We start from the raw sequence: 54,700 nt of genomic DNA on the forward strand, positions 1-54,700 counted from the left end.
GCGGGGGGGGGGGAGGAGGTTCCCCGATTGTCCTCTTACATCAACCACTAAGATAGCCGATGCAATATTCTTGCTATGGAATAAAATTTTTTAAACAACAAGAAATTCTTATCATCTTCTACGCAAAAAAACATAAAAGAATTATAAATTATTTAAAAATGTTTAAATTTAGGCAAAAAAAGTTCAAAATGACCCAATTTGAAGCAATTTTATTTCTAGAAGCACCAATTAGAATCTACGATCATTATAACTTTTAAATAGTTTCTTTCATAACTCTGATGATCATAATTTAAAAAAAACAGTAATTTCTACGTATCCACCCTATAAAAATCAAACTACGTAAAAGTAGAATCATTTTTCCAACAGCAATCACCACAAAAAGAAAAACGTAGATTTTTAAAATCTTACACAAATAACCGTAAAAAATGAAAAACATCTTCTTGCAAGAAATCTATGAATTATTCATATAAAACAATAAATTAGAGAAATAAAATCTTATCTATTTTTATAAAAAATTGCTGTAAATGATCATTAAAATATTGTTACATCCCTCATGTAAAAATCAATGAAGAATTTAAACTGCTTAATCTTATGAAAAAATGAGAACTCTGAAGGTATTTGTTTCGAATCACGCCCCATCGTCATTCCAAATAACGATAAATCATTTTACAATAACCAACAGTCTCTAACGCATTTTAACATAACAAACCGAAATCAATGCAGACATTTTCTCTTAATCTCTATCATTTAAATGATCCCGTAAAATAATACACACAGTAGTTTCTGTGATAAAAAATTGTATAGTCTGTTCTTCTAACGTAAACAATTCATTGATTTACAATCATAACTCATCATTTACAATTTACATGAGAGATCTCAAGAACGTAAGGTTCCCTTATTTTCAATCTTCGTCTATTGAGTCAATGAATAGCCATACTATCGCACATCACAAACAAGAAGAAGCGTATGAATAAAAAACATAAAACGATAATGCCGGCTTACAACTTTCACTTAAACTAAAGACGATGGTGCCCTATCAATTTTACGCTATACCCACGGACTGCGTCATAAGATGAGCGGCAAACATAAAAAGAAAGAAAATACGTTTGGCAAGAACAATGGACTTATTTAATAACCTTCATAACTTCTCATGATAAAGAGATACGAAACTTTAGTGTAATATCACGCTTTTCTTTCCTACTTTCAGCCACGGACTATCCATAGATCATCGCCGATCTTATTTTTATGAATATAATGCAAAACACATAGATGAACACCATATATGAATGCTTATAGGAAGAAATAAACGTAAAGCCAGATGCGTTATTATAACCGTTGTTGTACAAAATGTTTTTAAAATTCAGAATATCACTCCAATCCATTACCAATTTATGAGTAATTTTATGGCGTCATCTACCAAGCTTTTACTTTTTCTATTACTTGTAAATCAACACCTGCTCTAAACATAACAATATGTTTGAAATAAAGATTAGAGAAAATGAGAGCCATGTGAAAAATCCTAGCTTTTATATGCCCAATTAGAGTAAAAATATTTACGTCTGTTTGAGAAATCTTAAAAAGCCATCATTCATTTTGGAAGAAACATAAAATCCCAAAGATAAAACTATTGCTATCTTTACCATCCCCTTCATTTGCCTTTACGACTTTCAAACACGCTCATAACGCTGTATTTTAAATAATGAAAATCATGCATTGTCTCACCTTTTTACTTTTTCGTCTTTTTAGAGCATCTTTTTGCACTCCTCACTAAAAGTTCCAAGGCATTTCTTATCTAAGAACCTGTTTTAAAGAAATATTTTAAGATCTATTAGGCACACCACCTTTGACATTTATGAAGGTATGAGCCTTCACTATATTATATTGTGCGGCATTATATCATATTGCAGCCGCAAAGATGTATTTTCTTTTACAAACGGTATCATTAAGATAAATACCTTCTTTTGTAACAGACAAACAGACTCTTTTAGATTCTGAAACAGGAAATTTGAAATGAAAAAATATTCCTGTATTCAAACCTCTCATTGAGTCTAAAAAAATCAATGATCTTTTAAAATCAATATATTGGCTAATAACATAAATATGATATCAAGACACCTTAAATAATGTCCTCATAGGCTTAACTCTATAAAAAGTGCTTTCATTATACAGCCTACACGCCGCTATAAAACACCAATACTCCCATATAAAAACATAATACAAATGTAAAAAACAATAGCTTATCAATGATTGAATAAAGTTTTATCTCTACGCTATTCCTTGAGAAAAATCAGAGAATAAAGCACGTTAACAAACGCGATTTATGCAAAATCTACTTGTTTATCTTTGATATCGTCAACCAATAAACGCGGATCACGAGCAAGCCAAAGCGTAACCATACCCTCCTCACTGTTTTCATTTTGTATAGGAGTAAGACAAACCGTTTGTTCTAGAACAAGTCCCGCATTTTTAAGCCATTGTTCTATTTGTAAAGCCGAAAATCCAAGACGCATATGCGCTTGATCGGAATATGAAGGCTCAATTTCATGATAACCAAAATCCACAATCAATAAACGGCCATGAGGACGCAAAACTCTTGATATTTCATGAAGGAATATTTCAGGATTTTCAAGAAAATGTAAAACCCAATGAAGAATAACTAAATCAAAAGTTGTATCTCCAACAGACAAGTGCAAAACATTGCTATCAAGCACGACTTCAACCGCATGCGTATAAAGATTAGAAAACAATTTTAAGATAGAGCCTCCACCTCTTCCAATATTCAGCATCGTCTGAAATGGTTTATCGCCAATGATTTCAAGTAAAGCGTTTTCTACACCCTGATCTGCCATATAGGATGACCGTAATACATCCCATTGCAACGTATTTTGTAAGAAATGCTTCTTCCTCGTTTTTTGACGCTGCTTTTTGACATCCTTCAAACGTTCTAAATCATGCGCTAACAACACATCATGCTTTGGCAAAGCCGAAAGAACACCCATCACAATGTCTTTACCCCAAAAATCATGACAAAGCTTAAAATAAAGGCTATCTCCCTTCTGATAACGCTCAATCAATCGAGCTTCGTACAAGAAACGTAAATATCGTGATATACACGCTTGCGACTGATCAAGAATAAAAATAAAATCAGGAATTGTTAAATCTTCATGACGCAAGAGCGTAAGAACACGTAAATGGCTTACTTCTGCGACCGCTTTCAGCAGCACAATCATTGCATCTAAACTTGCACTTTTTTGCATAATTATCCCCTAAACATTCCTATAAACATTTGTTTATAGGAAAAAAAGTCAAGCATACAACGCATATTCTCATCTATTTTGTTCTCTCTATTTTATCATACTATGAAAAAAATAGGCTAATGTAAAAAACGAACAGATCTTATCTCCCTGCAGCTCGTTATAATGAGAATGCATTGATTTATAATAATAATTCATTCATTGTTAACTTGAATAAAAAACCGGAATACCGTAAATTTTTCTCATTTCAAATCTATTCATGATAAATCAATCCAAATCATTCTCTTACAGCTCATAAACGGAGGGGACATATGGATAAAAATATCTTTTATACCCACCTCAAAACAAGAACTGCATACCATTGAGAAAAAATAAATAACATGATAGTGCCAGCTTGCATTTTTATTAAGTAAAGATAATAATGCTCAATGACCAGAGCATTCGTAGAAATAGTACTATACTCTTCATCCCCTCCTTTTCATTGCAATTTTACAAGCAATAACCGGTTATATATCATGAGTAGAATAACCCTATTTAGGTCATAATTTCATAAAGTGTCTCTTACTCTTTGTTTAATGAATAAAAACTCACACAGAGTACACACACTTTATTTATGAAATAACAAACGCAATAAAGTACACTATTATTCCAACAAAGTTGAGATAAGAAAAAAATTTCTAGCGTGTAAGAGGTTTATAATTTGCATGCTTAGGATTAAGAGATTCCGCCCCAAGACGACGAACTTTATCAGCCTCATATTCAGCAAAATTACCTTCAAACCATTCTACATGACCATCACCTTCAAAGGCTAAAATATGTGTTGCCAATCGATCAAGAAACATACGATCATGCGATATGATAACTGCACAACCAGCAAAATTTTCCAATGCATCTTCCAATGCACCTAATGTTTCAGTATCAAGATCATTTGTCGGTTCATCAAGAAGAAGCACATTCCCCCCCTCTTTTAGAAGTTTCGCCAAATGTACGCGATTGCGCTGCCCTCCTGATAAATTTGCCACCTTCTGCTGCTGATCTGCCCCCTTGAAATTAAAAGCCCCGCAATAAGCGCGGCTATTCATCTCATATTTACCTAATTTAATAATGTCATTTCCACCAGAAATTTCCTCCCAAACAGTTTTATCTCCCACCAAAGAATCGCGACTCTGATCCACATAACTCATGTGAACTGTTTCACCGATACGTATTTGACCTGAATCGGGCTGTTCCTGTCCCGTCAACATTTTAAACAAGGTCGACTTTCCCATACCATTGGCCCCAATAACGCCGACAATGCCACCAGCAGGAAGTTTAAAAGAAAGAGAATCAATCAATACACGTTCACCATAAGCTTTAGAGAGATTATCAACCTCAATAACAACCTGTCCTAATCTTTCTCCAATAGGAATAATAATTTGTGCCTCTCCAGGACGGCGCTCACGTGCTGCTTGAACCAACTCATCATAAGCCTTAATCCGAGCTTTTGACTTTGCTTGTCGCCCCTTTGGACTAGAAGCGATCCATTCTTGCTCACGTGATAAAGCACGTTGACGCGCTGCCTCTTCACGGCCTTCTTGAGCCAAACGCTTGGCTTTAGCCCCCAAATAAGCAGAATAGTTCCCCTCATAAGGAATACCTCTACCGCGATCTAACTCTAAAATCCAACCCGTTACATTGTCGAGAAAATAACGATCATGGGTTATCAAAAGCACAGCCCCTGGATATTCACGTAGATGCCTCTCAAGCCAAGCCGTCGTTTCAGCATCTAAATGGTTTGTCGGTTCATCCAAAAGTAATAAATCAGGTTTTGACAAAAGCAATTTACAAAGTGCAACACGCCGCTTCTCACCACCCGAAAGTTTTGTTACATCCCCATCGGCTGGCGGACAACCAAGAGCAGCCATAGCCATTTCCACTTGACTTTCTAAATCCCAAAGATTCTGACTGTCAATAATGTCCTGAAGCTGTGCACTTTCATCAGCCGTTTCCTCGCTATAATTCATCATCAATTCGTTATAACGCTCAAGAATTTCCTGTTTATCTGCAACACCTTCCATTACATTGCCACGCACATCTTTGCTCGCATCAAGCAAAGGTTCTTGTGGTAGATAACCACAGCGTGCTCCTTCAGAAATCCATGCTTCTCCCGTATATTCCTTATCTAGCCCAGCCATAATACGTAAAATAGTTGACTTCCCCGCACCATTTGGCCCTAAAATACCGATCTTTGCATCTGGATAAAAAGACAAATGAATATTTTCTAGAACTTTTTTATTGCCGTAAGACTTGTTAAGCCCAGCCATATGATAGATAAATTGACGTGCCATAAATTTCTCTTTATATTGTGCGATATTAAAGATTAGGATTTTGAAAAAACTGCTTTTGCTTTTTGAAACTGTACAGTAAATAGCACTTACATCGTATCAAAAGCTTTTCGCTTTATATTGGTACATTTTTTCTAATCTCACAAGCCCCAGTATGGTCCTGAATGCAAAAAAACATCTCCCTAAAAAGCAAAAAGCAAATCTTTTTAGCTGTACCTGAAACCTGTTATCAAACATTACCTCTCTTTTCCATACCAGATATAACATTGTATTTTTATCGTATTAAACCAACTTATCAATGTAATATGGTACCACAAAGAAAAGCAATTCTCTATGCGCCTTCTTTTCTCGCTTTATGGGCTTTATATTACGCAGTAAAAAATCCTTCTCTTTTTTCATCGATTTTTTGCTACGGAAAGCAATGGACTTCACCCCTTGCCTTGATATGGCTTAAATTACGTTTACAAAACGACCGCCGCCTTATGGGATCTGACGTCCCAAGCCCAATGATCATGAAAGCTTTGCATCAACACGTAGCAACAAATGAATACAGTGCACTTCCCATTGGTACGTGGTTACAATTCGTAAAAAATTATAAAACCAATTGTAAAAACTTATCCATCCCCCTCTTTTGGCTTGATAATTATAAAAATAATATCAATATCCAGCACATCATTTCAAAACTTCAAGACGACATATAGCTTTTTAAAAATACGATAAAAGCTCATCTCGTATAGGAATATATTTATGGAAAAAAAAGCCTTAATCGTCATTGATGTTCAAAATGACTTCTTACTAGGTGGAGCACTTGCCGTACCACAAGGTGATGCTATTTTACCCGCCGTCAATAATCTCATAAATCATTTTGACCACGTTATCTTAACCCAAGACTGGCATCCCAAAAACCATTGCAGCTTTGCTTCCTGCTATCCTGAAAAAAAGCCCTATGATACAGTCATTCTTGACTATGGTCCTCAAATACTTTGGCCTGATCATTGCATACGAGGAACACAAGGAGCAGAATTCCATCCATCTCTTAGAGTAGAAAAGGCACAACTTATCCTTAGAAAAGGCTATAATCAAAAAATGGATAGCTATTCTGCTTTTCTTGAAAATGATCAAAAAACACCAACAGGTTTACAAGTTTATCTCAAAGAACATGGTTTTACTAAGCTCATTATGTGTGGCTTAGCAACTGATTTTTGTGTCGGATTTTCTGCTCTTCACGCTATGCAATGCGGTTTTAAAGTCAGTGTTTCATTAAATGCCTGTGCTGGTATTGATGTAAACGGATCACTAAACACTATGCTTAAAACGATGAACGAAGCTGGTATAGAACTTTTAATGGTCTCTTAAAATATCCTTCTCTAATCTACCATTATAATACACTGATTTATAAAGGATAAATTATTTTACACATATTTAAGTAAGAGTCCAGAATATCGTAAATTCTCTCATTTCAAACCTGTTTCAAAAACATTCTCTTACACGTTACAAAGAGAATCAATGTATGAATAAATCATTCAAAAAAACAGTAAGAATGCTTCTTATGCCCCATTAAATGCAAGAGCTTGTCATAATATTGAAAGCTGATAAAAAGTATAACATCAACTTTCTGTCTTATATTTAGGTCAAAAAGTATCCTAGAGATTGTACATTATTCCCTTCATGGGTAGTATCATGCAATGAACTCAACTTTAAAAAAACGCAAATAAGCAATAAAATAGTATTTTATTTTGCATGAAAGACCTCTTTTTACTCAAAGATATGCGATCAACAAAAGCGTGAAAATCTCCATTACTTAGACACAACATGTTTATACAATTGACGATTCTTAAAACGAATCGAAGAATATAATGCCATTCCAATAATACAGATTCCCACAAGTCCTGTTAAAACTTCAGGAACCGATATAATCGTTTGCAGATACATAATCACTGCAAGAACTAGAATTGCATAAAAAGCACCATGCTCTAAATAACGATAATGCAATAATGTTCCCGATTCAACCAACATAATTGTCATAGAACGAACGTAAAATGCACCGATACCAAGACCTATCGCAATAATAAAAAGGTTATGTGAAAAGGCAAAAGCACCAACCACGCCATCGAAAGAAAAACTAGCATCAAGAACTTCTAAATAAAGAAACGACCCTACTCCCCCGTGAGCTACTGTTGTTAAAGTCTTTTGAGGAGTGTCCAAGAGATGACCAACAACTTCAACACCGATAAAGGTCAAAAGTCCATAAAGGGCTGCCAATAAAAAAGTTATTTTATTTTCTGCGTCAATCTGACCTGAAACAAATAAGATCAAAATCAAAACAATTGCAATATCAATTCCAACAAGCGCCCCAAACTTTTGAGCAGGTCTCTCTATAACATTAAGCCAATGCACCTCTTTTTCAGAATCAAAAAAATATTTTAAGCCAACCATCATAAGGAAAGTTCCTCCAAAAGCAGCAATCCCCATATGCGCATCGGTTAAAACTTCAGCATATCGATGTGGTTCCCATATCGCTAATTTGACTGCCGCAATTGGATTAATCCCAACAGCAACGACAACCACCAATAATGGAAAAACAATTCGCATCCCAAATACAGCTATCAAAATGCCCCATATAAGAAAACGACGACGCCACAATGGACTCATTCTACTAAGAACACGCGCATTGATAATAGAATTATCAAAAGATAAAGAAATTTCCAAAATTCCCAAAACAACGCAAATAAAAAAATATTTAAGAAAACCAGTAATACTTTCCGTTTCAAACCAACCAATAACCCCTCCTAAAAAGACACCAATAATCGTGAAAAAAAAAGCAAACCCAAAATAGCGTAATAGGGCCATGATCATTCCTCAAAGTTTATTTTCTACTTCATCTAAAGCACACCCAGTACAAATCCAAAGTTTGCATCTCTTTAAAGTTGCATCTATTAATGCAGAGGTGTATAGAATATATATGGTAAAGTTACATGAAAATTCTCTCAAAAAAAGCAAGAGACAAATGTAGCAAACAAGGAATTTTGTTTTGAAGTGAATATCAATTGTCAATACAATAAGTGAAAGATTGCTTTCTATCCACGAAAATAAAAAAATAAAAAGAAATTAAAGCTATAATATTGACATTATATCATAGAATATTAATACATAGTGTGCTTTTATTATTTAATGATTTATACCATGATGATTTACCGAGGGAGATAATTCGTGGCACGTCCTGAAACTGAATCAAAAACCATATTTGGAAAACGTTTACGTTATGTACGTCTTGCTTTAGGCGATCCATCACGTGAAACCTTAGCTAAAAGTTTTAGCATGACAAAAAATTCCATTGCTTTTTATGAGCGTGGAGAGAGAGAACCCAATCTTAGTGTCTTACAAACATACCGCACGTTATACGGTGTCAATATTAATTGGCTTTTAACTGGACAAGGAAAAATGTTTGACACCGAATATACAAAAGGTGATTTTGATTGGAATTATTTTATTAAAAAAATCGAGGGACTGGAAGAAACACTTGCCGATAGTGATCGTAACGAAAAACTAAATCAAGAAAAAATCGACAGTTCTTATGAAAAATTGCAGCAATATTTGTCAAGACAAGGTTTATCAAATAGTTTTAACCCTAAAACTACAACCTCTCTTATCGATATGAAAGCTAAAATGGCCAATTCTTACACCCTTAGCTTATTCATTGATTTACTCATTCGAAGCGTATCCCAAAAAGAGGTTATAGCTAATCAATAAACGTCTATTTCAAAAGAAAAAACAAGAAATGATTAAACTCTACCAGTATGGAGAAAAGTGTTTTTACTTTATCCGTGCTGGTGAAATTTTGTATAATTTATAAATTTTGTTTCTGTAACGACAATAAAAATATTTGCGTTGTAAGTGAAAGTATAGTGTCTTTAACTTAAAAAAATAATTTTATAGTATAAAATTCTCATTCATATCTTATTGACAAGAAATTTTTTCTTGTTAAAAGAATAATAGCTCTCATAGAAATTATTTTTTTAAGTCAGAAAATTTAAGGGGAATATATTGACGACTTCCTATAGAGACATACATTAATGTTTACAAACGGATTAGTTAAATATTTATCCTGAAAATTATCAGCTATTTTATGAGGTGAGAAACATGTATTTTGAGGTGTTTCAAGGAGTTCACAATCAATGGTACTGGCGTTTAATCTCAAGAGATGCACAAAAAATTGCTTTTTCTAGTAAAGGCTATCCAACAAAACAAGATATCCTAATCAATATTGAGCAAATAAAAGAAGTTACACATAAGGCTCTTATTAGAGAACTACAATCCTAACGTTCTTTACCATTAAAACAAGCGTTTATTTTGTATAATGGTATGTTGAGTTATTTTTGTGACAAATGAACAGTGATTGTTTTTCCCTCAATGGGAGGGTGTTTTTTGTATTATTTCTGACGCTTACAAATAACAGTCATATTCTTACAGATTATGTGTTTATTTTCAATCACACACAAATCTCTATAGCCTTTATCAAAAAGAAAATCTCTTAAGTCTTGTATTTTTCATAAAAAATAAACGCACATGAAGAGAAGATAAACATCAATGAGAGATATAATTACTCTACAAGATATTAATATCTTTTACGTTCATATTCCTCTTCTGTATCTGATAATCATAACTGACTTACCCATTTCATCTTCATAAAAAGCAAATATCTCTTTCTTCCTATTATCATGCAATTTTTTATACCTATTAGCTGAAACTATCGTAGCATTTATACCTTACATCTAAAAGGAACGTGCAAAATTGTTTCCAGCAATAATATAAAATTTCTGGATTGTATAGACGCGCTTTTTAATAACCAGCCTACCTATAAACTGGTTTATCATCATAAACTCTTATTTTATGACCAACGACGCTCTGTCTTATAAACTTAAATGTTTTCATAAAATCAGAGTAAACTTGAATATTCTCTTCTAATACAATATCTCCATCAGCACCATAATTGGCTTCATTAAAGTTTATCTCTCTCGTCATTCCAATCTTCCTAACACATTTTCAAACCCTTTAATGCAAAATATGAATACAATCACTCTTTATCATCTTCAGATTTAAGCATTTTTTTATATTTCTTTTCATTTTTTTCATATTGCTTAATTTGTTTTTTCAGTTTTTCAATTGCTTGGTCACGTCTTTTAATCACCATACTTTGCTCTCTAATAGCTCTATCTCGTTCTTCAGTCATCTTCATAGAATCTCTTAAAAACTCATGCTTTATTCTTCTAGATTCCTCTTTTAAAATTTTCACTTGACTGCGATAATATAAAGAAAACCGAAATATAACCCCGCTGCACAACAAAACAACAACCATTGCTCCCAATAAAATTTCGTTTACACTCATTTGGATCTCCCTTAATTGTCGCTCAAGTGATCATCTTGACCAATTTATTTCATCCTCAATCAAAAAAAGAATGCAATAAATTGCATGTTCCAAGTGTGAACAATCACTCTCGGCATTCTTATTTTCTCCATTAAAGCATTGATCAATGGCGCAAACAAATCTCTGAAAGCGGCTAAATCTACACTCACACCAATTATTTGCGACACATTTATTGACACAAAATACAAAAAATAAGGAACGTCAAATAAAACTAACGACGCAATGCAATCATAAAAGCCTTGCCCAAATCGTTCCTATCTTCCTTTTTACGCCATGTGGAATGCGGCTATATGAAAGTTTTTCATTATTACAAAAATCTTCACTGTCACAAAGCACAGCATTTCTGTAAAATTTTGCCTTCCCACAAATTTTTACATCACCATAAACTAAAGCATCATTATAAACTCGAGCCTTTCTACAATCACGAGTATCACCATAAAATTCAATACATTGAACATTCAAAACTTGATCAAAAAAGACCGCATTAGCGTAAACATATGCATCTCCACTCATATTCAAATAACGATAAAGTTCTTATTTTTCATAAACATGCAAACTCTTACGAACAACTACACAACCATATGTTAATGCATTGTTATAAATAACAATATCATTGTAAACACAGACTTCATTATAAACCGCAGCATCATAAAAACACACTCATCCCCATAAGGGCATTGATCGAATGTATAATTCTACCAAACAACCACCTTTGTGGATCAGATTACCTTCCTGTTTAATAAAATATCCAAGATCACTTTTTTGATATTTCCCAATTTTTTAATGCATATATACGATATACCATCTGATAGTGATCTAATTTATTACAATAAAGGAGAAATCAATATTCTTTGCCTATGAATTTACATTTTTTCTACAGCCATTATCCTATCTCTTAAGGCTCTAAAGCTTCGTTATATTCACATACTACCTCAACGCAGAATTTTTTTTACAAATTCTGATGTTGGGGTATATCTTGATTTATAATGCTGCTACGTATACTATCACAGTGAAATCTCATAAACATACGAGTGTGTATCGCCCTTTCTGGTATACACATTTACTTTTTCACAACCGTGGAACTAAGCAACCATTTTTATTGATTCGAATCTGAAAGTGTATGGGGACATTTTGTTATTAGTTAAAAACAACTCTATATGCTTCCTTAGCGAAGAGCTACACATGGATATTTTCACGCTCCTTGTATCATATATTCTGGATTCGCAACGCAATATTAACGCTATAGCGTAAATATGTAAAGGTCTAAAAATGACAAAGACTGAAAAAGATTGGTTCCAACGCTTAGTTGAATTGATAAAAAGTGACGGACGAACAATGATTGAAATAAGCAGAGCTGCAGGCTGTGGACAAAATTACGTCCAACAAATGATAAATGGGGGAAAGAGGCCTTCTGTAGATAAACTCATGGCTATTTTGAACACACTGGGAAATGCTAGTGCCATATATGTAATAACTGGTTTCAACATCTCCGATGAAGATTTAAAACTCATAACTTTGATTTCGTCTGGAGATAAAAAGAAGATTGAAGCCTTAAATGTTCTGTTGAATGAGCAGAATCTGTAGAATTTTCTACTTTATCCAATATCGCTTGCTTTTGAGACGTCGATAAAGACTCCCATTTCACAATAATATCAGATAAAGTTGTTTCAAATTTTTTATCATTCTTCATAGTCATACTCCATGTAGTCAAACTATATAACGCTAAAGCGTTCAAATATATCTCATACCTTAGAAAAAAATATTTGCAATAGGCAGTATGGAAGCAATTGTGTACAAACTTATTTTACAAAATCAGATGAAGTTCTATTAGTCATGTACCATGGTGAAACAAAAGGCATCACACGATCCAGACCTTACTTATGAAAATTGGTATAATCTATCAAAAACGCGAATAATGTTACGCAGATCTTGCGATTCGGACCAATGAAAACTAATGTGAAAATATCCCTGAAGACACTCCTGAACTCTATATAAGAGAACACGAAAAAGCTTTTTGAAAAAATACATCACAATTTTATGCTACATAGCACTATCTATGTTTTTTAAACAATATTGCAAAGCAAGAATATAACAATGTTATAGGAATAAATTCTTATAAACAGAGCCACACTACCTAAAACTCTGTAACACGTTTACAGGTAACCTCCCCTCTAAACACACCTTGTAAATACTAATATAAGTCTCTATCATGAGCAAAAATGATATTCTTAAAAAATAAAACGAATCACCACGCACAATCTTTGTACGTAAATTGTATACAGATTTACAACAAGAGAGAAATTCCCTTATGCAAATGAAGAATTATATTTTCAAAGTATGATTTTGAAGAAGAAGTGTACTTTTACAAAAAAATCCCCCTCTCTGCCAATACTTTTTCATAAGAGAGAAAACTCATAACAAAGATAAAACTCTCTACACGATCAATACGAGAAAAAGGTTAGCAATACAAAAAAGTGGTAGGTTTACCGCAATATTGCCAATCCCTTATGAGAGTAAAATTAAAAAAGACATCTGCTCTTCAATAATAATTCGGATCACATGAAAACTCTATAATTTGAACATTAAGAAAAAAATACACAAAGACAGAAAATGGCATTTTAACGATTTTTTTAATATCATAGAAAACATTTCTTACAGAATAATAAAATGCTTATTACAATAAAATCTGGATGATGCAAAGCGATAGAAACAATCACTCAATTGATTTTTCAAAGAACAATTGATGAAATTCTTTTCAAAGAACACGCCTCCGTCACTATGAACAATATTTCTCAAAAATCAAATAGAACTCCTTTCTTGGGAAAAAGAAAATATCAACAAATGTTATCATCGTTGACCCCATGATACATATGAACGCCTATAGATCACATTCTCTTATATACAACCTTTCATCACGATGATGCTATTCGAACGTCTAAAAGACATTAACATCACTTAGAAAAAAGCAAATTTACACTAAATGTTTTTTGAGCCATTTGTTCTGAACAGGTCCAATCTTTAAAATTTGTTTTATTGAGATCTGTTTATTTGCAGAACAAGTATAAATAAATTTATCTAATGAAGCTTTTAGTCTTCTATTTTATGAAGCACATCACACAGGAAAAGTACAAAACAGTATATGAATTAAGCAAGTAAATAGCGACACATATCAGTTAATCAAAATGCTACAATGTTGCAAATGAGAGAACTTCTTTGATGAGACTAAAAAAATGAAACAAACAACGACTAAAGGATTTTAGAACAAACAGGAAAATAAATAAAAAAAACGAAAAAGGTAGAATCTCAAAACTTTTATATAAGCGATCCATTTTTCTATTGGATATTTCCCTATTGGTGGGCCCGGAGGGACTCGAACCCCCAACCAAGCGGTTATGAGCCGCTGGCTCTAACCAATTGAGCTACAGGCCCCACATAGGTTGTTTCTCTCTAAACTAAAATGCCCTATGATACAAGAGCTGACAAAGATTATAACCCATCTTTTTCTCTTTTCTATTGGTTTTTTTTTCAGTGCTCTAATTTCTTTACAAAAACTCTTAAAAATGAGAGAATAATTAACTGACAAATATAAAGGTATAGATATGATAGAAAAGAAAATTCAACCACTGAAGGGTTCTCTGGTTAAAACAGTTATATTAGCATTTACACTCTTAACCACATCGTTGACTGTACGTGCTTATGCTGAAGAAAATAAAATGAAAAATGCAACAATTACAGTGACAGCAATCGGAGAAAGTCAAGCCGCACCGGATATGGCAATTATTAATCTAGCCGTTGTTACCTATGATAAAACTGCCCAAAAGGCATTAGCTTCCAATAATCAATCCATCAATGATATTATAAAAGCTTTTAAAAACAATGGTATCCAAGCAAATGATTTGCAAACATCAGGCTTATCCATTTATCAGTCAACCTCTGATAAACAGCACGAAAAAAAGAATAATGAAAAACTCTATCATGTTTCAAATTCTTTAACCGTACGCATTCGTGATCTTACCAATGCTGGTAAAATCTTTGATCAAGCGATGTCACTAGGTGTTAATTCAGTTAACGGCATTACTTTTACCAACGCAGATACAAAGCCATTTTATCAAGAAGCACGTAAAAAAGCCATTACTGAAGCCATTGAAAAAGCGCAAACGATAGCGCAAGCGGCCGATTTAAAATTAGGAAAAATTATTGAAATCAATGAAAAGGATGATTACTATCACCCAACACCACGTCTCATGAGTAGAGCAGCAGATGTAAGCTACGCAAATACAAATTTTGCAGGTGGTGAGTTAAATTATAACGTGAGCGTCACTGTAGTCTTTGCGATCGATTAAGTCACAAACAGTTGTATAAAAATTACATTACTGGCCTTCACGTAGAAGACCAGTAATGTGATAAAGATATTCTTCCTCAGATAATAATTCGTCTTCGTAAACCTCTATTTGTCCGCGTGCAGAAATACGCGCTGTATGTACCGTCTGACAATCTCCTGATACTAATGGATGCCACCAATGAAGATCTTTTCCCTCATAAATTAATCTATAAGCACAACTTTCTGGAAGCCAGCGCGCTGTTTTAACTGTCGTAATGTCTAGCGACATACAATCTGATACAATTGATTTACGATGAGCATAATCTCGACACCTGCAAGTTTCCCCATCTAAAAGACGACAAGCAATACTGGTTGCATAAAGGTCACCCGTATCGTCGTCCTCAACTTTATGGAGACAACAACGGCCACAGCCATCACAAAGGCTCTCCCACTCAGAAATGGAAATCTCTTCTAATTTTTTTACTTTCCAAAAGGGGAGTTCTCCACTCATAAACTCAGACACACCTTTTTTAATTAAGACGATCTATAAAAATAAAACGTTTAATTTCTATAATTTCATCTATTTCTGTCTCTTAAAAAGATTCAACTCAATGTATACTTTAAACCATGTTCTTAAAATCTATCTAAATAAAAAGAGAATATTCAAAAATAGCGCATATAAATGAACATAACCTATTGAAACATCCCTTTATAAACTGACAAAGAATAAAATGAGTCACCTAAAATGATAGAAAAATCCCGCAAAAGAATACACATTTTTCATCAAAAAGTTCGTATGTTGCAATATAAGTTTATTCCTAATAGATCCCATTTCTTAAAAAACGAGCTGGGCTATATGCAAGGTAATGTTTTTATCGTTCATTTCTTGAAAGCCCCCCTACTCTCTACTCCATAAACACCCTTTGCCCTATATCTATTCTTTTGAGACAGAGAAGTATAAAGCCCCAAAGCTAAGAAAAACATTAAACATCGCAAACTTTCTAGATTATTCAAATTCTTCCCATGTTTTTCTCAAGAAAGTATCCAAGTACAACATGACGCACCTCCCCCCCTTCATTAAGAAGAAAGAGGAAGTTATTAAAATGCACAAGAATTCCTTTATTTAAGAATCGAGAAAACTGCGCAATTTTCGTGAACGGCTAGGATGTTTCAATTTACGAAGTGCCTTTGCTTCAATCTGACGAATACGCTCTCTTGTAACTGAAAATTGTTGTCCTACTTCTTCCAACGTGTGATCTGTATTCATCCCTATTCCAAAACGCATCCGCAAAACACGTTCTTCCCGCGGTGTTAATGAAGCAAGAACGCGTGTTGTCGTATCTCGCAGATTAGCTTGGATAGCTGCATCAATTGGTAATAACGCATTCCTATCCTCAATAAAATCACCCAAATGGGAATCATCTTCATCACCAACAGGCGTTTCGAGAGAAATAGGTTCTTTTGCAATTTTAAGAACTTTTCGTACTTTTTCTAACGGCATAGAAAGCTTGCTAGATAATTCTTCTGGTGTTGGTTCTCGTCCAATTTCATGGAGAATCTGACGCGAGGTACGAACGATTTTATTAATTGTTTCAATCATATGAACAGGGATACGAATTGTACGTGCCTGATCAGCAATTGAACGTGTAATAGCCTGACGAATCCACCATGTTGCATAAGTTGAAAACTTGTAGCCGCGCCGATATTCAAACTTATCCACAGCCTTCATCAAACCGATATTGCCTTCTTGAATAAGATCAAGAAACTGCAAACCACGATTAGTGTATTTTTTTGCAATTGAAATAACAAGACGCAAATTAGATTCTACCATCTCTTTTTTCGCAATAGTTGATTCGCGTTCACCTTTCTGCACCTGCATAACAATCCGACGAAATTCACCAATCGAAATAGCCGTTTCTTGCGCAAGATTTTGTATCTCACTTCGCAGTTTTTGGATTTCTTTTGCTTCACGCACCGAAAACTCTTTCCAACCAGGTGTAGGCAAAGCAGCAATATAATTCATCCAATCTGCGTCCAATTCACGCCCTTGGTATTCTTTTAAAAAGTCCTCATGGCCAATGCCATAGCTATTGGCAATCCGTTTCAGCTTACCTTCATTATGAATCAATCTCTTATTGATGTCATAAAGCTGTTCAACCAAAGCTTCAATACGATTTTGGTTTAAAGAAAGAGATTTTACTGCTTGAATCAACTCACCCTTTAATTGAATATATTTCTTCTTCTGAGAAGAAGTAAGGGCCCCCTCTTTACGCTCTGCCAAACTGCTTTCAACATGCTGATCTTGTAATTTTCGTAATTTCACATAGGTTTGAGCAATAAAATCCAATGTTTCCATAACTTGAGGACAAAGCTCATTTTCCATTGCAGCAAGCGATAAGTTAACATCGTCATCGTCTTCTTCATCATCGTCTTCAATATTTCTCTCTCCTGCGCTCTCCCCCATATTACGTATACCAGAAGACATTTTTTCTTCTACCGTCTTATCAACTTCACTTCGCTCAATAATAGGAGCCTGCTTTGCTTCTGGACCAGCATAAGTCGTTTCAAGATCAATAATTTCACGAAGAAGAATACGCTGCTCTTTTAACTCGTCACGCCAGATAATAAGAGCCTGAAAAGTCAAAGGACTCTCACAAAGTCCCGCAATCATTGTCTCACGCCCTGCTTCAATACGCTTAGCAATGGCAATTTCGCCTTCCCGCGAAAGAAGCTCAACAGCTCCCATCTCACGCAAATACATACGCACCGGATCATCCGTACGATCTGTTACTTCGCGTTTATTCGTTGTCGTTGCAATTGCGTGGCTAGAGGCTTCTACTAAATCACCACCCTCTACCGTAACTTCTTCTTCATAATTTTCAGACTCAACTTCATCCTCATCATCCACAACATTAACCCCCATCTCAGAGAACATCGCCAAGATATCTTCAATTTGTTCGGATGTAACCTCGTCAGAAGGAAGAACTGCATTGAGTTCATCCATTGTTACGTAACCATTTTTTTTGGCAAGCTTAATCATTTTCTTGATGGCATCATCAGAAAAATCAAGAAGAGGACTATCCAAACTCGCTTGGCTTGTTACTTCTGCATTATCTTTCTGTTTAACCTTTGTTGCCATACCATAACTCCACTCGATCACTTCACAGTTTCCATGTAACCATAGTTTCCATGTGACCAGTTTGTTTGTTCTCACTAAAATCTACCAATAGTTACTCATATATACTTCCTTTTAAGAGATTACTATTGGAAAGAATACATTTTGTATATGCCCTGACATCCAGACAAACTCGACATCCAGACAAAAACGCGGGAAAACTCCAGAAGTTTCCCCGACACCTCTCAGCCCTTCTGAGATAATCTCTGTACCCTATCGTAAGAACCAATTTCCCGCTTTTCCTAAAATTTACCCGCTTTTTTTAAAATTTAATTGTCATCTTTATAAAAATGTCACTCCACATAAAGTTCCTCATCTAAAATTTAAGTGACTGATTCGCATTAAAAAAGCGAATCATTTTATCGTATCTTGTGTATTCCCGTCTATTTTTTCATCCAACCAACTTCCAAACCCTTCAATTAACGCTTCTGTTGCCTGCATCTGCTCCAGCTCATTTTTTACCTCACGAAGCAGATCAAAAACCTCACTCTTAGGATTTTCTACAAGTTGCTCTTCAATATCCTGTAATCTCTTATGTAGGTGGTGTTCTTGAAGATGCAAGTAGACAGCTTGTTTTAATATAGCACGTGCATCTTCTATAGGGGCTCCACCAAGGATAATACGCATACCAATATTTTGCACAAGATGTTTCATACGCTCTAACAGAGCTTTTTGTTCTCTTTTCTCTAAGAATGCAACCATCGTCTCTTTATCATGAAGCTGTTGGTCCCCAAGAATTTCCAACATAGCTTGATGAAGAGTTATCAATTGAGTATTTTTTAATTCTAACTCAGAAAGAATTTCAAAATTTTCATACCACAACTCAGGATAGTAAGCTAAAGTGAGTAAAATCACTGCTTCACGCAAAGGAATAGATTGCGAAGAATTTCGTACTATTTCAGAATTTGCTAACAGAGAAAAGGTTTGATCTTTAAAGGTCCTATTTGGTGAAGATTGATCATATCGCCCTCCCCCCTTTTTTTTCGAAAAAGAGGGACGAAAAAAATCAAAAAGGCGTTTTTTTACATCTTGCAAATAATAACGGCGGACATCTTCATCCTTAATCGTAAAAATTTGTTGTTTCAGTTGTTTTTCTAGCGCTGCTCGTGTCTCTGGAATTTCAAAATGCTTTCCATAGGTAGCTCGCCACCATAAAAGCTCACTCAAAGGAATTGCCTTTTGCAAAAAAGAAGAAAAAAGCTGTGCTCCACCAGCACAAACAATTTCATCAGGATCTTTCCCTTGTGGCAACAAAACAAAGCGTACACAAACCCCAGCCTTTAAAAGAGGCAACACACGATCAGCAACACGAAAAGCAGCTTTTAAACCAGCATCATCACCATCAAAACACAAAATGGGCTCCTTCCCCATCTGCCATAAAAGCTCAATTTGCGCTTCCGTTAATGCTGTCCCTAAGGGCGCTACGACTCCTTCAAAACCAGCTTTAGTCAATGCAATGACATCCATATACCCCTCAACAACAAGAAGTGAATGAATTTTTTCATCGCCAACAAAGCGACTATTTTTGCGAGCTGCTGCCGCGTTATAAAGTATATTTCCTTTATGAAACAGCACTGTTTCAGGGCTATTGAGATATTTTGCTCGTGTCTCTTTCTCTAATGCACGCCCTCCGAAAGCCACCACACGTCCGCGCAAATCTTCGATAGGAAACATAATGCGATTTCTAAATCGGTCATAAGAATCCGCGCTCTCCTCATGCACTGAGAGAAGCCCACATTCTTCCATTTGCTTTATTGAAATGCCCCGTGCACTCAAAGCTTCTTTCAAAGCTGTACGCCTTACCGGTGCAAAACCAATGCGGAAACGCTCTACAAGCTCTGGTGTAACACCACGTGCATCCAGATAACGACGTGCTTGCGTACCTTCTTTATCGCGTAAATTATATTGGAAAAAATCTGTAGCAATTTTCATCACATCATAAAGGTCAGCTTTTTCCAGTTGACGTTTATGACTTTGTGAATCCAAAATAGGGAGTTTTATTCCCGCAAAATCAGCCAAACGCTCTACACTTTCTGAAAAGTGCAATCCATCAAGCTCACACAAAAAGGTAAAAATATCTCCACTTACACCACAACCAAAACAATAATAGCGCCCTTTATGATCATCACAATGAAAACTTGGCGTTTTTTCACCATGAAATGGACAGCAACACCAAAAGTCTCCCCGTGAAGGCTTACTTTTTCGAGGATCAAAATCCACCCGTTGCCCAATCACTGTTGAAATTGGGAGTCTCGTACGCAGTTCATTAAGGAAATCGGGCGGAAAACGCATTATCTCTCACAGAGTTTGAAAATTCTTTTTTGCATATTTAACGACTTTAGAGCATAATTCCAATACTTCCTCTTAAGCAGTTGTAAAATTTTAAACCCTCAACTGCATATATTTTTAGAAATGGAGAATAAAAAAGTGATCGAATTTATTGTTCAATATCCGTGGTTAGAGGCTATTTCTTGGCTTATTATTCTTACTATAGCTGCCCTTTTAGTGAACTTTCTAGGACGAAAATTACTTATTCACGGAGCAAAAAAACTCTCTTCTTTTCTCCCCAAAAATACAACGATCGATATTAATAATGCTATTCAATACATGGCAAATATCACTTCAGCTTTTATTCTTTCAATTGGTGTTAATTTTATTCCAACATTGCCCGATGCATTTAGCACTGTCATCGGTAATGTTGCCAACGCCTTCATTATCTTTTTTGTTGTCCTGACAATTTCTTCCTGTCTCAATGTCATTAACATCCTTTACGAACAACGACCAACAGCACGACTAAAACCAATAAAAGGTTATATTCAAATTGCTAAAATTGCACTTTTTGCTGTTGCAACAATTTTAATGGTTGCTACATTGATTGACCGCTCCCCTCTTATTCTCTTCTCCGGTCTTGGTGCAATGGCCGCGGTTCTCATGTTAATTTTTCAAGATACGCTCCTTTCTCTCGTTGCCGGTATTCAAATTTCATCCACTGATATGGTTCGCGTTGGAGATTGGATTGAAATCCCCAATCTCGGTGCCGATGGTGATGTTATTGAAATTGCCTTGCATACTGTTAAAGTTCAAAATTTCGACAACACCATCACCTCAGTTCCTATCCGTAAACTTGTGACCGACCCTTTTAAAAATTGGCGTGGCATGCAAGAATCAGGTGGCAGACGCATCAAACGCTCCCTTTTTATTGATCAATCAAGTATCCATTTTCTCACAGAAGAAGAACAAAAATATCTTTCTCGATTTAATTTATTAGAAAATTATTTCACGCAAAAAGTAGCAGAAATTGATCAATGGAATGCTCAATTAGATAAAAATCATGATGTCTTAGCCAATACGCGCCGTTTAACCAACATTGGAACTTTTCGTGCTTATGTTTTTGCTTACCTACAACAACATCTAAATATCAACCCTAATATGACCTATATGGCAAGGCAATTACCTCCTACAGAAAATGGTTTACCCTTAGAAATCTATTGCTTTACGAACACCACTGTTTGGATAGACTATGAACAAATTCAAGGCGATATTTTTGATCACCTTTATTCTATTCTGCCCTGTTTTGGTCTAAAGGTTTTTCAAAATCCAAGCGGTTATGATTTTAATCAAGTATTAAAAGCAAAAGTGAAATAAAAACAATAAACTTCAATTTATTAATTTTGAAGTAACCACATTCACAACAACAAAGAAAGAATAAAGTATCATGAATGGTTCATTGGTACTCCTTCATCTTGCCGGCGCTATTTCTTTACTTCTCTGGGCCACACGCATGGTGCGCACAGGAATTGAACGCGCCTATGGTGACAGACTTAAATATAAAATGTGCCACGTCATTTCAAAACCATTGTTTGCTGTAAGTTTTGGACTTTTTACAGCAATGATTTTACAAAGCTCTACAGCAATAACGCTCCTCGTTGGTTCTTTCGTTGAATCTGGTTTTGTCTCTGGAGTAGCAGGACTTATGGCTGTACGTGGAGGAGAATTAGGGTCAGCAATCGTTGTAAAAATTCTCACCTATGACCTCACTCTTGTTGTGCCCTTGTGTCTTTTAATTGGCACTTGTATCTTCATGACAACAGAAAAACGTGAATGGCGTCAAATAGGACGTATTGTCATCGGTATTGGTCTTTTGATTTTATCTTTAGAGATGATAAGTACAGCGACAGAACCTTTACGTGAAAGCGAAATTTTGCCTAGCATCATTCGTTATCTTTCAACCGATCCTGTTTCCTCTTTTTTGTTGGCTGCTGGCTTAACCTACCTCTTACATTCATCCATCGCAGGAATCATTTTGCTGGTCAATTTTGCCAATTACGATCTTATTCATACGCAACTCTGTGTTGTCATGGTTCTTGGTGTCAACTTTGGCTCTTCTCTTATAGCACCACTTTTAACGCGCAACGCCTCTCCTAATACCCGCCTCGTTCCCTTAGGAAACTTACTCATGCGTGGGGCCGGTTCAATCCTTATACTTATCTTATTTCTCTCCTTTCACCCTCCCATCACATGGCTTGGCAATAACGCCCCTACTCAAGTGATCAACGCCCATATCATTTTTAATGTTTTCATTCTCCTTGCTGGAATACCACTTTCAAAATGGGTTTTAAAATTAACCACTCAGATCGTGAATATAAGTGCAAAAAAAATGCAAGCTAACAAAACGCTCAATTTATCCGATCAAACAGCTCTTGATGACAGTGTTCTTGAACGCCCAACTCTCGCTCTCTCAAATGTCATGCGTGAAGTCATTCATATTTGTGATCTTGTAGACATCATGCTAGAAAAAATCATGGGACTTTATGAAAATCCTGACCCCAATATTATTCGTGAACTCAACCAACTCAACACCATATTGGACAAAAAACATATCGCCATCAAACTTTATCTTGCACGATTAGCGGGACAAAAATTATCTGACGAAGAAGCTCTTCAAACGCAAGAACTTCTAGGCGCCTGTATAAAATTAGACCAAGCAGGCGATATCATTATTCATAATATGCTGATGCTGGTTAAAAAGAAACAACAAAAAGGTTTACAGTTCAGCAGCGAGGGCTGGAGTGATCTCCTTCGTTTCCACGCCATTGTACTAGCCAACGCGCATATAGCATTTAACGTTCTCGTCTCACGTGATACACATACTGCACACCTATTGGTACAAAAAAAAGATCAACTACGAAACTTAGAAAAAGAGATGAGTTTAAAACATTTTAAACGTCTGCGTGAAGGGGATCTCAAAAATGTAGAATCATCCAGTCTTCATCTCGACACTGTGCGCGACCTCAAACAAATCAACTCTCTTTTGACCTCAATGATCTACCCCATTTTAGAAGAACAGGGACTTCTTCAAAGTTCTCGTCTACGCACCCCTGCTGAAGAACAAACAGAAAAAACTTAAACTTTTCAAATAACTTGAATAAAACACACATCACATCGATTATTCAATTTTGAATATGGTCAAGATATTGATTTAATCAAAACATCTTATTATTTGACAATTTAAATGAGCTTTCTTCATCGTAAATTTCTTTCATTTAAAATCTATTCATGATGAATTGCTCAAAGTCATTTGCTTGCACATTACAAACAAAGCAGCATGTAGAATAGAACTCTTGAAGAAAGACATAAAAATGCCTAACCATCTCAAAGCCAAGACTGTTAAACACATAAAGAGTAGGTCAAGAGTATGATAGTTCCAACCTAAACTCGCCTTGTAAAAAGGGGATCGCTTCACAGTAGCAGCAAAACAGAAATGCTCTATAAGGAATGCAAAACCCCACAAAAATGCAATATTTATATCAAGATCTGTAGAGGTTAAACCTATACAGCCACGCTATAACGTGTCAACAAAGCAGTTTTAATTTCAAACATCATTGATATCAATTGGCAAGCTCCAAACTTTTAAATATCCATTTTACTTATTGCTTTAATCACAGTTGTTTTTTTCAATTTAAGAGAGAGCTTTAAAAAGCTTATAAATACACTTTATGAGTTATTAAAACATTTTCACTAATATTTTATTATTTTATTCGTATTTCTAAATTAATTAATTTGTTTATAAATTAAAATGTATTATATATTTATACTTATTAAGTATTATTATGATACAAATGTGAATATTATTTTAATATAAAGGAAAGTAATAAGTAAAATATCTAAAAGCAATATCCTTTCCACTGGGTAAAAAAGGAATAAACCTTGATTTTTACAAAGTTTACTCTAGTTACAATTTAAATTCAGGCAAAGGAGGGTATCATGGAAAATGCAAACATCGGCTGGATTGCAGCTATTGTTATCGGCGGGATTGCAGGTTGGGCTGCACAGTATATTATGAAAAGCCAAACAGGAATATTGTTAAATATTATCTTAGGGATTATTGGCGCTGCGCTAGCAAGCTTTCTTTTTAGTCTTTTAGGTGTAAGTTTTGCTGGTTGGCTTGGCTATCTTATTTCAGGTTTTATAGGAGCCTGTATTCTTATATGGATAGGACAAAAAATTCGATCATAGAGTATTTATTTTTTACACCTTTTGGAATTCAATACAAAACTAGGAAACAACTAGCAGAGTTTGAAATATTTTCTTGTAACTTGGTGTTACCAATTTTGATATGATGGTGAGATGCTTAAGCTGCGATTTTAGGCATACACCATCACCGTATTATAAAACGAAATGCAGCAAAGAACTTTATAACGCACCATTTCATACCTATATAAACTTACGCATATCAGGAGAGATATGTTGCGTTATTTTAACGAAATACGAACTGATTTTTGTACCACGTGCGCAAATCCAGCATATCTCACTGTAATAACAATTCATAAGGTTACAAAAATCACTAACGATGATTAAAAATTCTACCGTATAATGCTAATACCTATACACTCTATCAACAATACCCTTTTTACCAAGAAAACTCGAAGAGCTTTTTTGCATCTTAAGAAATAAAGAGAGACGGTAAGAACAAAATGATAAAGAATTTTTTCTAATCTATGAAAGAAAATAGTATATAAAATAAATATGAAATAATATTAATGTAACTTTATTATAGAATTACTACAAATTATGTTATGTGAAGTAATTTTTAAACAATTTTAATAATATAATATATTTTAAATTTTTCAAAAATATATGCATTAATATAAATTTCTTGATTATAAAGAATACGATCCCCTTTACATCTCAATTCAAAAGATTTGAATACCTCTTCACTTTCTAAAGTATAAAATAAAGTTTTGTTCCTCTTAAAACTTCCTCTTTATATCATCTTGCATAGATGAATTTTTAGCTCTTCTTTATATGCGTTACAAACGAATTTTAAAGTACGAAACATTTTTCCCATTGCTCTCATGCGATAAAGAAATTTCCGTAACGCATTGTGAAAGCGCCTTGGATAAAACATAATACCTTATTTTGCTTTTTTAATGAAAATAATCCTATAATATATACTTCCCGCATATCTTCTTTTAAAGACCTTTGCAATCGACTTTCCCTTTGATATCTTCCTGTTAAAATCTTGCTGCTTTTATACTCCTTGTATTACAATAGAGCTATCTATTTAACCCAACATAACATATGGAATAAGACTTTAGCTGTGGAGTAAAACGATGTCTGATCTTGAAGATTCCATCTTACCGCCTCTAACGTGGTTCTCTGATCAAAATCCTCCAATACCAGAAAACGTTCGCGATTGGCTCATGGAATCGGGCTCGATGACGCTTCGATTAAAGAAATATTGTACCTGCCTCCAAGTTCAACCACAACGCGAATGTTTTATTACGCAAGATAAATTAACAGAAGAAGCAGAGCATCTCCCCGAAAGTGCGCGTTATTGGCTACGCGAAATCATATTAATGGGAGATAATAAACCTTGGCTCCTTGGACGCACTGTAATTCCACAAGAAACCCTCCTACACAATCAAGCCTTGATGCATTTGGGAACTGTACCTCTAGGACATTATTTATTTAACAATGACAAATTAACCCGCGATTACATTCATATTGGTCAACAAGGTGCACTATGGGCACGCCGTTCCCGTTTGCGGTTAACGGGTAAGCCATTGTTGCTAACTGAACTATTTTTAACAGATTCACCACTATATCCCCATAAATAGAGGTTACTCATTTTATTCTGCATAACTTATAGATTTTATATAGCTTATAAGGGATTTAATCAGAGAAAAGAATTTCAAAATTATCTCAAGAACACATTAAAAACAAAGACTTCTTTTCAAAATACCCTTTTATTTCATAAACTCAGCTTAAAAATCTCTTCCCTAGAAAAAACGTTCTAAAATTCTGATTTTCTTATCATTAAAACCAGCACTTGAATTAAAAAGATACACACCATATTGATAAAACCATCTATATTTAAATTTCTTACCGAATAATCACTACTCTAAAATATGGTAACTCTTTATCAAACAAATGCTTTGAAACAGCAAAAAAGACAATAATACACTCCCCAAAATTGGAAATCTGTATCAATTAACTTAATCATCCTGTTTTAAAATTTTTAACAGTGCAAATAATAGATTTTTTTTAAAAGTAAAAACTCTATAACCTTTTTGTTTTTTAATGATCTAACAGCTTTGAAGAACAGAAAAATATAATACATAAAAGAATGTTTATTGCTCTATGAGCTCCAAAAAAACTTCGTTGATTTCAAAAAAATATTTTTTTGATAATAGTATGTATATAAAAAATAAATGATATTTATCAAAATCCTACTGATTTATAAAGGTGACGCACAATAAAAAATATTTTCCCATCCCATTGAATTAACAAGATCTATTGCAATTTTTTACGAAGACTATTGCACACTTTAGAAAAATTCATTTGCCCCGCATACCGTTCCTTAAGCCATGCCATCACCTTACCTATATCGCGTAATTTTTCAGCCTTTGTTTGTGCCAAAGCTTCACAAAGAACCTGTTCTACTTCCATCTCCTTAAGTTGATAGGGAAGAAATTCACGAATAACTTCTATTTCTGCTTGTCCTCTCTCTGCCAATTCCAAGCAACCAGACTCTTTATAGGCTCGCATCAATTCTTCACGCTGTTGAAGCATTTTAGTGAAAACAGACTGTATCTGCTGATCATCCACTTCTAGCTTCCCCTCATCATAATAAAGAATATCACGATCCCTAACTGCAGCATTCATTAAACGAAGTGTAGCAAGACGCGCACTATCTTGCACTTTCAAAGCAGCCCTAAGAGCCCCATCAATCTGGTTACGCAACATAAATTTATCCAATTTTGTTCAAGAAGAATATGCCTTTTAACCAATCTTTATCCATCTTGCAATGGAAGATAAAAAAATAATTAAGGACTCGATCTTCGAAAAGCTAAAACAAGACTTTACCTCTTCATGGAATGTACTTATACTGCCTATTTCAAGCGAAACGTTACCAGAATAATATACACAGCATCTGTTAAAGGTATGATTTTTGTGTAAAGTTGGTCATTATACCTTTCAGAGAATAAATTGTGGATACATACTATGATACAAGCAACTTCACCCAGCCACCCTTGGAGTATCAAAAAACCGACAGCCCTCTTAGTCTTAGCAGATGGAACCGTTATTGAAGGCAAAGGAGCAGGTGCTACAGGTATCGCTGAAGCTGAAGTGTGTTTTAACACCGCCATCACAGGCTATGAAGAAATCCTCACCGACCCATCATACACACAACAAATCGTTAATTTTACTTTTCCTCATATAGGAAATGTAGGGGCAAATAGCGAAGATATTGAAGATCTCTCTCCTCTCAATTGTCATGGTGCTGTTGGCGCTATTTTCAAAGCAGATATTACACATCCCTCAAATTATCGATCCAATGAAAATCTTCATCAATGGCTTAAAACGCGTAAAATTATTGCACTTTGTGGTATTGATACACGTGCACTCACAATTCTTATTCGTGAAAAAGGTGCACAAAATGCTGTCATTGCACATGATGCTAATGGAAACTTTGATATTCCTTCTTTAAAGAAACGTGCGCAAAAATGGCACGGTCTCGTCAATCTTGACCTTACGAAAGACGTGACATCTCAATCATCAATGCAATGGAATGAAAAACCATGGAGTTGGAATAAAGGATACGGTACAAACAATGTGCACAATCTTCATATCATTGCAATTGACTACGGTATTAAGCGCAATATTCTTCGCCTTATGGCAACACAAAAAGCCCGCATTACTGTTGTGCCTGCCCACACAACTGCAAAAGAAATTCTGGCAATGAACCCTGATGGCGTTTTTCTTTCTAATGGACCAGGAGACCCCGCAGCTACGGCTCAATATGCCATTCCAACGATTAAAACATTAATTGATCATAATTTGCCAATTTTTGGAATATGTCTTGGTCATCAACTTCTCGCTCTTACGGTTGGTGCAAAAACCGTGAAAATGCACCAAGGACATCATGGTGCCAACCACCCAGTTAAAGACCTTAACACTGGAAAAGTTGAGATTGTATCGATGAATCACGGTTTTGCCGTAGATTCTTCCTCTTTACCACAACATGTTCAAGAAACACATATTTCTCTCTTTGATGGTTCAAACTGTGGTATTCGAATCATTGGAAAACCTGTTTTTTCTGTTCAATATCACCCCGAAGCTTCTCCTGGACCACAAGATAGCCACTACCTCTTTCAGCATTTTTGTGATCTCATTATGAATTATAAAAAAATATCTTAAAATAAAAAGCCTCACCTTTTAACTTCTCTCCTTTAAATTATATCATCTTCCTACGCACAATTATATTATTTTTATACCTACAACTTATTGAAGTTGTATTATTATTTATCATTCTGAAACTAAAAAGAGCGCACTGAATAGCTTAAATTTTTCTCCTTCCTCTTCTCTTAAGGTCGTATCCATCAAAATCATTGGCTTCTCCCCCCAAGCAAGGTAAGTGTATCGATAAAAACTATTTTTAAAAAGAGTAAAGTGTCTAACATTCAAAAAAGTGCCTAAACTTCAAATAAGCATTTGATTCACAATACAATTTTAAGCATTCTATTTTGCATGAGAAGCATAACTCCTCCTAAAGAATAAAAAAAAATTAAAGTGTGAGACAATGCAACAAATCTCTACTTTTTAAAAGATATTGCCGTAGATGGTTTTGAAAACTGTAAAGTCGAATAAAAAAGTAATAGCAAAACAGAAAACGGCTTTTCAATTTTACAACTTTATATTCTTCCAAAATAAGGTTTTCTTTCGATTCCAGAAGTTATGCCAACAAATATAAGCAATATTTTACTTCCAATTTGCCATATAAAATTTGGAATTGTTCATACAATACTGATACATCTAACGTAGATACGTTTTAATCTTTTGTTTTCAATATGCTGCTGCATTAGCACTGGATATTAATTTGCAAGCAATAGAAAAAATACGGACTCCCCTATACAAACAATATCACAAAATAAAAAAAATTATTTGCACTAAATGAGAAGGATATATCGATATTTTATATAACACTTTGTTAAACAAATATCACAAAAAACTTTCTGCCTATAAAATGATACATTTTGTTTATCTTGTGCATTCTTCTAGCAAAATAGTACGTACCGGCCTCTCTCAACAAATTAACGTACCCGCAAGGCAAAAATAACTGTCGCAACGACAAGAAGAAAAAAGCCTCCAACAAAAGGAGCACCTGAAAAATAAAACAGTGCATTTTTATCTGTAAAACATTCAAAAAGAAACACATAAAAAACAGAACCAAATGTTAAACTTAATGAAATAACAGATGTCATCGCTCCTTGCAGTTCTCCTTGTACATTTGTCGGTACCTGCGCTGAAGCAATCGCACGTATAGGTGCATGAACAAGATATTCAAGCATTGTACACATACAAACCATATAAACCATCCACCCCTGCGTCGCGAATGTATAGCCCAGCATAGCAACGGAGGCAAACAAAAGCCCCACTATAACAATATGCCAATCACTCCATCGTTTAGAAAAATAAGGCAAAAAGAGAGCGACTACAATAAATTGGCCTATCCCAAAAACACTATAGGAGAGTCCAATAGAAAAAGAACTCCAATCATAGCGTTCTTTTGCAATGAACGCCCAAATGCTTAACCATACAGATTCCGCAAACCAATAAAGAAAAAAGACCAATAACACCCAAAGAACCATCGGATATTGTTTCAGGTGCCAAAAAGCACCTAAGGGATTTGCCCGCTTAATATCAAAAAAGCGCCTATTCCATAAAGAAAGGGTTTCTGGAAGCATAACCCAAGAAAAAATAAAATTAATGAGTGAAAAACCAACAGCAAAATAAAACGGAATACGCGGACCAAACTGACCTAAAAAACCACCAATAAACGATCCTAAAATAAACCCCAATGCGGATGCAATGCCTAACAAACCAAAATTGCGTGTACGGGTTTTATCATCAGATATATCCGCAAGATAAGCTGTACAAGTTGCAAAACTAGCGCCACTTATCCCTGACAAAAGACGCCCGATAAATAACATAGAATAGCTCCATGCTATAGCACATATGAGATTATCAAGAGCAAAGCAGATAATAGAGAGAAGCAAAATAGGACGACGACCATAACGATCAGAGAGATTGCCAATAACAGGAGCAAACAAAAACTGCATCACTGAATAAGCTGCAAGTAATTTTCCTCTTTCTACAAAAGATGTACTGACCTCTTTTCCAGTTAATTGAGAAAAATATTCAGGCAAAACAGGACAAATGATCGCAATACAAAGAATATCTAACAATAAAGTGATGAACACTAAAATGAGCCCACGCTGAACAAATTTCGGATTGAGCATTTGGTCTTGCATAACATACACACTATTTTACGCATACAATGACTCCCCCCGCTATATTTTAACTCCCTTTTCCTTTTAAAAGTATTCTATACCGTATACTTTTCACATACAAAATAATAACAAAGTAAAAATTTAAGTAAGAGTCAAGATAAAACTGTAAAATTACGTTTTAATTGGTGTATCTTTAGTTGCTATCTCATTGTCAAAGAATAAAAATTTTTTTTGCATTATACGAACAAAATATTTGTGCGACAAACTCATGAACAAAATTTCATGAAACACAGAGTATTTCCAATAGTTTTAGAGACATTACGATGAATTTTATCAGACATCATTTTCCCCTCTCATCCCACCGTTTTCAGGAATCTCAATTCCATTGGATACGTTAGATATCCTATAGTAATTGAAACCTTTTAAAAGATAAGCTCTTAAAAAATTTTCTTACCCTCAGAATATGCTATAAAGTTAAAGCAGCAACACCAGAATAGCTTAACAACGTAAAAAGCTCATCATATTTTTAAAAATATTTATTTGACAATAATTTTGATTAAAAAATAAGTATATTATAGAGAAAAATCCTTTAATTCTATAATCTTAGAAAAGATTCATATCGTTTGCAATTTGTGTAACCTTAAAAACCATGATTTTATCTTTATATTCATTGATACTCTTAATGATTGTATGCTAGCATTAAATCTAACGATGATCATGATAAGCATTTAAAAAATAGCACTTTTAGAAATAGTTCGTCATGAATTTTTAATTCAAAATGGTGTATAAAATGCGAAAAATATCCCTATTAATTCTCATATTAATGTTGGTAACAGGATGTGATGTTCAGGATTCTGATTCACAAGAGAGTACTGTAGAAAATAAAATAAAAATACAACAAACAACCAACGTAAACCTAGATCCCTATACTCTAAATAAATTAAATGCTCTTCTCAAAAAACGTTCAGAAACAAATTATCAGGAAAAAGGGGCACTAATTGACTTTCTTTCTGAAGCTTTTTTAGGGACACCTTACCAAGCAAATATGTTACATGGCTCAGAAAATACACCAGAAAAACTGATTATTGATTTTAGAGGCTTAGATTGCTTCACTTATCTGGATTATGTTGAAGCATTGCGCAAATCAACATCCCAAACAGAATTCATAAATAACGTCATAAAAACGCGTTATATTAACGGTAATGTTCATTTTTTAAATCGGAAACATTTTTTTACGGATTGGGCTTATAGAGAATATAAACTCGCCACTGATATTACCGCTGAAATAAGTCCCCATGCGGTAAAAATAGAAAAATATCTCAATAAAAAAGCTGATGGTGGAAGCTATCTACCTGGGTTGCCAGTTGTGAAACGCACAATAACGTATATTCCAAGTAACTTTATTAATGAGGAGGTTATAGGTCGTTTACAGTCTGGTGATTTCATTGGTATTTATACGAAACTTGCTGGATTGGATGTAACACATGTGGGCTTCTTTATCATGACAGATAGAGGGCCAATGTTAAGAAATGCTTCTTCACGAAAAGAAAACGAAAAAGTCGTTGATTCTCCTTTTATGAATTATGTTGAAAAAACACCAGGAATCATTGTTTTAAGAGCTCTTGAATAACATCATAGCGATATGAAATATCTTCTCTATTCTTAAAATATATACTGTCGTTATTCAGTTAAACATCTAACTTCGTTCAAGCTATACGGATACAATATATTTGTTTACAGTTTTAAGAGAAAAAAGTCGTTTTGATCTAACTTTGTTTATAAGTATGACAAAATCATTTTTGGAGAAATCACGGATTTGTAATCACTTTTACTGGTTGAACGATAAAGACAGAAAAGACTCTATTATAGTATCACGCTTTCCTTTCATATTCTCAACCAAGAGTTATCTTTAGATTACCGCTAATCTGATCTTTACGAATATAACGCAAAAGACACAAACGAACGTTTGTAAAAATAAGTAAAAGTAAAGCCAGATATGTTTGGTGGTTGTTTCATAAAGTATTCTATAAAAATTCGATCTACCTCTCTAATTTATTGCATATAAATTTTTGACTTTATAGCTTTTTTTCCTTATAAAGTCTTTGCTTTTTGTTATTATCTATAAATTAAAATAGCCCTGATATAGCAGCATATTATGATTAGGATGCACCAGTACTGTACGAGTCCTTGTAAAATTTTGATGCCAGATTGGAATGAAAATATGAAGGCATCAATTAAAAACCAGTTTCTATCTTTAGCATCATTCTTTAGTTTAGCTTTACAATTTTCTACAGTAACGACAATAATATCCTTTAAAGAGTAGAGTTATGAGCATGATTTTTGTTTTTTCATCTTTTAATGAGTCCCCCATCCTTCATGCAATAAAGAACACTCTAAACAGAACACATTGTATCGATAAAACAACACATTTATTAGCAACAATAATGACGATTAATCTATGATCACAAACTTTAAAACCCTATTCATAACTTTTATACAAAATTTATAATTAAATCTCATTAAACTTATTACGAAGGCTTCACTCCTCCTCGCCCTAAGAAACGAAACATCTACTCCCGACAGTCTGTAAACGATCCGTTTTCTTAAATGGATTTAAGCTGCTAACCATTTCATGAGATTCACTTACAAAAGAATACACCGGCAAGTCCTATTTTGAATATTTACTCCATACTCTAAAAACACTTAATAGATCAAATTTTATATGCCTTATCTCACCACACCTTAAATGACAGTGTTTTAACGAAATAGAATAAATCTTGCCTTAAATACTCTGTTTAACCTTGTATACTTGATTGATGCAAAAATTAAATCAACAAAAGAGCATCATTGTATTTTCGAGAGGTATGAATCACCCCATCATAAAAAAACAGTCTAACATAACAGACAATTTGAAAAATCTTTTTATATAAAAGGGATTACCGTTGTACCGGGAGGCAATTTTGCCTCATCTTCAGGCTCGACATGAATAGAAATACGCACATTATCAAATTCTTTTTGAAGAACAGCTTCGATTTTATCACAAATTTTATGTGCTTCTCCTACCTGCATTACAGCAGGCACAACCAAATGAAACTCTATAAAAGTAACCCTCCCAGCAACACGCGTCCGCAAATCATGGACCTCAAGCGCACCCGATGCATTTGCAGAAATCAGCTCCCGAATCCGCATGCTTTCATTCAATTCAACGCCAACATCCATTAACCCCTGAACAGCATTTCTAATCACCTTCCAGCCCTGTAAGAGAATATTAACGGCAACGATTATCGCTAAAATTGGATCTAAAGCTCCCCATCCCCCGACAAAACCGGCAATCAAACCAATTAAAATTGCAAGCGAAGTAAAAACATCTGTTATAAAATGCACTCCATCAGCTTTAAGAGCCGGTGAGCGATGGAGTTTTCCCTGCCAAATAAGAACCATTCCCCACATACAATTTATGACAGTTGCAATAAGATGAATAACAAGCCATATTCCAGGTTTCTGCAACAATTTAACGGTAGAAAGAGCTATCCATGCTTCTCTTAAAATAACAATTGCGGCAATAATAATGAGTACCCCTTCAAGAATTGCGGAAAAATATTCCGCTTTATGATGCCCAAAGGGATGATCATGATCTGCTGGCTTCATACTCACTTTAACAGCCCACCATGCTGCCAATGACGCAAGGATATTAACAATTGATTCCAATGCATCAGAATAAAGTGCAACCGAACCTGTGATGTGATATGTCCAATATTTCAAAGCAAAAACAATACACGCAATAAAAATAGAGTATAAAGTCAAGCTTTGTATATTGATTTTTACATCCATGAACCTCATCCTTTTCTTCACGAAATAGGGAATTAATATTTTCAACCATATCATTATACTTTTGGCATAACGACGATCTTTCCTCAATATTACAGAAGCTTCATCATACAATAAACGCCTCAGCTCACCATTATTATCGTAAAAACTGCTCAGTTACACGAACAGCATCAATAAATAAAGAAGAGAGAAAATAATAGAAAAAAGAGCTTTCCCAAGAGCAATCAAACACATAACCTTCATTATTAATCGTTTTCTGAATAACTTAAAGCCATCTCACTTCTCATAAACGAAAAACTTGTTTTTGCTCAAATCTATCATGATCATGCATTATTTTTCAGTCTTATGATGTGCATTATACCCCATTTATAAGCCATCGTTGCACCATAGAAAAAATATCTTAGCACTCTACGGTAACTTTACAGGTCAACTGGATTTTAAAATATGATTTACTAAAAAATTTAGATATAAAAAGAAGAACAATGATTACCCTCAAAAAAAAAGAATCTGGGCATTGGGGACCCAGATTCTTTTCCCTTAGAAATTAAGGGCATACAGAACTTGGGAAATAGCGGGGACCCAAGACACTGCACCCGATACGAGAAAAAATATATGATTCCGTATCAGTATTTTTACATTATACCTATGGTTGCATATTGTCAATACAAATTCTACCATAAGTTTTAAAATAATGTTTTTTTATCTCTTTTTTTTAAATAAAACAAATTCTAACATCTGGAAATCATAAGAAAAAAGCACTAAAAATCTCGCATGCATTTGAATATCACAACAATCAATGAAACAGATGATCCACGCCTAAAAGCCTATCATAATATCCGTGAAAAAGATCTTGTTGAACGGCAACATCAATTTATTGCTGAAGGCAAAGTAACATTGTCCGCATTACTACATTCGAAAGAGTTTTCTGCCATCTCACTGCTCATCGTAGCAAACCGTCTCTCTGGACTTCTACCGCTTTTAGAAAAAACACAGCCTCTATGTCCCATTTATTGCGTTCCACAAAAAGTTATGGATAATATCACCGGCTTCCATGTTCATCGTGGTGTTCTGGGTATTGGTAAACGCAAAATACTGCCATCCTTACAAAGTTTTTTACAACATCTTCCAGAAAAAGCTTTGATTCTTGTTTTATGTGGTATCTCGAATCACGATAATATGGGATCAATTTTTCGTAATGCAGCAGCCTTTGCCAGTAATGGCATTATTGTCGACAAAACCTCATGCGATCCACTTTATCGCAAATCAATAAGAGTGTCTGCCGGCGCTGCTTTAAAAGTACCCTATACGCAAAACGCTGATATAGATGACATTATAGCTGCTCTAAACGATGAAAACTTTCATCTTTATGCACTCTCCCCTTCTGCCTCACACACTCTCAAGCAAGCCAACAAAACCAAAAGAATAGCACTTATTTTTGGAACAGAAGGCGATGGCTTACCACCCCATATACTACAACAATCAAACACCTTACGTATTCCCATGACTGACGGTTTTGACAGCCTTAATGTTGCCACAGCCTCAGGTATTGCACTTGCTCATTTTACCAACTTTGACCACTAAAGATGATAACACTTCAAGTTATAAAACATACCCAATGTTGTATGTTATCTATCAGTCTCCAATAATATTGCCGTCCCCTAGCCTTTGAAAGCATTGATAAAAAACATTTTTACATTTTCTTTATCATCACTTTCCACACCCTAACCCCGCTTATGACGTGTAAAAGATATAATTTTGATGGATTCAATCATAAAACAAACTTTCAATGAGAAAATCTTCCGGAAGTCCCTCATTCAAGTTTAAGATTAAAAAATATCATTATAAATCAATTTACTATGCTTTATAAAGCTGTTGTTTTTAGTTCTGAGGAAACAGGATCTTTTGTTTCGAGATTGCATAAAACGCGCTTCAACATCATTTCAGTATCAGCTGCACGTTCTGAATGTGTTACAAATCCTCCCCCAAGAATACGCGCCTCATGACCATTTCCATCATAAAGAACGCAAGCTTGCCCTGGTGCCACACCATTTTCACATTCCAATAAATCAACGGAAAAAATACCTTCTTTATAATGTAAGCGCGCAAGGTGAGGAGGACGCGTTGAACGCACCTTTACAGCCACCTCAATACCTTGAGAAGGGAAATTATCTAACGACTCATCACCAAGCCAATTCACATCACGTAAAAAAAGCTTATGCGTTTCTAACATTTCACGCGGTCCAACAATAACACGTGCATTTTCCACATCGAGATAAACCACATAAAGCGCTTCACCCGTTGATACCCCAATACCACGACGTTGACCAACCGTATAATTAACAATTCCCGAATGTTTACCTAAAATCTTTCCATCAATATGGACAATAACGCCAGGATTAGCTGCTTCTGGACGCAGTTTTGCGATAACATCTGAATATTTTCCTTGTGGAACAAAACAAATATCCTGACTATCATGCTTATTGGCAACCACAAAGCCCATTTCTGCTGCCATTTCACGAACGCGGGCTTTTGGAAGATCACCAAGTGGAAAACGCAAATAATCAATCTGTTCTTGTGTCGTTGCAAAGAGAAAATAACTCTGATCACGATCATTATCGAGAGGACGAAAGAGTGCTCGATGCGCTCCGTTGGAACGCGAACGAATATAATGTCCCGTAGCCAAAGCATCTGCCCCCAATTCGCGTGCCGTTGCTAATAAATCAGCAAACTTAACCGTTTGATTACATGCAATACATGGTACTGGGGTCTCTCCATGAGCATAACTTTCTGCAAAAGGATCAATAACAGCTTCGCGAAAGCGCTTTTCATAATCAAGAACATAATGAGGAATTCCTAGTGTTTCTGCAACGCGGCGTGCATCCTCAATATCTTGTCCTGCACAACACGCCCCCACCCGATGCGTTGCTTCCCCATGATCATAAAGCTGCAACGTAATGCCAATAACATTATACCCTTCCTTTTTCAAAAGACCTGCAACAACCGATGAATCAACCCCCCCCGACATTGCAACAACAATGCGAGAATCTTCAGGTTGTCCTGGTAAATCAAGACTGTTTAAAAACATGTATTCATTCTCTATTTACTGCTCTGTTTAATGGCTACCCATATGTTGACATTCTGATGCACGCTCTTCAGCACTTTTACACGATTGATTGTCTTTATATTATTTTTTTATCCTTTCCACAACCATAGGCATTACTTTCTTAAGAGCTGCTGCAAACAAAAAAAGAATGATGGAAATAAGGCATAATGGCAATCGTTTAGGAGAAATCCTTTTTTGCTCTTTTGAAAAATCCGGTAAAATATTGCAAGAATCTCTTCTACACACTTCAACTTGAGCTTCTTTTTACATAATTAATTTTTTCTTTCAGCGCTTTTAGCTCTTTTTTAAATTTCATGCTCTATAAACGAATCAAGTCCTTGACTAAAGGTAGAGGATACGAATGAGCAACTTGATAAAAACACAAATGAAATATGTTATTGGGCCAGATGGAAGTCCGCTTACAATTGCCGACCTACCGCCGCAAACAACACGGCGCTGGGTGATTCGTCGCAAAGCTGAAGTTGTTGCGGCTGTCAGAGGTGGATTGTTAAGTCTTGACGAAGCGTGCCACCGTTATACTTTGACTGTAGAAGAATTTCTTTCATGGCAAAGTTTAATCGATGAACACGGTTTAGCGGGATTACGAACGACCAAGATTCAACACTACAGGCATTAAGTTGCCATTGATTACGATTTGATAACATAAAGCAATCTATAAAACAGCCAAACTTGATAAAAGTTTGGCTGTTTTATACTATATCCAAAAGATAAACCTGAAAGAATGGATTCTTCAATAATTGCTTTTATTAGCCAACCATTGAATTAGCCAACCATTGAATTAGATTGAATCAAAATATCCTTATCATCCGCAACAATCTTCTTTTCTCGTGCTTCCAAAAGCTGTGCACGTTGCAGCTCTGTATTAGCTTCATGGAGAGCAATTTCAGCGTTTGTTTTTTGAAGTTCTAAATCACGAATTGAATTGATCAGATTATCACGTCTTTGCCGCGCTGCACGCGCAAAAGCAGAATAAGCAAAATGGTGAACATCATTGTTTCCAGATTTACGTTCTTCATGAGTAATCTGTGCTTCCAACTCTAACACCATTCGTTCAAATTCTGCGATCATCATCTCAAGCTGTGCAATTTCACGGCGCTTTCCACGCACTTGAAACATCCTCAATCGCACCATATTTTCTCGTGGCTTCATACTCACTACTCCTTGATTGCGCCAACTCAAAACTCGCATTCACACCCAATAAATATCTTTTAGTTATATGTCTATCCGACAAAAACAGTCTATTAACTTGAAATTATAATAATTTTTGCCTTGCATTAAAGCATCTGAAAATACAATCTGCTTTAAAGAGCAATAACTATTTCTTTAACTTTTCCCCCCATTATAAATGAAGAGGTTTAAAGCTCAGTAAATAAACACTGAAATTGTAAAAAAGTAATTTATAACGCTCTTTTACAAATTTTTTTTAAGTTAAAGTTTATAGAAAAAGCCCTTCTTTGTTTATTATGTTAAAAAATATGGGATTTTTCTAAAATAATTTTGTAGCCTCTTTCAAAAATAAAAATATTTTGTTAACCACTATCATGGATAGTGGGGAATTTAGTAGTGATTGTTACGCGTACTACTGAAATGTTCATAAACACTTTGTCATAAGTGTTTGATTTAATGAATTGTTTTTATAACAGTGGTTTTGCTAACTGATATAAAATAGAAATGCTCCTTATGATTCGTGAAGGAGCAAAGTGAGGGATCTAAAATGCGCGTATTATTAATTGAAGATGATAGAGCAGTTACTCAAAGCATTGAGTTGATGTTAAAGTCGGCTAACTTTAATGTTTATATCACTGATCTGGGTGAAGAAGGTATCGATTTAGGAAAACTCTATGATTATGATATCATTTTGCTTGATCTGAATTTGCCTGACATGTCAGGGTATGATGTCTTGCGGACTCTAAGATTGGCAAAAATAAAAACTCCTGTCTTAATCCTTTCTGGTATGAATGCCATTGAAGACAAGGTTCGTGGTTTTGGCTTTGGAGCAGACGACTATATGACGAAGCCTTTTCATAAAGATGAGCTCATTGCACGTATCCATGCAGTTGTTCGTCGTTCTAAAGGACATGCACAATCGGTTATTGTTACCGGAGATCTCACCGTTAACCTTGACACAAAAACTGTCGAAGTTGCAGGGCGCCCTGTTCATTTAACCGGTAAAGAGTACCAAATGTTAGAGCTTCTCTCTTTACGCAAAGGTACCACCCTTACCAAGGAAATGTTTCTCAATCATCTCTATGGTGGAATGGATGAACCAGAACTAAAGATTATCGATGTTTTTATCTGTAAATTGCGGAAAAAATTGGAAGCAGTCTCTTCTAGTGTAAATTACATTGATACAGTTTGGGGACGTGGTTATGTATTACGTGATCCAGTTGAAGAGAACGTACGAAAAACCGCTTAAGCAGTGAACATGCACATTGTAAAATCTCGGAGTCTAGCGGGCCGAGATTTTTTCCCGAGATCTTTTCTCTGTTAAAAGTAGAAAACTCGCACACCAAAAATCTCATATAGAAAGCGCTTAAAGCTTAAGAAGTAACCACACCAAATTTACACATATAACCTTATCGCTCATAAATTCAATCGAAGCCACTTTTCCCAACACAGCTTAAGCGCTTCTCTCTTATTCAAAGCTTTTTTATACTTTCTAAAACAATACAACCATCACTTTCATCAATATTTATTTTCATCTCTGTCATCTGAGCAAGTAACATTGTGTAATAAAATTGGATGACATGTGCATCAACAAGCTCTTCTTGAACTTTTCCACGGAATAACGCAAGAAAATGAGGGGGTATACGGAGAGTTCTACCGAAAACCTCAAATCGAAAAGAACGCTTATTTTCTTCTTGCAAAATCATAACAACAATTTCACCACCACGAGAAACTGTTGCATTTGCAATCAATAATAAATTAAGCAAAAGTTTAACTTCATCTTTTTCTAACAATAAAGAAGAAGCTTGCCATTTTAAAGTTGCTTTTTCTTCTTTCATATATTGTTGAGCAACCTGCTCTGCAGCCCGTGTATCTATTTGTCCTCCACTTGCACCAGCAAAACCAAAAGCCAATCGCGCAAATTGTAGACGTGCAGCAGCACTTGCAACGGATAAACGCACCAATTGTAAAGCATCTTCTTCAGCTCCTCCTTCATCATAAAGCTCCATTGCATTTTGAATAGCCCCCACAGGTGAAATCAAATCATGGCAAATACGACTACAAAGCAAAGCAGCAAGATCCATAGGCTTCAAAGAAATATCTAACGTCATAATGATTGAAAACTCCTAGATTCAAAAAAACAAACTTTATTTTAAAGAAAAACTCTTAACATCTGATGCATAATAGGAAATATTAACAATCATGCTAAAAAATCAGAAATAAATTCAAGAATTTAAATAACCTTATATCTTATTTTTTATTTGAATAGCATGAAAATTCTAATATTATCTTTTTGTTTATCACTAATAAAAGGAGAAAACTCCATGGCTCTCTCTCTGCTCAAATACTGGTACAAAAATATTATATCTTTAATCTTCCTTTTATTCATCACCATAAACACCACACATGCTCAACTAAAACCAATAGAGCAAAACGAGCCTCATTATTCACTCCAAGAAATTATTGATTCTGGTCATATTTTTTTTGGAAAAACAGCCAGTGGTTTGGCTGTTGCAATTCAAAATATTTTTTCAAAATACGGTTATCCCAATGCCTATATTTTAGGAGAAGAAGCTTCTGGTGCCTTTTTTGCTGGATTAACCTATGGCGAAGGAAGGGTTTTTACCAAAAGCTATGGTCAACATAAAGTTTTTTGGCAAGGTCCCTCAGTAGGATGGGATTTTGGCGGCCAAGGCTCCCGTTTAATGATCTTAGTTTACAATCTTAATGGCATAAATAATTTATGGAGACGCTATGGTGGTATTTCAGGTTCGGCCTATTTAATTGCAGGTGTTGGTTTTCATGTCCTAAAATACCATAATACCTTGTTAATCCCAATACGTACAGGAGTCGGCGCACGCCTTGGTATCAATGTAGGATATTTAAAATTAACACCTAAACCGACATGGAATCCGTTTTAAACGTATTCTTATTTGAAAAGGGGTATTATGCTTATTCAATCATTTCTTTTTTTTATACTCGGAGTTGCTTTCACTTCTTGGTTACTGGTGCTTTTATCTCCTTTTATTTGGCGGAAAGCCGTTCATTTTGCATATAAAGATGTTTGTGCGAAAATGCCATTATCACTCGCGGAAATAGAAGCAAATCACGATTTTCTTCGTGCACAACATGCTGTAGAATTAGCAAACAACCAACAAAAGTATGAATTTTTGCAAAAAAAATATGCCCAACAAAAAATACAACTGAGCCAAGTAACAGAACAATTTTATCGGCTATGCCTCCCCACAAAAGATACTCTCACCAAAGAAGCGATAGCAATCAAACAAAATATCGCCACACTACACACTTTCAAAGGAAAGAAAAATGATGCGTGAAAAAATCGCACTCTATCAGCAACGCTTACAAAAAATCCAAACTCATGAGCTTGACCCGACTGCTAACCACCAATTGCTGGAAGAACTCCGTGAAGAAACAAAAGAACTTGCAGCAACATTGGCAGCTCAAATAGCGCTACAAGAGGGGAATACATCACCCATCAACACATTGATTCAAAAATCAAAAAACAAAAATGACCTAGCCTCACGTATTCGCAAAAAAATAACTTTTCTCTCCCAAAGCCCTGTTAAATAAGTTATCTTTTAAAACACCTTAAATGAAGAGTAAAATCAACAAAGGTTCATTGTAACTTTCATACCCCAAATCCTTTTTATTAAACGTGACTTTTCTGCTAAGCTAAAGGACAAAGTTTTTTAGCCCATACCGTTCTGTTAAAAAATATCTTCTTGTCTAGCAGATTCACTTGCTAATCATATCTCCGCTCTAAAGAACAACATTTCATAGGTTCTAGAAAGCAAATAATACCAAAGACATTGGTCACATACTCTAACAAAAAATACCTTCTAAGATGGATCACCAATAGAGATTTGACCATAATTTTAAGGATAAAAATACGCTCTCAAGAGTGATAAAAATCTCTTATTTTTTTGATAATCATATCCTGATCCGTTTGTGTCAAGTAAGGATGCATTGGTAAACTTAAAACACACTCTCCCAAAGACTCTGAAACAGAAAGGGAATCTTTTACATAAGGGAAGTGTTTATAAGCTGGCTGTTGATGTAAAGGAGTTTTATAATAAATCATTGTAGGGATAGAATTTTTTTGTAAAAAATCTTTTAATTTATCCCGTTCTTTTACCTTAATCGTATATTGTGCATAAGCAGAACGAATATTTTCTCCTATTTCTGGAACTGTAACAATATCTCTTAAGCCATTGGAATAGCGTTGAGCAATTTCTACACGCTTTTCCATTTCATCTTCAAAGATCACAAACTTTTCTAGTAAAATTGCAGCCTGAATGCTATCTAGGCGCGAATTCATACCAATACGTACATTGTCATATTGCGTTTCACCTTTACCATGAAACAAAATAGAGCGTAAAAGTTTTGCAAAATGATCATCATTGGTCATCATAGCGCCTCCATCGCCATAACATCCTAATGGTTTTGCAGGATAAAAACTTGTAGCAGCCACATCACCAAAAGCACCACACATAGTATTACCGCTTCTCCCCCCCATAGATTGAGCAGCATCTTCAATTACAAAAAGATTTTCCTTGGCAGCCACTTGAGCAATTTGCACATAGTCAGCAGAAAGCCCAAATAAATCAACAGCAATAATAGCCTTTGGCTTTAGACGTCCTTCTTTTTTTATCATTTCGATAGCGTGAGAAAGTTTTTCAACATCAATATTGAATGTATCAGGTAAAACATCGACAAAAACAGGTTCAGCCCCCACCAAAGCAACCACTTCAGCCGTTGCTGAAAATGTAAAACTAGGACAAAAAACAGCATCCCCTAGACCAATATTTTTAGCCATAAGAGGCATCTTCAAAGCATCTGTTCCATTAGCACATGCAATCACATGTTTAACGCCAAGATATTCTGCCAATTTCTCTTCAAATTCTGTTACTTTTGGCCCCAAAATATACTTACCACTAGCGACTACATGCGCAATTGCAGAATTAATTTTATCTTCAATACGCGCACGCTGCGCCCCAAGGTCGATGAATTGCATATTAACTCCATTGATCATCACAAGAATGCAAAAGCGCTACCTATCTCTTTTATCTATCATAATTGACATCAGCAGCTGTTAAAATCCGTAAAACAGCAATAGCATCATCACCATTTGTACGAGGTGATTGACGCGTTTCAATACAATGAAGGAAATGCCGTAATTCGCAAGTAAGCGGCAAGTCTTCACAAACATCAATATAATTCAGCTCATCCATGCTAAAAGCCCACTCTTGATTTTCTTTCCAAACGGCAAAATGGTGCATTGCCAATTTACGACTCCACGGTTCCATATCATCAAAAACGAGTATAGCCTTTGTTCCAACAACAGTTAAACGCCTCTCACGATAAGAGCTTAAGCGTGAAGTAAAAAGATGACTACGCACACCATTTGGAAAAATCATATGAATATGAGAAAAATCAGAAATCTGATCAACGACAGCAGCCCCCTCACCGCGAATTTCGGAAGGTTCGCATCCTGTCAACGCCAAAATCATTGAGAGATCATGAGGGGCAAGATCCCATAAAGCATCACTGTGTGTGTGAAATTTTCCAAAGCCTAATCTATGAGAATAAATATATCGCACATCTCCCACATCTCCGTTTTTCACCAATTCACACATTTTTTCAAAAGCCGGATGAAAACGTAAAATATGGCCCACCATAAAAACTCGCTCATAGGCCTCAGCCTCCTGAACTTGGCGTTTAGCATCAGAAACATTCAAGGCTATTGGTTTTTCCACCAAAACATCTTTACCATTTTTAACAGCACGGAGCACATTTTGCGTATGCAATTGTGGCGGCAACGCTAATACCAACGCATCAATATCTCGATGAGTAAAAAGATCATCTGGTGTAACAACCTCTACACCATACAGTGTTGCAAAACTAGCAGCACGATCATTATCAATATCAGAAACTGCTGCTAAAGCTCCGAGAGAGTGGAGTGTCCGTATATGATTTTCACCCCAATGACCGCATCCTAAAACCGCTACACGTGGCACCATTTTCATGCCTTACCTTACTTTATCATATAAAATTACACTTTTACATATCGAGGATAATATAGAATGACAAGAGAAAAGCTTAAAAACGATGCTTGACATCTTACTATTCTACCCCTTATATCCGCAAAAGATATAATTATTGACAATTATGATTGCTTATTTTGGCGGAGTAGCTCAGTAGGTTAGAGCAGAGGAATCATAATCCTTGTGTCGGGGGTTCAAATCCCTCCTCCGCTACCATTACTTTTTTATTGTGTGTAGTTTGTCAGCAGTGTAGCTTGCCTGTAGCTTGCCAGCGGGTTTTGTATATTTTGACACTAGTTTTTGTACCAATTCATTTTTTTTCAAAGAGTTTTAAAGGGGTTCTCAAAGGGTCATCAAAGACCTTTAAAAGGGTATTTAAAGCTCCTTTTTCTTTTCTACTCAAAATCGCAATTTGAGATGATCAACTCCTTGAGTTGGAATCGCATTATTTGAGAAGCAGCATTTATAAGATGTAATGACCTCTTTTAGTCAAATTGACTGATAATTTTTCTGTATCCTAAGCACATTAATTAAAAAGAGAAGCATTTAAAGAATTCGGTCAAGTTGCCCCTTTGATTTTCTGTCACTCAGAGGTTTCCTTTTCTCCTGCCTCTTTTCCCTTGTTTGGTGCCTCAAAGGTGATTTCTGTTGTGTATCCGCTTTGTTTTTCATAGCAGTGGGTAACGGTAGCGGCTTTCCATGGCCCATTGATTTGCCCACGGAACCCTTGCAATAAAAGAGGTTGATCCGCCATGACTTCGGGACGCCCCTCAATGGTCAAAGAACCACTGCCTACAGCACGACACAACCTGTCCGACTCGGAAGCAGCAGCAGCTCGTGCTTCCTCCTCACAAGTGTAACAAGTGCGAAGACGCCGCACGGGACCGCTAAACCCTGTCTGATGTTTGACTTGGCATTGCTGCCCTTTTGAGCGATCAAAATAAGAAGCTTCAATGGTGCCATATTGCGTACGTGGCTCTAACGTAAATTCCCAGTTGGAACAGTCGTACTTATGGATTGCTAATGCTGGTAAATTATCTCCGCTTAAAAACAAAAACTTATTGTCTTTGATTAAAAAACGTGCCCGCATGCGATCGGCAAGGCGGGTTAAAAAATCAACCGCCGATTGATCTGTACGAATCACATAAGGCAAAGTTTGTTGAGTGAACTGAGGACTGACCTTTGCTTGATAGCCATGGCGTTTGGCCAGTGTCTCAACAATCTCACCAACAGTTTTGTGATCAAAATGCTCACTCACCTGTTCTTTGAGCTCTTTACGCATCGAGGCACTTTTGCCACAAAGGCGCAAAATCTCTCCATCACTGCCACCACAACTTACAACCGATTCGACAACAAAACACCCCATAAATGCACTGATGCTGTTCTCATAACCAAAGATCACCTGTAGCGCACTATTGCTTGAGGGAACCTCTAAATCATTACCACTATCATCAAACTCTGCTTCAAATGTATCGGCTTCATTCCCGGCATGGTCCGTAATCGTTGCGGTTAAAAGACGCTGGTAAAAAACCTCATGAACAGGTTTGTCTCCCACCTTGACCACAATAAAAGGGTGTGTACGCATTAATCCCATAACCGCTTCACCATGCTGTTCTTTTCTTGGCTAACAAATTCAGGCAGAATGACCTTTAAGCCCCGTGGTAAAAACACACCATATTTGGCAATCTCTGGATTAGCTTCCAGTGTGGCTTCTAAATAGCCTTTGAGTAAACCAGCTTGCCTCCGGTCTCCTAACACAGCCATGACATGGTGAAAGCAAAGGAGATCGAGGCTCATATCCTCTAGCTCTACAATAACGCGCTTTTTGGGTATCTTCATGGGGTAGGTTCCTCTTGGTAATACCCCATTTGATATTGTCTCTCTTGGTATTGTCCTTGTGGTTTTCCGCCATTAAAAAAGGGCAAGAGCGTAATGGAATAGCGGATGCGCTGGGATTGACCAGAGCGACTGATATAGTCGTGGTCTTTATTGATCGTAGTGATTACTACGGGTCCATGGAGAAGGACACTATAGGTCGTATCATTAATCCAACGAAGCATCTGGACCGGCTTTGCTCTTCGGATAGTTGTAGTGATGGCATCTATTGCTACCCGGTCACCAAATTCTTCTGGAAACCAAACCCCATGAATGGTCTTTGCATCATTGCCATAGCTGGTAAATTGCAAACTGGGTGCCTTGCCAAAACGCTCCATACAAACCCATGAGGCAGAAAACTCTTCTTCAAAAGATTGGAAATTCAGCCAATCCACATAAAATTGATGCGGTCCTAACATCATCAAAGGATCTCTCATAGGCTCCCTCCCATTGATTGTATCCCTTCCAGCACGTCATCTCTTTCGAAACGTATCATTGCATCTCTCCTACCATTGCGCCCTCCTAGCACTTCATCCCTCCCCTCATTGTGTTCTTTCCAGCACGCCGTCTTTTCCCTTATTCTGTAACCCGTATCATTCTGTCCCGCCATGCAGGGCATTAGCACGTGCCCGTTGAATGGCATGGGCAACCGCACGACCAGTGACAACAGGATCACGGGCGCCATTGACATGCACCGTGACATTTTGATTGTGTGTGATGGTGGAGCGCTCTTTGCCTTTTGCTTCTGTGAAAGGGGAATTTGCACGCCCCGCCCCCGCAAATTGTGGTATGGGCTGAATGGCTGTTTTACCCCCCAAAAAACTTGGCAAAAACTCTCTTAAATTAATGGACCCAATCCACCCCTTAATGCGATGAGGCAAAGATTTACAAAAATCTGTCAGTTGTGAGATGGTGCCCATAAAACCATCGACAATCGAATTAGCCAGATCTTCGCCCGCTTGTTCCATACCAGCCTTGGCACTCTCCGAGAGCTTTTCGCGGGCAAAAAAACTCTTTCTAAACTGAAACTTCTTAAAATCCCCTTTTTACACCTCTCTCAAAGCAAAGATAAAACTGCCAAGACACGTGAGAGTCATCTAAGGATAATTGCATGAGACCATAACAGCTATAAACAGACTCCAATATTTGTATCATATTATTGTAACGATTTACTTACGTATAAAAGAAGAAGATAAAATTGTAATACAACTAAAAGTTCATACGATTAATCAAGAGAAATTATACAGCATCACAAAACATCAATTGTTTGAAGATTATAAGTAAAAAATTGATCAAAATAAAAAGCTTTTCTTATGAAAAAGAAAAGTGTTGCCCATGAGTAGATATTATAAGCTCTAATAAAGGGCATAACTTAATAATTATACCGCAACAAATTAATAAAAACAGCCTTCTTGATGATTCTGGACAACAAGTGCTAGCAAATTATGAACACACCCTTGACAAACTCCCCTTTCTTCAAAGATGAAAGCCTAAAAAGAAAAAATAGAATAACAAACCATTATTCTGCTTTGTATTAAAGCTCAGTTCACATTAAACCATTGCACTTATAGCGTATAACCTGAAATCTTAGCAGCTTTGAAAAAAATATGTCTGATTTTTCACTCTATTTCTAAGTAACATTTAGACACTCCTACTGCTCTTCAAGTCCGCACATATAATACGTTTTTTCCCTCATGCTTTAAGACAAAGAAACAAATCCTATTATAACTTACTGCAACTTGCCGAAAATTGAGTGTCTTTCCCTATAACACCAAGATCTTTAATTAAAAGCGGTTTTCCTATTTCTCCATTATAGGCTTTAACGTGAATGGTCTTGCCTTTCACATCTAAGAGGTAATAATCTCCATTAAAAAGCGCACCAGCTGTATATATAGGGATATTTCCAAAAACCTTATCATTTTTCGCACGGCAATAAGACTGATAATGCGTGTGACCCACGAAGATTGCTTTAACATTATGAGAGGTAATAATTGACTTAAAGACCGACAAATCTTTAGCATTCTTTTTACGAATAAAAAAGGATTCACCATCAATGGAAGCAGCACGCGCATCATGAAAATTAATGATTGTCACTTTACCTCTTGCATCAGCAGCAGCTAAATCGTTCCTAAGCCAATCTAAAGATTTATTGATTTGCACTTCTGTAGACTGCCCCTTCAAACCAACCGTATAGCTTGGATAATTGTGAAGCTGCACATAGTGAACATCTCCATAATCCCAAGAATAACTCAAACTCCCCCTTATCGAGCGAATATTTCCACCCGAAATGGGAACCAAGCTTTCAGTAACATCTGCATTGAAATGCGATAATTGACTACGGTATTTTTTGATTTCCGATACCATTCTTGAAACTGCACTTATAGCACAAGCATCTTTGTAAAAACTGAATTCTTGAGGATTTGTACAATTACCAACATTATTGGCATAATCGTGATTCCCTAGCCCCTCATAGACAGGTGCTCCAAGAGTTTTATAAACATTTTCATAATCATCATAGTTTTTTTGTTGTCCAAACTCCGTCAGATCACCATTGACAATATGGAATGCAGCCTTGTGCGCTTTTATCACACCAGCAACCTGCTCATTTATCTTTAACCATGGCTCTCTGTTTGATATTCCATTGGCATCACCAGAGTTTAAACGCCACGGTTGCGGATCAGCCATAATGATAGCAGTATAATTTTTTGTAAGAGACTTTTCTTTCATAGACCAATCCATGAATGCATCATGATGAAGCCTCTTGTCTCTTTTTATTTTTTCAGAATCAAGATTAAAACAACCAGAGAGAGTAAAAGCAATCACGGTGATTACCAATTCAACTTTATATCTCATAAACCTATCACCATAAAAACGTTACATATTTTTTATATTAAAAAATTCCTCAGAGACAATTTTTTTAGATTTTATTGTCAAAAATATGTCAAAAATTCGAAATAACGAAAGCAATGATCCTTCAATGAAGGTGCACTTTGATGATATAAAAGCACTGTTGATTTCAAGCCTTCAACTTCAAGAACTTTAATTGATTAAGATTTATAAGCTTGGGCTCTGGCTCTTTCAAATGTCATCGATACATCAACAGCTTATAAAAACTTAGTCGTATACTATTAAAATATCCCCAACAGGAGAAAAAATATATTCTTATACTAGAGTGCCAAACTCCTTTGGATATCAAGATCAATTATATTATAATATTATGATAAATAAGGTATAAATAATCAAAAGTGCTAGCAACAGTGTTATAGTATTACCGTCATCATTCACTTTGATAAGCTATAAAAATGCAGAAATACTACATAAAATACTATTATTACTTTATAAAAAATAATATAAATTATGTAAAGTATAATAATAATAGTTATAATTTCTATAATGTAGATTTACAATAAATTTAATTATATAATATAAATCATTACAAGCACATTGTGTGTTAAATATAAATTCATACAAATTTAATATTATTTATTTTTTAATTTTGACAAAAAATCAAAAATGTCTTACCAAATAAAGAAAATTATCGAAATTAATAACAACTATCCATTTTCACTTCTTCTTATGAAGTTTGCGGGGAAATGAATATTTGGGGGCTCTCATAAGGAGAATACTGGTGTATAAAACATCCCTTTTATCATGCACGGCTGCGGCTGCTATCATCCTATTCAACATCCAGTTCACTGCACATGCTGAAACTCTTGGCGTTGCCAACGAAGAAAAAGATATATCCGGAAAAACGTACGAGACTATTTATGTAAAAGACAAAGGAAAAATCACCGGCAGTACTGTAACTGTAACTGGAAATGAAAACACAAATACAGACACAGGTAGCGATAAATATGTTGTAACAGTTGAAGGTGCTAACAGTGCGCTTGAATTAAATGGCTTAAATATTCAAGGCACTGATTCTGATGTTCGTTTCGGTATTTCTGTAAAAGACGGCGCTAACATCAACCTGACCGGGGGGAACATTACAGCTTCTCAAACTGGCGTTTATATTGATGGTAGTAAGAATAGTAGAAGTATACTGCAAAATGTAGTGATATCAGATAATAAAAATGAAGCATCATCACTCCTTGGAATAGAAATAAACAACGAAAGTTTAATTACTTTAGAAAATGTAACAGTTAAGCAAGCAGAAACTGGTATACTTGCGGATGACGTTTCTCAAGTTATAGTATCCGGAGGATCATTCGAGGGTAAAATGGATGGCGTATATGCTATGGGCGGCACCACCATTACTGTAGATGGCGGTGCTAACATTACCTCATCTAATGGTAACGGACTCCATGCCGATGATGAAAATACCACCATAAAAATGACTGGAGGAAGCGTAACTGGAAAAGACGCAGCATTGTATACAAACGACGGTGGTCATATTAAAGTCACGGGTGGTACTCTAACAGCAAAGGGAGATACCACAAGTGCACCTACTACAGAAGGGGATAATCCTGCATCTAATAAGGGTACTAAAATTGAGAGTGGATTCGGCGCCTTGTCTCAAGGTGAAAACAGTGTGATTGAATTGTCTGATACAAAGATCAAAGATGCTACAATCGGGTTGAAAACACAAGAAAGTGGCGCAATCGCAATGACTGGGGGAAGCATTACAGCGTCCAAAGTTGGTGCATTCTTTTTGGATAGCAAAAGCAAAGAAAACGAACTGAAAGATGTAGTGACATCAAGTGGGAAAGATGATGCGCCACTAATCAATGGAATCAAGGCAACTAACAGTAATGTCACTTTAAATAATGTAACAGTGACTCAAGCAGCAGCCGGTATATTTGCAGATCATGATTCGACAATAACAATCTCGGGAGGATCATTTCATGCACAAAATACAACAATATCTGCTCAAAACGGCAGCGCCATCACTTTAACCAACAATGCAAACATTACATCATCTGATAACGTTGGACTCTATGCAAACAGTTCAAACTCCTCCATCAGCATGACGGGAGGAACCGTCACGGGGAAAGGTAATGCATTGGTTGCTGAAAATGGTGCCCATATTACTGTTGCAGATGTAACCCTAAAAACAAATGATAGCGATAAGTCATCTGGTGTATTTTCTAATGGTGAAGGCAGTGTAGTTGAATTGCTTGAGGGAACAACGATTAGTAATAGTGAAATTGGACTTACAACAAACGATGGTGGCGCAATAAACATGACTGGAGGAACCATTAAAACTTCTCTAGTTGGTGCCAGCTTCTTAAACAGTAACAGTGGTGAAAACAAGCTAGAAGGTGTGAAGATATCGAATAGTAAAGACGATGCGCTACTAAACTTTGGAATAAAAGCAGACAAAAGTACCGTTGTTTTAAATAATGTAGAAGTGACTCAGGCAGCCGCCAGTATAGTTGCAAATGATCACTCAACAATAACGGTCTCAGGAGGATCATTTAGTGGACGTGATGTAGGAGGAAGCGCCGAAGCCAGCAGTACGATTATCTTAAAAAACAATGCTAACATTACATCATCTGATGGCGGAGGACTCCTTGCAGACGGTTCAGGATCTAAGATCATAATGATGGGAGGATCCGTAGCCGCGAACGAAACAGCGTTATTCGCAATCAACGGAGGGCATATTGATGCCACAGATGTTGCTCTAAAAACAGAGGGAAAAGGAAACGGTGCATTTGTAAGTGGCAATGACAGCACAATTCAATTGCATGGTGATACAATAATTAACAATACTTTGGGCGGCCTTGGAGCAGTTGACGGTGGTAAAATCACCAGCAAAGATTTAACAATAATCGGTGGTGAAGCACTTGACGGCCCCGACAACGAACGCACTGGTATATGGACATCGGACTCTGGTAGTGAAGTTAGGTTAATGGGCAAAACAACCATTCAAAATGTTGATGAAGGGTTTTATGCAGACGGTGGAAGTAAAATCATTAGCGGAGATTTAACAATAACTGGTGGTGAAAGTAAAAAACAAACCGTTGCTGTAAACGTTGAGGAACTTGGTAGTTTAATTAAGTTAAATGGTAAAACAACCATTCAAAATTTTAATGTTGGTCTTTTTGCAGGAAATAATAGCACAATTAAGATGGTTAATGGCGCTATTGATGCTAATTCCAAAGGCCTAGATACCCAATCCGTCGCCCTTCAGAATGGGAAGCAAAATAAAATAGAAGCAAAAAAAGCTGCAATGGTTGTAATAAATGGCGGACATATTGATCTGACAGATGTTTCTGCCACAGCAGAAGTTGCCGGTTTACAATTCGCAACTTTCTCCGATAATAATCCGAATAGCTCGCATGATCCACAAAAATATCATAGTAATGAGATCAATCTGACCAATGCAGATGTTCACGCTGAAAATGGTACTGGAATTTTTGTTGGAGCTTTTACTAACACAAACATGGAAGATATTCCAGGTTTGTCAATCGGTACAGTCAATCTCAAAAATTCAGAAATCCATGCTGATGTATTGTTAGGAGATGGTCTTTTCGAAGATCCAAAATCTTGGAAAAATGACAATTATTGGAACAATAAAGAGGTTAAAGCGATCTCCAACGGCACCTTCACATTAAGCGCTGATCATTCAACTTTAGAAGGCAGAGCAAATATTTCTAAAGACAGAAATGTACGTTTTGATCTAAAAAACAAGACACAATGGATCGTAAAAACCAGCGCAACAGAACTCAATGCTGATGGCAATCTGCTTGATATCGCTCAAAGATCTCGTTCTGATATTTCCACGCTTAATCTCAACAATAGTTCTATTATCTTTAATGGACCAACAGAAGATCATTATCACACATTGCATATAGGATCTGGTAAACCAGATACGCAAGAAGTCTACAACGCAACGGGTGATGCAAAGATTTACTTCAACATTGCTTGGAGTGATGGCGTAAAAAGTGCCGATCAAAAAACCGATAGACTTCTGATCCACGGTGATGTCTCAGGCTCCACAACAGTTTATATCAAAAGCGATTCAGGAGATGAAAGTAGTGTAGTAAATGCTGCTGATCCTTCCAATATAGGTGGCCTCTCGCTCATTCAAGTATCTGGAAAAGCACAAGAAGACTCTTTCAAACTCGAGAATGGCTATACCACAAGAAATCGTTTGCCTTATAAATATACGCTAACGGCCTATGGACCAGAGTCAAGCCACGGTACAGCCGATGTTGCACAAAGCCTCTTTGATGAAAAGAATGAAAATTTCTGGGATTTCCGCTTACATAAAGAAATTCTTGAAACGGATTCTGGTTCTGGTCCAAGTGTGATCGTCCCTGTAGCACAAACAGCAAGCTATTTGGTCATGCCAAATGCTCTCTTCTATAGTGGATTAACCGATATGGCTAAACAAAACGCA

Annotated in this window: 42 protein-coding genes and 2 tRNA genes; 20 read left to right on the plus strand and 24 right to left on the minus strand. The window is 35.8% G+C overall.

All coding sequences use genetic code 11. The features are described from left to right. Positions 1-2,318: 2,318 nt before the first annotated feature. Both ACFIJZ_RS04705 and ettA read right to left on the minus strand, forming a co-directional pair. Entirely contained in the window at positions 2,319-3,257 is a 939-nt protein-coding gene (locus ACFIJZ_RS04705) for a methyltransferase domain-containing protein (RefSeq protein ID WP_273790792.1), read from the minus strand. A 674-nt stretch (positions 3,258-3,931) separates the two neighbouring features. Further along, positions 3,932-5,581 carry an energy-dependent translational throttle protein EttA gene (gene ettA, locus ACFIJZ_RS04710; RefSeq protein WP_273790793.1) on the minus strand — a complete coding sequence of 550 codons (1,650 nt, stop codon included), beginning with the start codon at positions 5,579-5,581 and terminating at the stop codon, positions 3,932-3,934. Between the two features lie 161 nt (positions 5,582-5,742). Between ettA and ACFIJZ_RS04715 the strand changes: the two genes are divergently transcribed. Beyond that, positions 5,743-6,279 (plus strand): hypothetical protein, encoded by a 537-nt coding sequence (locus ACFIJZ_RS04715; RefSeq protein WP_273790794.1) that lies wholly within the window; start codon positions 5,743-5,745, stop codon positions 6,277-6,279. A 46-nt stretch (positions 6,280-6,325) separates the two neighbouring features. Next, positions 6,326-6,934, plus strand: coding sequence for a bifunctional nicotinamidase/pyrazinamidase (gene pncA / locus ACFIJZ_RS04720; RefSeq protein ID WP_273790795.1), 609 nt, complete (start codon positions 6,326-6,328; stop codon positions 6,932-6,934). Between the two features lie 441 nt (positions 6,935-7,375). On the opposite strand, the gene ACFIJZ_RS04725 is transcribed toward pncA, so the two are convergent. Further along, positions 7,376-8,428: a DUF475 domain-containing protein gene (locus tag ACFIJZ_RS04725; protein WP_273790796.1), complete on the minus strand. Its 1,053-nt coding sequence runs from the start codon at positions 8,426-8,428 to the stop codon at positions 7,376-7,378. Between the two features lie 360 nt (positions 8,429-8,788). Here ACFIJZ_RS04725 and ACFIJZ_RS04730 point away from each other — a divergent pair, with 360 nt between their 5' ends. Together ACFIJZ_RS04730 and ACFIJZ_RS04735 are read left to right on the plus strand one after the other, a co-directional pair. Beyond that, positions 8,789-9,328: a helix-turn-helix transcriptional regulator gene (locus ACFIJZ_RS04730; protein ID WP_273790797.1), complete on the plus strand. Its 540-nt coding sequence runs from the start codon at positions 8,789-8,791 to the stop codon at positions 9,326-9,328. Between the two features lie 390 nt (positions 9,329-9,718). Next, positions 9,719-9,898 carry a YegP family protein gene (locus ACFIJZ_RS04735; protein ID WP_375631185.1) on the plus strand — a complete coding sequence of 60 codons (180 nt, stop codon included), beginning with the start codon at positions 9,719-9,721 and terminating at the stop codon, positions 9,896-9,898. Positions 9,899-10,429: 531 nt separating this feature from the next. Here ACFIJZ_RS04735 and ACFIJZ_RS04740 read toward each other — a convergent pair. The 3 genes from ACFIJZ_RS04740 to ACFIJZ_RS04750 form a co-directional block, all read right to left on the minus strand. Next, entirely contained in the window at positions 10,430-10,600 is a 171-nt protein-coding gene (locus ACFIJZ_RS04740; protein WP_375631186.1) for a hypothetical protein, read from the minus strand. 52 nt (positions 10,601-10,652) lie between these two features. Further along, complete coding sequence (locus ACFIJZ_RS04745; RefSeq protein ID WP_273790799.1) at positions 10,653-10,964, minus strand: hypothetical protein; 312 nt, start codon at positions 10,962-10,964, stop codon at positions 10,653-10,655. Positions 10,965-11,231: 267 nt separating this feature from the next. Further along, positions 11,232-11,516, minus strand: coding sequence for a hypothetical protein (locus ACFIJZ_RS04750; RefSeq protein WP_375631187.1), 285 nt, complete (start codon positions 11,514-11,516; stop codon positions 11,232-11,234). 756 nt (positions 11,517-12,272) lie between these two features. Between ACFIJZ_RS04750 and ACFIJZ_RS04755 the strand changes: the two genes are divergently transcribed. Then, positions 12,273-12,587, plus strand: coding sequence for a helix-turn-helix domain-containing protein (locus tag ACFIJZ_RS04755; protein WP_007347852.1), 315 nt, complete (start codon positions 12,273-12,275; stop codon positions 12,585-12,587). Here ACFIJZ_RS04755 and ACFIJZ_RS04760 read toward each other — a convergent pair. Together ACFIJZ_RS04760 and ACFIJZ_RS04765 are read right to left on the minus strand one after the other, a co-directional pair. Further along, positions 12,511-12,693 (minus strand): hypothetical protein, encoded by a 183-nt coding sequence (locus ACFIJZ_RS04760; protein ID WP_273790801.1) that lies wholly within the window; start codon positions 12,691-12,693, stop codon positions 12,511-12,513. The genes ACFIJZ_RS04755 and ACFIJZ_RS04760 overlap by 77 nt on opposite strands. Before the next feature lie 1,662 nt (positions 12,694-14,355). Continuing rightward, positions 14,356-14,432: transfer RNA gene (locus tag ACFIJZ_RS04765), tRNA-Ile, on the minus strand. A gap of 170 nt (positions 14,433-14,602) precedes the next feature. Here ACFIJZ_RS04765 and ACFIJZ_RS04770 point away from each other — a divergent pair. Continuing rightward, entirely contained in the window at positions 14,603-15,346 is a 744-nt protein-coding gene (locus tag ACFIJZ_RS04770; protein WP_273790802.1) for an SIMPL domain-containing protein, read from the plus strand. A gap of 27 nt (positions 15,347-15,373) precedes the next feature. On the opposite strand, the gene ACFIJZ_RS04775 is transcribed toward ACFIJZ_RS04770, so the two are convergent. The 3 genes from ACFIJZ_RS04775 to dnaG all read right to left on the minus strand — a co-directional run bounded on the left by ACFIJZ_RS04775 (position 15,374) and on the right by dnaG (position 20,791). Beyond that, the gene (locus ACFIJZ_RS04775; protein ID WP_375631188.1) at positions 15,374-15,835 is read right to left on the minus strand and encodes a YcgN family cysteine cluster protein; all 462 of its coding nucleotides are present in this window, start codon (positions 15,833-15,835) and stop codon (positions 15,374-15,376) included. 612 nt (positions 15,836-16,447) lie between these two features. Beyond that, positions 16,448-18,463, minus strand: coding sequence for an RNA polymerase sigma factor RpoD (gene rpoD / locus ACFIJZ_RS04780; protein ID WP_273790804.1), 2,016 nt, complete (start codon positions 18,461-18,463; stop codon positions 16,448-16,450). Between the two features lie 390 nt (positions 18,464-18,853). After that, positions 18,854-20,791 (minus strand): DNA primase, encoded by a 1,938-nt coding sequence (gene dnaG, locus ACFIJZ_RS04785; RefSeq protein WP_375631189.1) that lies wholly within the window; start codon positions 20,789-20,791, stop codon positions 18,854-18,856. 135 nt (positions 20,792-20,926) lie between these two features. On the opposite strand from dnaG, the gene ACFIJZ_RS04790 reads away from it, so the two are divergent. From ACFIJZ_RS04790 to ubiC, 4 genes are all read left to right on the plus strand, one after another. Continuing rightward, a complete protein-coding gene (locus ACFIJZ_RS04790) occupies positions 20,927-22,144 on the plus strand; it encodes a mechanosensitive ion channel family protein (RefSeq protein WP_375631190.1) in 1,218 nt (405 codons plus the stop codon). 70 nt (positions 22,145-22,214) lie between these two features. Next, the gene (locus ACFIJZ_RS04795) at positions 22,215-23,906 is read left to right on the plus strand and encodes a Na/Pi cotransporter family protein (protein ID WP_375631191.1); all 1,692 of its coding nucleotides are present in this window, start codon (positions 22,215-22,217) and stop codon (positions 23,904-23,906) included. A gap of 857 nt (positions 23,907-24,763) precedes the next feature. Next, positions 24,764-25,015 (plus strand): GlsB/YeaQ/YmgE family stress response membrane protein, encoded by a 252-nt coding sequence (locus tag ACFIJZ_RS04800; protein WP_273790808.1) that lies wholly within the window; start codon positions 24,764-24,766, stop codon positions 25,013-25,015. A gap of 1,097 nt (positions 25,016-26,112) precedes the next feature. Next, positions 26,113-26,619, plus strand: coding sequence for a chorismate lyase (gene ubiC, locus ACFIJZ_RS04805; protein WP_375621383.1), 507 nt, complete (start codon positions 26,113-26,115; stop codon positions 26,617-26,619). Between the two features lie 676 nt (positions 26,620-27,295). Here the strand turns inward: ubiC and ACFIJZ_RS04810 are convergent. Beyond that, on the minus strand, positions 27,296-27,748 hold the full coding sequence (locus tag ACFIJZ_RS04810) for a GatB/YqeY domain-containing protein (RefSeq protein ID WP_273790810.1): 453 nt from the start codon (positions 27,746-27,748) through the stop codon (positions 27,296-27,298). Between the two features lie 258 nt (positions 27,749-28,006). On the opposite strand from ACFIJZ_RS04810, the gene carA reads away from it, so the two are divergent. Further along, positions 28,007-29,203, plus strand: a complete 1,197-nt coding sequence (gene carA, locus ACFIJZ_RS04815) for a glutamine-hydrolyzing carbamoyl-phosphate synthase small subunit (protein WP_375631192.1) — start codon at positions 28,007-28,009, stop codon at positions 29,201-29,203. A gap of 893 nt (positions 29,204-30,096) precedes the next feature. Here the strand turns inward: carA and ACFIJZ_RS04820 are convergent. Continuing rightward, positions 30,097-31,317: an MFS transporter gene (locus tag ACFIJZ_RS04820; RefSeq protein ID WP_273790812.1), complete on the minus strand. Its 1,221-nt coding sequence runs from the start codon at positions 31,315-31,317 to the stop codon at positions 30,097-30,099. A gap of 769 nt (positions 31,318-32,086) precedes the next feature. Between ACFIJZ_RS04820 and ACFIJZ_RS04825 the strand changes: the two genes are divergently transcribed. Then, positions 32,087-32,926 carry a DUF1460 domain-containing protein gene (locus ACFIJZ_RS04825; protein WP_375631193.1) on the plus strand — a complete coding sequence of 280 codons (840 nt, stop codon included), beginning with the start codon at positions 32,087-32,089 and terminating at the stop codon, positions 32,924-32,926. A 1,292-nt stretch (positions 32,927-34,218) separates the two neighbouring features. Here the strand turns inward: ACFIJZ_RS04825 and ACFIJZ_RS04830 are convergent. Further along, the gene (locus ACFIJZ_RS04830; RefSeq protein WP_375631194.1) at positions 34,219-35,127 is read right to left on the minus strand and encodes a cation diffusion facilitator family transporter; all 909 of its coding nucleotides are present in this window, start codon (positions 35,125-35,127) and stop codon (positions 34,219-34,221) included. Between the two features lie 768 nt (positions 35,128-35,895). On the opposite strand from ACFIJZ_RS04830, the gene ACFIJZ_RS04835 reads away from it, so the two are divergent. Next, positions 35,896-36,705, plus strand: a complete 810-nt coding sequence (locus tag ACFIJZ_RS04835) for a TrmH family RNA methyltransferase (protein WP_375631195.1) — start codon at positions 35,896-35,898, stop codon at positions 36,703-36,705. Positions 36,706-36,985: 280 nt separating this feature from the next. On the opposite strand, the gene mnmA is transcribed toward ACFIJZ_RS04835, so the two are convergent. Next, the gene (gene mnmA, locus ACFIJZ_RS04840; RefSeq protein WP_375621388.1) at positions 36,986-38,209 is read right to left on the minus strand and encodes a tRNA 2-thiouridine(34) synthase MnmA; all 1,224 of its coding nucleotides are present in this window, start codon (positions 38,207-38,209) and stop codon (positions 36,986-36,988) included. Between the two features lie 379 nt (positions 38,210-38,588). Between mnmA and ACFIJZ_RS04845 the strand changes: the two genes are divergently transcribed. Beyond that, positions 38,589-38,864: a DUF1153 domain-containing protein gene (locus ACFIJZ_RS04845; protein WP_273790817.1), complete on the plus strand. Its 276-nt coding sequence runs from the start codon at positions 38,589-38,591 to the stop codon at positions 38,862-38,864. A 146-nt stretch (positions 38,865-39,010) separates the two neighbouring features. On the opposite strand, the gene ACFIJZ_RS04850 is transcribed toward ACFIJZ_RS04845, so the two are convergent. Further along, entirely contained in the window at positions 39,011-39,397 is a 387-nt protein-coding gene (locus tag ACFIJZ_RS04850) for a flagellar export protein FliJ (protein WP_273790818.1), read from the minus strand. 565 nt (positions 39,398-39,962) lie between these two features. Between ACFIJZ_RS04850 and ctrA the strand changes: the two genes are divergently transcribed. After that, on the plus strand, positions 39,963-40,664 hold the full coding sequence (gene ctrA / locus ACFIJZ_RS04855) for a response regulator transcription factor CtrA (protein WP_273790819.1): 702 nt from the start codon (positions 39,963-39,965) through the stop codon (positions 40,662-40,664). A 223-nt stretch (positions 40,665-40,887) separates the two neighbouring features. On the opposite strand, the gene chpT is transcribed toward ctrA, so the two are convergent. After that, the gene (gene chpT / locus ACFIJZ_RS04860; RefSeq protein WP_375631196.1) at positions 40,888-41,526 is read right to left on the minus strand and encodes a histidine phosphotransferase ChpT; all 639 of its coding nucleotides are present in this window, start codon (positions 41,524-41,526) and stop codon (positions 40,888-40,890) included. Between the two features lie 213 nt (positions 41,527-41,739). Here chpT and ACFIJZ_RS04865 point away from each other — a divergent pair, with 213 nt between their 5' ends. From ACFIJZ_RS04865 to ACFIJZ_RS04875, 3 genes are read left to right on the plus strand one after another with little or no spacing between them, the layout of a single operon-like run. Further along, positions 41,740-42,336, plus strand: a complete 597-nt coding sequence (locus ACFIJZ_RS04865) for a DUF1134 domain-containing protein (RefSeq protein ID WP_273790821.1) — start codon at positions 41,740-41,742, stop codon at positions 42,334-42,336. Positions 42,337-42,363: 27 nt separating this feature from the next. Beyond that, entirely contained in the window at positions 42,364-42,750 is a 387-nt protein-coding gene (locus ACFIJZ_RS04870; protein WP_375631197.1) for a hypothetical protein, read from the plus strand. Then, positions 42,740-43,006: a hypothetical protein gene (locus ACFIJZ_RS04875; RefSeq protein WP_375631198.1), complete on the plus strand. Its 267-nt coding sequence runs from the start codon at positions 42,740-42,742 to the stop codon at positions 43,004-43,006. The genes ACFIJZ_RS04870 and ACFIJZ_RS04875 overlap by 11 nt, the downstream gene beginning before the upstream one ends. Before the next feature lie 325 nt (positions 43,007-43,331). Here ACFIJZ_RS04875 and ACFIJZ_RS04880 read toward each other — a convergent pair whose 3' ends face one another. After that, positions 43,332-44,450, minus strand: coding sequence for a DegT/DnrJ/EryC1/StrS family aminotransferase (locus ACFIJZ_RS04880; RefSeq protein WP_375631199.1), 1,119 nt, complete (start codon positions 44,448-44,450; stop codon positions 43,332-43,334). Between the two features lie 49 nt (positions 44,451-44,499). Further along, entirely contained in the window at positions 44,500-45,456 is a 957-nt protein-coding gene (locus tag ACFIJZ_RS04885) for a Gfo/Idh/MocA family protein (RefSeq protein WP_375631206.1), read from the minus strand. A 163-nt stretch (positions 45,457-45,619) separates the two neighbouring features. Between ACFIJZ_RS04885 and ACFIJZ_RS04890 the strand changes: the two genes are divergently transcribed. After that, a tRNA-Met gene (locus ACFIJZ_RS04890) sits at positions 45,620-45,696 on the plus strand. 367 nt (positions 45,697-46,063) lie between these two features. On the opposite strand, the gene ACFIJZ_RS04895 is transcribed toward ACFIJZ_RS04890, so the two are convergent. The 5 genes from ACFIJZ_RS04895 to ACFIJZ_RS04915 all read right to left on the minus strand — a co-directional run bounded on the left by ACFIJZ_RS04895 (position 46,064) and on the right by ACFIJZ_RS04915 (position 50,208). Next, complete coding sequence (locus ACFIJZ_RS04895; RefSeq protein WP_375631207.1) at positions 46,064-47,065, minus strand: phage late control D family protein; 1,002 nt, start codon at positions 47,063-47,065, stop codon at positions 46,064-46,066. Next, positions 47,065-47,319 carry a tail protein X gene (locus tag ACFIJZ_RS04900; RefSeq protein ID WP_273791366.1) on the minus strand — a complete coding sequence of 85 codons (255 nt, stop codon included), beginning with the start codon at positions 47,317-47,319 and terminating at the stop codon, positions 47,065-47,067. The genes ACFIJZ_RS04895 and ACFIJZ_RS04900 overlap by 1 nt, the downstream gene beginning before the upstream one ends. Then, entirely contained in the window at positions 47,316-47,792 is a 477-nt protein-coding gene (locus ACFIJZ_RS04905) for a phage tail protein (protein WP_375631200.1), read from the minus strand. The genes ACFIJZ_RS04900 and ACFIJZ_RS04905 overlap by 4 nt, the downstream gene beginning before the upstream one ends. A 156-nt stretch (positions 47,793-47,948) precedes the next feature. Then, positions 47,949-48,323 (minus strand): hypothetical protein, encoded by a 375-nt coding sequence (locus tag ACFIJZ_RS04910; RefSeq protein ID WP_375631201.1) that lies wholly within the window; start codon positions 48,321-48,323, stop codon positions 47,949-47,951. 754 nt (positions 48,324-49,077) lie between these two features. After that, positions 49,078-50,208: a metallophosphoesterase gene (locus ACFIJZ_RS04915; RefSeq protein WP_375631202.1), complete on the minus strand. Its 1,131-nt coding sequence runs from the start codon at positions 50,206-50,208 to the stop codon at positions 49,078-49,080. A 775-nt stretch (positions 50,209-50,983) separates the two neighbouring features. On the opposite strand from ACFIJZ_RS04915, the gene ACFIJZ_RS04920 reads away from it, so the two are divergent. After that, a partial coding sequence (locus tag ACFIJZ_RS04920) for a beta strand repeat-containing protein (RefSeq protein ID WP_375631203.1) occupies positions 50,984-54,700 on the plus strand: 3,717 nt, incomplete at its 3' end.

The organism is Bartonella sp. CL70QHWL, assembly GCF_042194855.1.
In the GTDB taxonomy this organism is placed as follows: domain Bacteria; phylum Pseudomonadota; class Alphaproteobacteria; order Rhizobiales; family Rhizobiaceae; genus Bartonella.

What these genes read in the sequence shown, in the direction of transcription:
- ACFIJZ_RS04705 (WP_273790792.1), bottom strand. Translation starts at nt 3,257, where the DNA reads ATGCAAAAAAGTGCAAGTTTAGATGCAATGATTGTGCTGCTGAAAGCG.
- ettA (WP_273790793.1), bottom strand. Translation starts at nt 5,581, where the DNA reads ATGGCACGTCAATTTATCTATCATATGGCTGGGCTTAACAAGTCTTAC.
- ACFIJZ_RS04715 (WP_273790794.1), top strand. Translation starts at nt 5,743, where the DNA reads ATGCAAAAAAACATCTCCCTAAAAAGCAAAAAGCAAATCTTTTTAGCT.
- pncA (WP_273790795.1), top strand. Translation starts at nt 6,326, where the DNA reads ATGGAAAAAAAAGCCTTAATCGTCATTGATGTTCAAAATGACTTCTTA.
- ACFIJZ_RS04725 (WP_273790796.1), bottom strand. Translation starts at nt 8,428, where the DNA reads ATGGCCCTATTACGCTATTTTGGGTTTGCTTTTTTTTTCACGATTATT.
- ACFIJZ_RS04735 (WP_375631185.1), top strand. Translation starts at nt 9,719, where the DNA reads ATGTATTTTGAGGTGTTTCAAGGAGTTCACAATCAATGGTACTGGCGT.
- ACFIJZ_RS04740 (WP_375631186.1), bottom strand. Translation starts at nt 10,600, where the DNA reads ATGACGAGAGAGATAAACTTTAATGAAGCCAATTATGGTGCTGATGGA.
- ACFIJZ_RS04745 (WP_273790799.1), bottom strand. Translation starts at nt 10,964, where the DNA reads ATGAGTGTAAACGAAATTTTATTGGGAGCAATGGTTGTTGTTTTGTTG.
- ACFIJZ_RS04750 (WP_375631187.1), bottom strand. Translation starts at nt 11,516, where the DNA reads ATGAGTGGAGATGCATATGTTTACGCTAATGCGGTCTTTTTTGATCAA.
- ACFIJZ_RS04755 (WP_007347852.1), top strand. Translation starts at nt 12,273, where the DNA reads ATGACAAAGACTGAAAAAGATTGGTTCCAACGCTTAGTTGAATTGATA.
- ACFIJZ_RS04760 (WP_273790801.1), bottom strand. Translation starts at nt 12,693, where the DNA reads ATGAAGAATGATAAAAAATTTGAAACAACTTTATCTGATATTATTGTG.
- ACFIJZ_RS04770 (WP_273790802.1), top strand. Translation starts at nt 14,603, where the DNA reads ATGATAGAAAAGAAAATTCAACCACTGAAGGGTTCTCTGGTTAAAACA.
- ACFIJZ_RS04775 (WP_375631188.1), bottom strand. Translation starts at nt 15,835, where the DNA reads ATGAGTGGAGAACTCCCCTTTTGGAAAGTAAAAAAATTAGAAGAGATT.
- rpoD (WP_273790804.1), bottom strand. Translation starts at nt 18,463, where the DNA reads ATGGCAACAAAGGTTAAACAGAAAGATAATGCAGAAGTAACAAGCCAA.
- dnaG (WP_375631189.1), bottom strand. Translation starts at nt 20,791, where the DNA reads ATGCGTTTTCCGCCCGATTTCCTTAATGAACTGCGTACGAGACTCCCA.
- ACFIJZ_RS04795 (WP_375631191.1), top strand. Translation starts at nt 22,215, where the DNA reads ATGAATGGTTCATTGGTACTCCTTCATCTTGCCGGCGCTATTTCTTTA.
- ACFIJZ_RS04800 (WP_273790808.1), top strand. Translation starts at nt 24,764, where the DNA reads ATGGAAAATGCAAACATCGGCTGGATTGCAGCTATTGTTATCGGCGGG.
- ubiC (WP_375621383.1), top strand. Translation starts at nt 26,113, where the DNA reads ATGTCTGATCTTGAAGATTCCATCTTACCGCCTCTAACGTGGTTCTCT.
- ACFIJZ_RS04810 (WP_273790810.1), bottom strand. Translation starts at nt 27,748, where the DNA reads ATGTTGCGTAACCAGATTGATGGGGCTCTTAGGGCTGCTTTGAAAGTG.
- carA (WP_375631192.1), top strand. Translation starts at nt 28,007, where the DNA reads ATGATACAAGCAACTTCACCCAGCCACCCTTGGAGTATCAAAAAACCG.
- ACFIJZ_RS04820 (WP_273790812.1), bottom strand. Translation starts at nt 31,317, where the DNA reads ATGCAAGACCAAATGCTCAATCCGAAATTTGTTCAGCGTGGGCTCATT.
- ACFIJZ_RS04825 (WP_375631193.1), top strand. Translation starts at nt 32,087, where the DNA reads ATGCGAAAAATATCCCTATTAATTCTCATATTAATGTTGGTAACAGGA.
- ACFIJZ_RS04830 (WP_375631194.1), bottom strand. Translation starts at nt 35,127, where the DNA reads ATGGATGTAAAAATCAATATACAAAGCTTGACTTTATACTCTATTTTT.
- ACFIJZ_RS04835 (WP_375631195.1), top strand. Translation starts at nt 35,896, where the DNA reads ATGCATTTGAATATCACAACAATCAATGAAACAGATGATCCACGCCTA.
- mnmA (WP_375621388.1), bottom strand. Translation starts at nt 38,209, where the DNA reads ATGTTTTTAAACAGTCTTGATTTACCAGGACAACCTGAAGATTCTCGC.
- ACFIJZ_RS04845 (WP_273790817.1), top strand. Translation starts at nt 38,589, where the DNA reads ATGAGCAACTTGATAAAAACACAAATGAAATATGTTATTGGGCCAGAT.
- ACFIJZ_RS04850 (WP_273790818.1), bottom strand. Translation starts at nt 39,397, where the DNA reads ATGAAGCCACGAGAAAATATGGTGCGATTGAGGATGTTTCAAGTGCGT.
- ctrA (WP_273790819.1), top strand. Translation starts at nt 39,963, where the DNA reads ATGCGCGTATTATTAATTGAAGATGATAGAGCAGTTACTCAAAGCATT.
- chpT (WP_375631196.1), bottom strand. Translation starts at nt 41,526, where the DNA reads ATGACGTTAGATATTTCTTTGAAGCCTATGGATCTTGCTGCTTTGCTT.
- ACFIJZ_RS04865 (WP_273790821.1), top strand. Translation starts at nt 41,740, where the DNA reads ATGGCTCTCTCTCTGCTCAAATACTGGTACAAAAATATTATATCTTTA.
- ACFIJZ_RS04870 (WP_375631197.1), top strand. Translation starts at nt 42,364, where the DNA reads ATGCTTATTCAATCATTTCTTTTTTTTATACTCGGAGTTGCTTTCACT.
- ACFIJZ_RS04875 (WP_375631198.1), top strand. Translation starts at nt 42,740, where the DNA reads ATGATGCGTGAAAAAATCGCACTCTATCAGCAACGCTTACAAAAAATC.
- ACFIJZ_RS04880 (WP_375631199.1), bottom strand. Translation starts at nt 44,450, where the DNA reads ATGCAATTCATCGACCTTGGGGCGCAGCGTGCGCGTATTGAAGATAAA.
- ACFIJZ_RS04885 (WP_375631206.1), bottom strand. Translation starts at nt 45,456, where the DNA reads ATGGTGCCACGTGTAGCGGTTTTAGGATGCGGTCATTGGGGTGAAAAT.
- ACFIJZ_RS04895 (WP_375631207.1), bottom strand. Translation starts at nt 47,065, where the DNA reads ATGCGTACACACCCTTTTATTGTGGTCAAGGTGGGAGACAAACCTGTT.
- ACFIJZ_RS04900 (WP_273791366.1), bottom strand. Translation starts at nt 47,319, where the DNA reads ATGAAGATACCCAAAAAGCGCGTTATTGTAGAGCTAGAGGATATGAGC.
- ACFIJZ_RS04905 (WP_375631200.1), bottom strand. Translation starts at nt 47,792, where the DNA reads ATGAGAGATCCTTTGATGATGTTAGGACCGCATCAATTTTATGTGGAT.
- ACFIJZ_RS04910 (WP_375631201.1), bottom strand. Translation starts at nt 48,323, where the DNA reads ATGGAACAAGCGGGCGAAGATCTGGCTAATTCGATTGTCGATGGTTTT.
- ACFIJZ_RS04915 (WP_375631202.1), bottom strand. Translation starts at nt 50,208, where the DNA reads ATGAGATATAAAGTTGAATTGGTAATCACCGTGATTGCTTTTACTCTC.